Origin of the sequence: Clavibacter michiganensis, assembly GCF_021216655.1 — a bacterium.
Lineage (GTDB): Bacteria > Actinomycetota > Actinomycetes > Actinomycetales > Microbacteriaceae > Clavibacter > Clavibacter michiganensis.
The window spans coordinates 2,659,006-2,716,676 of the sequence record NZ_CP080437.1 but is presented as its reverse complement, the minus strand read 5'-3'; the positions used below and the strand labels follow the sequence as shown (position 1 = coordinate 2,716,676).

The following is a 57,671-nucleotide window of genomic DNA, read 5'->3' as shown; positions in this document are numbered from 1 at the left end:
CGCCGTCGAGCTTGGCTGCCTCGTAGACCTCGGTGCCGATGGCCTGCATGCCCGCGAGGAAGATTATCGCGTTGTACCCGGTCCACTGGTACGTGATGAGGATCGCGATGGTCACCTGGATCGCCCACGGCGTCGAGAGCCACGCCACCCCGTCGAGGCCGATCGCGCGGAGCCCCGCGTTCACGAGCCCGAAGCTGTCGCCGAAGATGGATCCGAAGAGCACCGCCATCGCGACGACGCTCGTGACGTTCGGTACGAAGTAGCTGATCTTGTAGAAGGTGCTGAGCCGCTTCGCCGAGTTGAGCATGGCCGCGACGACCACCGCGATCGCCATCATCGGGAACGTCGACAGCGCGAAGATGACGAGCGTGTTCTTGATCGACAGCCAGAACGTGCCGTCGGCCGCGAGCGCCTGGAAGTTCGCGAGGCCCACCCACTTGGCCGTGCCGAGCCCGTTCCAGTCCTGGAACGAGAGCACGAGCGAGTAGAGCGCCGGGAAGAGGCCGAAGATCGCGAACAGCACGAAGAACGGCGCGATGGCGACGTAGTACGGCCACGTGCGGCGGAGCCCGCGGGTCCCCGCGCCCGCCCGGGAGGGCGCGGGCGGGCGCCCTCCCGGGCGGACGGCGACGGGGATCACTGCTTCGCGGTCTTCAGGGCGGCCTCGCCGGCGGCGACGGCGTCGGTCCAGGCCTGGTCCGGGTCCTTGCCGAGCGAGGTCACGTTCTGCAGCTCGGTGACGAACGCGGCCTGCACCTGGTTGTCGTACGGGCTCGTGTAGGCGGTGGGCATCTTGGCGGCGGCGTCGGCGAAGATCCCGACGGTCGACTGGCCGCCGAAGAAGTCGTCGCCCTTCTGCAGCTCCGGGGAGTCGTAGGCGGCGGTGGCCGACGGGAAGATGCCCTTGTCGGCGTACGCGGTGACCTGGTTGTCCTCGCTGAGCACGTCCTTGATCACGGCGAAGGCTGCCTGCGGGTCCTTGGTGCCCGAGGGGATGGAGAGGAACGAGCCGCCGATGTTCGCGGGTCCGCCGGGCATGGGCGCCACGCGCCAGTCGCCCGAGGTGTCCGCGGTCGCGCTCTTGAGGTCGGCCTGGTACCAGGAGGCGCCGAGGAGCGCGGGGAGTGATCCGTTGCTGATGGCCGATGCCCAGTCCGGGCTGCCGTCGGTGACGTTCGCGGTGAGGCCGTCCTTCCAGGCGAGCACGGCGCGGTCCCACGCGGCCTTGACGGTGTCGCTGTCGCCCGTGAAGTCACCGTCCTCGTCGACGAAGCGGGTGGTGCCCTGGCCGAGCGACTTGGTGAACACGTCCGACGCGTCCACGAAGATCGCGCCGCCGGTCGCCGCCTTGAGCTTCTTGCCGAACGCGAAGTAGTCGTCCCACGTGGCGGTCGCCGCGGCGACGTCGGCGGGCTCGCTCGGCAGGCCGGCCTTCGCGAAGACGTCCGCCCGGTAGTAGAGGGCGGTGGGTCCGATGTCGATGGGGAGGCCGATGAGCTGGCCGTCCTTCGTGGTCGCCTCCTTCAGCTTCCACGCCGGGTACTGGTCGGTGACGTCCTTCGCGCCGAGGTCGTCCAGGTTCTCGAAGAGACCGTCCTCGCTGAGGAAGTAGGGCATGTCCTCGCCCTTGACGCCCGTGATGGACGGCAGGCCCGAGCGGCCCGTGAACGTGGTGACGAGCTTCTGCTTGAAGTCGCCGCCGATGGTGGACACGTTGAGCGTCGTGCCGGGCACCTCCGCCGGGACCTTGTCGAGCACCGTCTGGCTGAGGCCGTCCGGCCAGATCCAGAGGTCGAGCTGGCCGCCCGCCGAGGATCCCGACGACGACGAGCAGGAGGCGAGGACCGGCGCGAGGAGCGCGAGGGTCGCGACGCCGACGACGATGCGCCGGGCGCGGGAGCGGCGGGTGGGGGACAGGGACATGGTGGTTCTCGATTCGGTGGGGATGAGTGTGTCGGGAGCGGGTGTCGGAGGGTGGGCCGCGCGGGGCGGCCCGCGTCAGGCGAGGAGGCGGGCGCCGTCGGGATGGTCGAGGGCGTCGGCGAGGTAGTCGTAGCGGCCGGGCTCGGCGGCCTCGGGATGCGCGCGCAGCCAGGGCACGAGCTCGTCGAGCCGCGGGGCCCCGGAGGCGCCGCCGGGGCGGGTGACCGTGATCCCCGCGACGAGGCAGGCGAAGTCGATGCGCTGGGTCAGCGTCCACTGCGGCCGGGCCGACGCGGCGAGCGCGGCGCCGAACACGTCGCCCGCGCCGGTCGCGTCGATCGCGCGGACGGCGAGCGGGGGCCGCACGACCTCCTCGCCGCGGGCCGCGTCGACGGCGACGACGCCGCGGGATCCGGACGTCACGACGCTGAGCGGCACGCGCGCGGCGAGCGCCCGGGCGGCCTGCACGGCCGAGCCGGCGCCCGTGTACGCGGCGGCCTCGAGCTCGTTGGGGATGAAGGCGTGGCAGTCGTCGAGCTGGTCGAGGATGGCGGGGTCCCAGCGCTCGGACGGGTCCCAGCCGACGTCGGCGTAGACGTCGGTGCCCGCGGCGGCGGCACGCCCGATCCAGGAGCTGCGGTGCGGATCCAGGTGCACGAGCGCCGCGGCGGCGGCCGGCACCTCCCCCGGCACCAGCTCGTCGGAATCGAGCGGGCAGGGCACGCCGCCCGTGACGAGCGCGCGGTCGTCGTCGTAGCTCAGCGACGCGGTGACGGGCAGCGCCCAGTCGTCGAGGGTCACGAGGTGGTCGAGCGTCACGCCCTCGGCGGCGAGCGCGGCGCGCACGAGGAGGGAGAAGGGATCCGTGCCCACGGCCGCCGCGATGGCGGTCGGCACCCCGAGGCGCGCGCCGGCGACCGCGAAGTTCGCGATGCCGCCGGGGCCGTGCCCGAAGGACGACGTCCAGATCTCGTGGCCCGGCCGCGGTCCGCCCGCCAGCTCGCCGAACACGACGTCCGCGAAGAGCTGTCCGACGACGAGCAGCCCGGCGGGGGCCCGGTCGGCGGGAGCCTGGTCGGTACGCGTGGCTGCGGGCACGGGGACCTCGATCCTTCGGGTGGGCCGCGACGCCGCCTCGGCGGCGAGCGGTGCGGGTCCGCCGACGGCGACGCTGCCAGCGGGACGAGGTCGACGGGTGCCCGCCGACCGGTAGTGACGTTTCTAGCCCATGTGAGCACAAGGATGGAAGACCTTGTTCATTACGAGATTGTTTCTGACTGATCCTGCGCGCTAATGTTCACATCATGAGAGACGCCCGAGAGTTCGTGATCCTCGACCGGTTGCGCGCCACCCGCAGCGCCACGGTCGCCGAGCTCGCCGAGGCCGCCGGCACGAGCGACGCGACCATCCGCCGCGATCTGGCCCGCCTCGACGAGCAGGGCGCGCTCCGGCGCACCCACGGCGGGGCCGTGCTCGTCGAGGTCGACGCGCCCTTCGCCGAGGTCGAGCAGGTCAACCGCGAGGCCAAGGAGCGCATCGCGCGGACCGCGGCGTCGCAGATCCAGGACGGCCAGTCGGTCGTGCTCGACATCGGCACCACCACGCTGCACCTCGCCGAGCAGCTGCGCGGGCGGGCCGTCACGGTGATCACCGCGAACGTCGCCGCGTTCGACGTGCTGCGCGACGACCGGTCGGTGCGGCTCATCCTGCTGCCGGGCGACTGGGATCCGGTCTACCGCTCGGTGTCCGGCCCGCTCACCGCCGAGAGCCTGCGGATGCTGCACGCCGACCACGCGTTCGTGGGCGTGAGCGGCATCGCCGACAACGGCGACCTGCGCGACACGACGATGGCCCAGGTGCCCATCAAGCGCGCCATGGCCGAGATGAGCGACCGGGTCACGGTGCTCGCCGACTCCTCCAAGTTCCCGGGCACCGGCGCCGGCCGTGTCGCCCCCACCGCGTCGTTGACGCAGCTGATCACCGAGGCCGCCCCGCACGAGCGGGTGTCGCAGTGCCTCGCGGACAAGGGAGTGTCGGTGACCGTCGCATGAGGCTCACGATCCTGGGCGGGGGCGGCTTCCGCGTCCCGCTCGTCTACTCGGCGCTGCTGCGCGACCACGAGGCCGGCCGCGTCGACCACGTGGCCCTCTACGACACCGACGAGGTGCGCCTGACGGCCGTCGCGCGCGTGCTCGCCGAGCAGGCGGCGGCCTACGCGGACGCCCCCGTGATCACGCTGCACACCGACCTCGACGAGGCGCTCGCGGGCGCCGCGTTCGTGTTCTCGGCGATCCGCGTGGGCGGCATGGCCGGGCGCTCGTGCGACGAGCGGCTCGGCATGGCGCACGGCGTCATCGGGCAGGAGACCGTCGGCTACGGCGGCATCTCGTACGCGCTGCGGACGCTGCCGGTCGTCATGGACCTGGCCGAGCGGATCCGCGTGCAGGCCCCCGACGCCTGGGTCATCAACTTCACGAACCCGGCGGGCGTCGTCACCGAGGCCATGTCGCGCGTGCTCGGCGACCGCGTCATCGGGATCTGCGACTCCCCCATCGGCCTCGCCCGCCGCGTCCTGGGCGCGCTCGGCGTGCAGGGCGACGACGTGGTCATCGACTACGCGGGGCTCAACCACCTCGGCTGGCTGCGCGGCCTCCGCGTCGACGGCCGCGACGTGCTGCCGGACCTCATGGCGCGCCCCGACCTCATCGGCACGTTCGAGGAGGGCCGGCTCTTCGGCGCCGAGTGGGTCACCGAGCTCGGCGCCGTGCCGAACGAGTACCTGCACTACTACTACTTCCGGCGCGAGGTCCGGCACGCCGACCAGCTCGCCGCGCAGACCCGGGGCGCGTTCCTCGTGGAGCAGCAGGGCCGGTTCTACGAGCAGCTCGAGCACCGGCACGACGTGTCCGCGCTCGCGCTGTGGGAGCGCACGCGCCTCGACCGCGAGACCACCTACATGGCCACGAACCGGCAGTCGGCCGGCATGGGCGACCGCGACGAGGACGACCTCGTCTCGGGCGGCTACGAGGACGTCGCGATCGCGCTCATGCGCGGCATCGCGTACGACCAGAGCGCCCGCCTGATCCTCAACGTGCGCAACCGCGGCACGCTCGCGGCGCTCGACGCGGACGCCGTGGTCGAGGTGCCGTGCGTCGTCGACGCCTCCGGCGCGCATCCGGTCGCGGGCACCGAGCTGCCCGACTTCGGCGTGGGCCTCGTGACCAACGCGAAGTACGTGGAGCGGCAGACCATCGAGGCCGGCCTCGGCGGATCCCGCGCCGCGGCCGTCCGCGCGCTCGCGCACCACCCGCTCGTCGACTCCGTCACGGTCGCGCGCTCCCTGCTGGAGGACGCGATGCACGCGTTCCCGGCGCTCTCCTACCTCCGCTGACGCGCCGGCCGCACCCGCCGCGCCCACCCGACTGCCTGCATCCCGACCTCCCGAAGGACCCCCATGCACCAGAACCAGAAGCTCGTCCAGGAGCGGATCCTCCGCGCTCTCGATGAGCGGATCACCCCCGCCGTGTACTCGTCGAAGACGCCCGTGACCCTCCGCGCGTGGATGGCGCCGGACGAGCCCGTGCCCGTCGCCGAGGCGATGCGGCAGGAGTACGCGCCGTTCGCGATCGGCGAGCCGTGGGGCCGCGCGTGGTCCACGTGGTGGTTCGAGGTCACGGGTGAGGTGCCCGCGGAGTGGGCCGGCCGCACGGTCGAGCTGCTCATCGACCCCGGCTTCATCGGCGACTGGCCGGGCAACCAGGCCGAGTGCCTCGTGCACACCATGGACGGCGTGCCGGTCAAGGGGATCCACCCGCGCAACACCTACGTGCGCCTCGCCGACGAGGCCGCGGGCGGCGAGCAGGTGCGCTTCCTCGTGGAGGCGGCGGGCAACCCGGACATCCTCGTCAACGAGTTCGTGCCCACGCCCTACGGCGACAAGGCCACCGCGCCCGCCGAGCCCATCTACCGCTTCCGCCAGGCCGAGCTCGCCGTGTTCGAGCCCGAGGTGTGGGCGCTGCGCTTCGACGTCGAGGTGCTGTACCAGCTGCTGATGGAGCTGCCCGAGACCGAGCCGCGCCGCCACGAGGTGCTGCGCGCGATCGAACGCGCGCTCGACGTGCTCGCGATGGACGACATCGTCGGCACCGCCGCGGCCGCCCGTGCCGAGCTCGCGGACGTGCTCTCCCGTCCCGCCGTGCCGAGCGCGCACACGCTGAGCGGCGTCGGCCACGCCCACATCGACAGCGCCTGGCTCTGGCCCATCCGCGAGACGAAGCGCAAGACCGCGCGCACCTTCTCCAACGTGCTGCGGCTCGCCGAGCAGTACCCCGACTTCCGCTTCGCGTGCTCGCAGGCGCAGCAGTACGTGTGGGTGAAGGAGAACTACCCGACGGTGTTCGAGGGCATCAAGCAGGCCATCGCGGACGGCACCTGGTACCCGGTCGGATCCATGTGGATCGAGCCCGACGGCAACCTGCCGGGCGGCGAGGCGATGATCCGCCAGCTGACCCACGGCATGCGCTTCTTCCAGGAGGAGCTCGGCGTCGAGACCCACGGCGTGTGGCTGCCCGACTCGTTCGGCTACACGGCGTCGTTCCCGCAGATCGCGAAGCTGGCCGGGCTCGACTGGTTCCTCACGCAGAAGCTCTCGTGGAACCAGACCAACACGTTCCCGCACCACACCTTCTTCTGGGAGGGCATCGACGGGTCGCGGATCTTCACGCACTTCCCGCCCATCGACACCTACAACTCCACGCTCGAGGCAGAGGAGACGCATCACGCCGTGCGGCAGTTCCGGGAGAAGGGCCGCGCCACGATGTCGCTCGCGCCCTTCGGCTACGGCGACGGCGGCGGCGGGCCCACGCGCGACATGATGGAGCGCCAGCGCCGCACGGCCGACCTCGAGGGGTCGCCGAAGGTCATCGTCGAGCACCCGGACGAGTTCTTCCGCAAGGCCGAGGCCGAGTACCCGGACGCGCCCGTGTGGGTCGGCGAGCTGTACCTCGAGCTGCACCGCGGCACGTTCACCTCGCACGCCCGCGAGAAGCGCGGCAACCGCCAGGCCGAGCACCGCCTGCGCGAGGCCGAGCTGTGGTGGACCATCGCGGCCGTCCGCACGGGCGCCGACTACCCGTACGAGGCGCTCGACCGGCTCTGGAAGCAGACGCTGCTGCAGCAGTTCCACGATATCCTCCCGGGCTCCTCCATCACGTGGGTGCACCGGGAGAACGAGGAGGACTACGCGCGCAGCCTCGCCGAGCTCGACGCGCTCGTGGCCGACGCCATCGCGCGCGTCACGGCGCAGGCCGTCACGGACGGCGAGGGCGACGGATCCGGCGCGTTCGCGGTGAACTCGACCGGCCACGCGCGTACCGCGCTCGTGGAGGCGGCGGACGGATCCGCGCTCGCGCTCGTCGCGGTGCCGGGCAGCGGGATCGCGCCGCTCGTCGCGGTGGAGCCCGTCGCGCCGGTCGTCACGACGCGCGCCGACGGCGGCACCGTCCTCGACAACGGCCTGCTGCGCGTCACGCTCGACGCCCGCGGCCTCATCACCTCGATCGCCGACCTGCGGCATGCCGACCGCGAGCTCGTGCCCGCCGGCCGCGCCGCGAACCTGCTCCAGCTGCACGAGGACATCCCCACGGCGTGGGACGCCTGGGACGTCGACGCGCACTACCGCGCGAGCCGCACCGACCTCGTCGAGGCGGCCTCGGTCGAGCTCGTCGAGGACTCGGCTCTCCGCGCGACCGTCGAGATCGTCCGCCAGTTCGGGCGCTCGCGCGTCGTGCAGCGGGTGTCGCTGCACGCCGACGACGCCCGGATCCACGCGACCGCCGACCTCGACTGGCTCGAGGACGAGAAGCTCCTCAAGGTGACCTTCCCGCTCACGATCCACGCGCAGCACCACAGCGCGGAGATCCAGTTCGGGCACGTCCGCCGCCCCACGCACACGAACACGTCGTGGGACGAGGCGCGCTTCGAGGTCATGGCGCACCGCTTCGTGCACGTGGAGGAGCCCGGCTACGGCGTCGCGCTCACCAACGCGGGCAGCTACGGGCACGACATCACGCGCTCGGTGGGAGTGACGGGCGAGGTGGAGACCGAGCTGCGGATCAGCCTGGTCCGCGCGGCCCGCTCCCCCGACCCCGTGCAGGACATCGGCCACCACCGCTTCGAGTACGCGCTCGTCCCGGGCGTCGGTATCGAGGGCGCGGTGGACGCGGGGCTCGAGCAGAACCTGCCCGTGCGCGTGGTGCGGCCCGGCGACGCGACCGAGGTGGCACCCGCCGCCGTCGGATCCGCTCCCGCGTCCGACGCGGTCGTCCCGTCCTCGCTGCCCACCGCCGCGGGCCTCGTCTCGGTGCACGGCGGCACGGTGCGGATCGAGGCGCTCAAGCTCGCCGACGACGGCTCGGGCGACGTGATCGTGCGGCTCTACGAGTCCACGGGCGCGCGCGCCGCGACCCGGCTCGAGGCGCACCTCGCCGCCGACCGCTTCACCGAGGTCGACGTGCTCGAGCGGCCGCTCGGCGCGGGCTTCCCGCGGTCGATCGCGTTCGAGCCCGAGGCCGACGGCCGCGGCGTGCGGCTCGTGCTGCGGGCGTTCCAGGTGATCACGGTGCGGATCCACCGAGCCTGAGGCGCGATCCGCGCGCGACGACGAGGGCGCGATCCGGCCATGGCCGGGTCGCGCCCTCGTCGTCGTCACGGGCGGGGCGAGGTCCTCCTGGCGAAGCATCCCGCCCCCTCCGGCTGAGCATCCGCCGCCCGCCGACACACTGCGCGATCCCGGGCGTAGCGTCCAGCTCACAGACAGCGGTCGCCCGGCGGGCGGCCACGACGACGACCGGGAGAAGCACCATGTCAGAACGCAACACCGTCATCAGGAGCATGCACGACCTCGGCCTCGCGGCCTGGTTCGGCGGCTCCCTCATGGGCGCCGTCGGCCTCAACGGCGCGGCCGCGAAGGCGAAGCAGCCGCAGGAGCGCGTGCGCCTGGCGTCCATCGGGTGGGCCCGCTGGGCGCCCGTGCAGCTCGCCGCCCTCGGCGCGCACGCCATCGGCGGGCTCGGTCTCATCGCCGCCAACAAGGACCGCCTGAAGTTCCAGGGCGAGGCGCGCACGAACACGAAGGCCAAGACCGTGCTGACGCTCGGCGCAGCCGGTGTGACGCTGTACTCCGCGCTCGTCGGCGCGCGCATGGCGAAGCACGCCGACGAGGGCGCCGCGGGCACGACCGAGCCCGGCGCCGGCACCTCGGACGAGCTGGCCAGCGCGCAGAAGCAGCAGAAGGCGCTGCAGTGGGCGATCCCCGCGCTCACGGCGGTGCTCGTGATCCTCGCCGCGCAGCAGGGCGAGCAGCAGCGGCCGATCGCCGGCTGGGTCGACCGCTTCCGCAGCTAGTCGCGACACCGGACGACGGCGGGGTGCCCACGGGCGCCCCGCCGTCGTGCTGCCGGGCGCCACCCCCGGACGCGGGGCCTGGCCCGCATACCGGTAGCCCGGGACCGGATCCCAGCAGGATGGGGGCGCTAAGGCATTGCGCACGATGGGGATTCGGGCGGATCGTGAGCCACGCGGATGCCCATGGACGAGCCATGCGCACCGCCGACCTCCTCGGAGCGTGCCATGTTCGACAAGAAGTTCATCAGCCAGGCCATCGACCGGAGCGCGCAGTCGCCCCTGGATCGCCGTCGTTTCTTCAGCGCCGCGGGCGTCGCGGGTCTCGGCGTCGGCGCCGCGGCCCTCATCCCCGCGACCGGAGCCCAGGCCGCCGACGCGCAGGCGGAGGCCGACGCAGGAGCCGTCACGGACGCCGCCGTCCTCAACTTCGCGCTCAACCTCGAGTACCTCGAGGCCGAGTTCTACCTCCGCGCCGTGACCGGCAACGGCCTCGTCCCGAACGACACCACGGGCGTCGGCACCCTGGGCGCCGTGACCGGCGGCCGCGCGGTCCAGTTCCAGGACTACGCGATCCGCCAGTACGCGTACGAGATCGCGCAGGACGAGAAGGCGCACGTCAAGTTCCTGCGCGCCGCCCTCGGCTCCGCGCGGGTCGCGCGTCCCGCGATCGACCTGGACGCCGCCTTCACGGCCGCGGCCCGCGCCGCCGGCCTCATCAGCGGCACCCAGACGTTCGACGCGTTCGCCAACCAGGAGAACTTCCTGCTGGCCTCCTTCATCTTCGAGGACGTCGGAGTGACCGCGTACAAGGGCGCCGCGCCGCTCATCACGAACAAGACCTACCTCGAGGCCGCCGCCGGCATCCTCGCGGTCGAGGCGTACCACGCGGGCATCATCCGCTCGCAGCTGTTCGCCCGCGGCCTGGCGGCACCCGCCAACGCCATCTCGAACGCGCGCGACTCGCTCGACGGGCGCACCGACCTCGACCAGGGCATCACGGTCGCCGGCGGGGCGAACCTCGTGCCCACGGATGCGAACAGCATCGCGTTCAGCCGCACGACCGGCCAGGTGCTCAACATCGTGTACCTGAACAGCAAGGCCGTGAACCGCGGCGGGTTCTACCCGGCCGGCATCAACGGCAGCATCACCACGAGCGCCGCGAACTAGCGGCAGCGGGCGGGTCGGGGCGCCACGGAGGCGCCCCGACCCGGCCCGTCCGGCCCGGCGGCCGGACGAGGATCGCCCACGAGAAGCGTGACGAACGCCCCGCCGGGAACGTCAACTCCATGACACGCGATCGGATCCCGGTCGCGCAGGACGGAGGATCCATGAGCACCGCTTCCGCGCCCGACGGGCGCCATCGCGAGTCGTCTCCCCTGCACGCGCTCCCCGCGCTCGACCCCGAGCGCGCCGGCGGCATCGGCCTGCCGGGCACCCCCCGGTCGGCGCCTGCCGCCCGAGCGCACGACGCCGACGCGACCGTCGACACCATCGCTCCCCACGAGGGCGGCGGGCGGCCGGACGAGCGGGACGCGGATCTCGCGGAGTGGGCCGCGGAGTCCCCGAGCCCCGCGCTCCGCCGCGGCCACATGGCCGGCACGGACATCGACGAGGCCGTCGCGCGCTACGGCGCGCTCTTCCCGGGCACCGAGTTCCGCGCCGCGAAGGGTCCGGGCGACTTCTCGTACCGCTACTCGTTCGTCGGCGACGAGAACGTGACGCTCCGCTCGTCGGTGTTCCCGGCCGAGCACTGGGGGCGCCTGCCCGTGCTGCCCGACTACGTCGTCGCCTGGTGGCGCGAGGGATCGGGCGCGGTCGACGTCGGCTCGCACGAGGTCCGCTCCAGCGGGACCCGCCCCTTCCTCCTGCCCTCCGGCCGGTCCTTCAGCTTCCGCTCGGAGCCGGCCGTGCAGAACCTCGTGCACATCGACGCGACCTTCCTCGAGGAGACCGCCGCGGAGCTGCACGAGGGCCGATCGCGCCCCCTCGTCTTCGACCACACCCGTCCGCCGTCGCCCGAGCAGACCACCGCCTGGCGCCACGCCGTCGGCGAGGCCAGCCCCGTGCTGCAGGACGCCACGTCGAGCCCGCTGCTGCGGATGCAGGCCGGCCTCCTCGTCGCGCGCGCCACCCTCGAGCTGTTCCCGTGGCACGACGTGCCGTTCAGCGCGGAGATGCGGGCACCGCGCATGAGCGCCGTCCGCGCCGCCATCGAGTACCTGCACCACCACGCCGACCGGCCCATCACGCCGGCGGACGCGGCCCGGGCCGCGGGGATCAGCACGCGCGTGCTCCAGCTCGCCGTGCGGCGCCACGAGGACACGACCCCGAGCGCGCTGCTCCGCGGGATCCGGCTCGACCGCGTGCACGCCGAGCTGCGCGACGCGTCGCCCACCACGACCACCGTGCGGGCGGTCGCCGAGCAGTGGGGCTTCGGCCACCTCGGCCGGTTCGCCGCGTCCTACTCGGAGCGCTTCGGCGAGCTGCCGAGCGCGACGCTGCGCGGCTGAGGGGCGCCAGGCGGTATCCGCTCCCGCCCCCGGCCGTGTCCGGCAGACGAAGCGGTGATCCCCCTCCCTGGGAGTCGCCTGAACCGCGTGCCGAACCACCCGGTCCATGCGTCTGAATGACGAGGCGGGATCGCGAGGCACCCTCGGATCCGCGCCACGCAGCAGCACCACCACCACCGTCCGACCACCACGAGAGAGAGACACCATGTCGAGCATCACCCCCACGTCCGCGTCCACCGGCGTCACCGGCACCGGGACCACCGGCGGCAAGAACACCATCGCCGACGGCGTCATCGAGAAGGTCGCCGGCATCGCGGCCCGCCAGGTGGCCGGCGTGCACGACCTCGGCAACGGCGCGGCCCGTGCCGTCGGCGCGATCCGCAACGTCATCGGCCAGCAGGACCGCGGCCAGGGCATCTCCGTCGAGGTCGGCGAGACCCAGGTCGCCGTCGACGTCACGCTCATCGCCGAGTACCCGGTCGACCTGCAGCAGGTCGCCGACGACGTGCGCTCCGCCATCACCGACGCCATCGACCAGGTCGTCGGCATGGAGGTCACCGAGGTCAACGTCACGATCACCGACGTGAACCTCCCGTCCGACAAGTCGTCCGACGACGACGCGGCCGAGAAGCGCGTCCAGTGACCCCCACCGTCACGGGCCTCCTCGTCGGCGCGGTCCTCGCGCTCTCCGGGCTCGCGTTCGGCTTCGGCGGCTTCCTCCTCGTCCTGATCTTCATGGCCGTGGGCTTCGGCGTCGGCCGCGTCCTCGAGGGCAAGCTGGACGTCCGCGGCCTCGCCGACGCCCTCCGCGGGCGCCGGTCGTCGTGAGCTCCGCGATCGCGGCCCCCGGGACGCCCGGCACCGCGTCGCAGGCGACCCGCGGCCGCACCACGATCACGTCACGCGCGGTGCGCCGGGTGGTGTCCGCCGTCACGGCGGACGCCCTCGAGGTGCCGGCCGGCGACGTCTCCGTCACGCTGACGGACGCCGGCGGCAAGCTCACCGTCGAGGCGCGCACGCCCATCCGCGTCCCCGCCCTCTCGGACCGACCGGTCCGCGAGGGGTCGCTGGTGGAGCGCCTCACCGCAGCGCAGACCGAGGTCCGCGAGCGCGTGCTCGGCCTCACGGGATCCACCGTGGGCCGGGTCGACCTCCGGATCACGGGCGCGCGCATCCAGGAACGCAGGAGGGTCTCATGAGCACCGACAGCACCTACCGCCGCCTCGTGCGGCGGGAGACGCACTCGTCGCGCGCCGGGATCGCCATCACGCTCGCCGTGCTGCTGATCCTCGTGCTCGCCTGGCTCGGAACCGAGTCGGTCCTCGCGGCCGTCGGCACCGCGCCGCTGCTGCTCGCGCCCGCCGACCTCGCGTCGGCCACGCTCGACGCCGCGTCGGCCCCGGCCGGCGCGCTCGTCGCGATCGGCGTCGTCGTCGCGATCGTCGGGCTCGTCCTCGTCATCGTGGGCATCACGCCCGGCAGTCGCGGACGCCGCGGCGGCAGCGTGGGACGCACGGCGGCCGTCGTCGACGACCGCGTCATCGCCCGCTCGGTCGCCCTCACGGCGAGCTACGCGGGCGAGGTGTCGCCCGACCAGGTCGACGTCTCCGTCTCGAAGCGCCAGGTGCTCGTGCGGCTCACGCCCTCCTCGGGGTACACGCCGGACAAGGCCACCATCGAGCAGGCCGTCCGCGCCGAGCTCGACGGGTACGACTACACGCCGAAGCTCACCGCCAAGGTGACGCTCGCGAAGGACGGGAAGGTGGGCTCATGACCAGCACGAACAGGGCGCTGAACCGCCTCCTCGTCATCGTCGTCGGGCTCGTCCTGATCGCCGCGGGCGTCGCGCTCGGCGCGGGCAGCCTGCTGCCCGACGTGCAGTCGACGGTCTCCGGCGCCGCCTCCGACGCGAAGCAGCCCGTCGCCGACGCGCTCTCCGGCGAGCAGCCGTGGATCCTCTGGGTCGTCGCCCTCGTGGCGCTCGTCCTCATCGTGGTCCTCGCGTGGTTCGCGCTCCGCCAGGGGCATGGCCGCACCGGGACGCTCGTGCGCCTCGAGGGCGGTCGCGACGCGTCCACCCCCACCGGCGGATCCGTCGTCATCGACGCGAAGGTCGCCGAGCAGCTGCTCGGGGACGCCCTCCGCGACGACTCCGCGATCGTGTCCGTCGACGTCACGGCGTTCGACGTGGCGCACGCCACCACGCTGCGCGTCACCGCGGTCGCCCGCCGCGGCGTCTCGCCCGTCGCGGTCCGCCGCACGGTCGACGAGGCCGTGACCCGGCTCGACGCGGTGCTCGGCACCGAGGTGCCGGTCGTCATCCAGATCACCGGCGGCCTCCGCTCGAGCATGTCGAGCGAGACCCGCCTGGCCTGATCCATCCCGTGGCCGCCCCGGCACGGATCCTCTCGCGATCCGCGCCGGGGCGGTCGTCTGCCACCCATGCACGAGAGAAGAGACGCACCATGACCGACGACGACAGCTCCTCCCGCGGCGGCTGGCTGGGCGGATCCTTCGCCCAGAAGGCCATCGACCCCCTGCTCCGCGCGGTGCGCGCCGAGATCGACTCCGCGAAGCGCGAGATCGGCGAGCGCGCCCGGTCCGCCCGCTCGGGCGCCATCATGCTCGGCGCGGGCGTGGCGCTCGCCCTCGTCTCGCTGGGGCTCCTCGCCGCGGTGATCGTGGCGCTCCTGCTGCTCGCGCTGCCGCTGTGGGCGGCGACGCTCATCACGCTGGCGCTCTTCGGGATCGCCACCGCGGTCGTCGTGCGTGTCGGCATCGCGCGGCTGTCGCGCGGCGTGCCGCCCGTGCCGTCGGACACGCTGCACCACGCGCGCGACCGCATGCGCCCGGGCGACCGGGGCACCGGCGACGGCGGATCCGACGGGCCGACCGGCCCCGCGGCATCGGCGCCCTCCGACGGCTGACGCGCACCGCACCGCCCGGCTCCTCCTGTGGACGCCGGGCGGCCTCGCGGACAGGTCTCACGTACGGTGGCCGTTCACGCCCGCTCGGCCCGGCGGCACCACGCGTCGCCATCAGGCCGTCGGACAATCGCAGACCGCCGTCCCCCGGACTCGTCGCCCGCAACGCGGGCGGTCTGATCGGTGGTCCGGCATGGGAGGCACACCGATGAACCAGGCCCGACGCTCCGTCCTGTCCCGACGCTCCGTCCTGGGCGGCGCACTCGCCGCCGTCCCCGTCGCCCTCGTCGCCGCGGGTCCCGCGCACGCCGACGAGGCCACGACCCCCGCGACCCCGATCCCCGAGGTCCCGCTCGCGTCGAACGGCCGCCCGGTCGTCCGCGACATCCAGGAGCAGCTCGTCGCGCGCTACGGCGCCCGCACGGGCTTCCCCGCCGTCACCACCGACGGCGTGTGGACCGGCGACTCCCACAAGGCCCTCATCCACGCGCTCCAGCTGGAGATGGGCATCGACGAGGCCACCGCCAACGGCGTGATGGGCCCGCTCACCCGCACGACGCTCCAGAAGCAGGCGACCCTCACCGTGGGATCCGCCGACACCACCGGCTACCTCGTGCACCTGCTCCAGGCGTCGCTCGTGGTCATGAGCACGTGGGACGGGCCGGTCGACGGCACCTTCTCCGCCGAGCAGGGCGTGCGCATCTCCCAGTTCCAGCGCACGGTGGCGCTCCCCGAGACCGGCCTCGGCGACTACCGCACGTGGGCGGCGCTCCTCGCGAGCAACGGCGACCCGACGCGGCCGGGCAACGCGGCCGACGGCATCACCGTCATCACCGCCGAGCGCGCCAAAACGCTGAAGGACGCCGGCTACACCATCGTCGGGCGCTACCTCACGAACTCCGACATCCCCGACCCGCTGGAGAAGCGCATCCAGGACGGCGAGCTCGACGCGATCTTCGCGGGCGGCCTCAAGGTCTTCCCGATCTTCCAGGAGGGCGGGACCGACACCACGTACTTCTCGTACGACCTCGGTGTGCGGGCGGCCGGCCGGGCCGACGATGCGGCCCGCCGCCTCGGCTTCCTGCCGGGCACGCCCATCTACTACGCGGTCGACTTCGACGCGACGGGCGACGAGGTCGAGACGTACCTCGAGCCGTACTTCCGCGGGATCCACGCGGAGCTGAAGCGCCGCGGCAGCGCCTACCGCGTGGGCGTCTACGCCGGCCGCCGCATCTGCCGCACCCTCGCCGCCGCGCACCTCACCGAGCTCAGCTACGTGGCCGACATGTCCACCGGCTGGGGCGCGAACCTGGGCGTCAAGATCCCGGAGAACTGGGCGTTCGACCAGATCCTCGAGCACACGATCGGCACGGGCGACGGCGCGATCGGCATCGACACGAACGTCGTCTCCGGTCGCGACGCGGGCCAGAGCCGGGTCGAGCCGCGCGGCTGATCAGACCCGGGTACGACGCGACCCACGGGGCCGCCCGGACGATTCCCCCTCCTGGGGGACGCCCGGGCGGCCCCGTTCCTGTCGGATGGACGCATGCCTGCGTCCCCGCTCCGACCGACCCGTCCATCCCGCCCGCGCCGTCGCACGCGCACCGCGATCGCCCTCGCGATCGCCGCCGTGACCGCCCTGACGACCGCGTGCGCGGCGTCCCCCGCGGATCCCGCGACGTCGGCGCCCGTCGCCGAGCCCGTGATCCTGCCGGGTTCGGCCGTCGGCCAGCAGGCGCAGTGGCTGCTCGACACGGTCAACGCCGAGGAGCCGGTGCCCGTCCAGGGGACCGGCGAGCGCCTCGCGCAGGTGATGCTCGACGCGGCGTCGGCGGAGGACCTCGCGGCCGTGCTCGAGCAGGTGCGCGCCGGCCGCCCGTGGACGGCGACCGCGCACGAGGAGCAGGGCGGGCAGTCCGTCACCACCATCGCGAGCGAGGCGGGCGGCACCTTCGACATGACGGTCGCGGTCGACGACGCCGGGCTCATCGAGGGCCTGTTCTTCGGCGAGCCCGAGGGCGACCGCGAGCCCGCGACGAGCTGGGCGGAGCTGGAGGAGCAGGCCGCCGCGCTCGGCGGCGACGTGTCGCTCACGGTCACTCGCGCATCCGGCGGGGAGCTGGGCGAGCGGATCCTCGAGGTGCTGCCCGACGGCGTCGCCGCGACCGACGCGCGGCCCATCGGATCCATCGTGAAGCTCTACGTGCTCGGCGCGCTCGTGCAGGCGGTCGAGGAGGGCCGCATCGGCTGGGACGACCCGCTCACCGTGACCGACGACGTGCGCAGCCTCCCCTCCGGCGAGCTGCAGGACGCCCCGACCGGCACCGTCGTCAGCGTCCGCGACACCGCCGAGAAGATGATCGCCATCAGCGACAACACGGCCACCGACATGCTCATCCAGGCGGTCGGGCGGGAGGCCGTCGAGGCGGCGCTCGTGGACCTCGGCCACTCGGATCCGCCGCGGAACGTGCCGCTCATGACGACGCGCGACCTCTTCCGCATCGGCTGGCAGGACGACGGCGCGCTCCGCGCCCGGTGGGCGGACGGCGACGCGGCCGAGCGGCGCGCGCTCCTCGAGGCGCTGCCGGGCGGCGTCGTCGACGTACCGGTCACCGCGGTCACGGACGTCGTCTGGACCGAGGGCGCCGACTGGTTCGCGACCCCGGACGACATCGCCCGCGCGCACCTGCGCCTCGCCGAGCTGGCGGCGACGCCCGCCGGGGAGCCCGTGCGCGGGATCCTCGGAGCGAACCCGGGCCTGCCCGAGCCGGCGCGCTTCGACCACGTGGCGTTCAAGGGCGGCAGCTCGGTGGGCACGCTCGCGCTCTCCTACCTCGTCGATCGCGGGGACGACACGTGGACCGTGGTCGTGCAGGCCGCGGCGCGCGAGGCGTCGGGGCTCGAGAGGCAGTCGGCCTACGCGGGCCTCGCCGCCGACGCCGCGGCCCTGCTGGCGGCCGGATCCCGTGGTTGACTCCGAGAGCGGCGGGGGCCGCGCGAGGGGAGCACGATGACGAGCGCTGACGCATCCGGCACGGGGGACGAGGGCGGCCGGGACGAGGGCGGCCGGGACGAGGCCGCTGCCGCCGAGGTCCTCGAGGCGCTGCTGGACGCCGGCCCGCGCCGGCCCGTGCGACGGGCGGTGCGCGCGATCAGCACCGTCGCGCTCACGGCCGTGGGCTTGGGCGGGGACCTCGGCGGTCTCGGCCGGGAGGCGCAGCTCGTCGTCCGCCGGATCGACACGGGCCGCGAGGTCATGCGCACGGACGCCGGCGACCTCGACGAGGCGGACCGGCTGCTGCAGCGCGTGCGGCTCGACCTCGAGACCCGGAGCGTCCGCGACTTCGTCGCCGAGTGGCGGCTGGTCGACGCGGGGCACGGATCCGCGCCCGGCACGAGCACGGGAGCGACCGGTGCGTGAGCGCGCGGGGATCCGCGCCGGCCGCGCCGCCCGGATCCGCCTCGCGGTCGTCGCCGCGCTGCTGACAGCGCTCGCCATCCCGCTCGGCCTCGCCGCCCCGGCGCACGCCGACGTGGACGACTTCTCCTTCCGGTCGTTCGACGCCGTCTACCGGCTGTCGGCGGACGCGGACGGCCGCTCGGTGCTCCGCACCACCGAGACGCTCGTGGCGGAGTTCCCCGACCGGGACCAGAACCGCGGGATCCGCCGCGAGCTCGTGCGCGACTACGACGGCCACCCGACGGGCATCCGCGTGCTGTCCGTGACCGACGGCGAGGGCGTCCCGCGTGGGTTCGACTCCGACTCGGACGACGGCGCGCTCGTGCTCACCATCGCCGACGACGACGCGTACGTGCGCGGCGAGCAGACCTACGTCATCGAGTACGAGCAGCACGACGTGACCCGCGCGTACGCGGACACGGCGGCCGACGAGTTCTACTGGGACGTCAACGGGCTCGGCTGGGCGCAGCCGTTCGGGCGGGTGACGGCGACCGTCGAGATCGCGCCCGGGCTCCTCCCGCGGCTGACCGGCGGGGCGGACGCGGCGGCCGGCCCCGCGGGCGCTGACGGCCCGGCGGACATGCAGCGCACGGACGCCGGCTTCACGGCCACCGCGGAGGGCCTCGGTCCGCGCGAGAACCTGAGCTTCAGCATCGGGTTCGAGCCCGGGACGTTCACGCCGCGGGACTCGTCGTTCCTCGCCGCGCCCTGGCCGAGCCTGTCGCTCGCGGGCGCGCTGCTGGCGCTGGCCGCCGCCGCGGGCGCCCTCGTGCTGCGACGCCGGCGCCTGTCGGACGCGCCCGGCCGCGGCACGATCGTCGCCCAGTACGACCCGCCCGAGGGCGTCGGCGTGCTGGTCTCCTCCGTCATCTCGGGGAACGCGGCGCGCGCGACCACCGCGCTCCTACTCGACCTCGCGGTGCGCGGGGCGGTGCGGATCCTAGAGCGGGACGGCGGCCGGGAGAAGCCGACGTACTCGCTGGAGCTCGTGGATCCGTCGCGCGTCACCGACCCCGACGAGCGGCGCTTCGTGGCGGCCGTCTTCGGCGACGGCGCGGGCATGGGGGCCGTGAAGGACCTGGCGCGTACCGACGCGAAGGCGACCGCGCGGATCCGCGAGCTGATGGCCGCCGTCACGAAGCGCACGGTCGCGGACGGCCTCCGGAAGCCGCTGCCGACGGGCACGATCGCGCTGCTGCTGGTCGCCGCGTCGCTCGGCATGGTCGCCGCGGTCGTCTTCGCCGTGCTGTCGCTGGTGGACGCGTACGGCGGGCCGGTCGTGATCGCGTTCCTCGTCGCGGGCGTGCTCGCGACGGCGGTGACGATCCTGGCGCTGGTGAAGCACCCGCTCACCGAGCGCGGCATGGCCCTCCGCGACCACCTCGCGGGGCTCCGCGAGTTCATCCGGCTGGCCGAGGCCGACCGGATCCGCATGCTGCAGTCGCCCGAGGGCGCCGAGCGGCGGGACCTCCCGCGCGACGACCGCGACGCGCTGCGCCTCACCGAGGAGCTGCTGCCGTACGCCGCGATGTCCGGCCAGGAGGAGGAGTGGGCCGACGAGCTCGGCCGCCGCTACGAGCACGCGCGGGACCGGCCGGGCTGGTACGCCGGGCAGACGCCGTTCTCGCCCGCCGTGTTCGCGGCGAGCCTCGGGTCGGTGTCGTCGAGCATGCACGGGACGTACTCCGGCTCGAGCTCGAGCGGCGGATCCACGGGAGGCGCGACCTCCGGCGGCGGCGGCGGAGGTGGCGGGGGCGGCGGGGTCTGAGCCGCGGCGCCGTCACCGGCCGGCGGCGGCTCCGCGCGGGGCGCGCGCGCTGACGCCGGGCTCACCCGCGCTCGCGCCCGCATCCACCGACGCCGACGCATGCGCCGCGCGGCCGGGTTCGCGAGCGCGCACCACGTGGTCCGCGATGCTCGCCAGCTTCTCGCGCGTCTCCTCGAGCTCGCGCGCCGGAGACGATGCCCCCACGACGCCCGCGCCCGCCTGCAGCCACGTGGCCTCGCCGCGCCGGAACAGCGTCCGCAGCACCAGGGCCGCGTCGAGCGCTCCGTCCGGTTCGATCTGGAGGACCGCGCCGGCGTAGAGGCCGCGGTCGTGCCCCTCCAGTCGGCGGATGAGGTCGAACGCGGCGCGCTTGGGGACGCCCGACGCGGTGACGGCCGGGAACAGCGCGGCCAGCGCGTCCCAGCAGGTGAGGCCGTCGGCGAGCTCGCCCGCCACCCGGGATCCCAGGTGCTGCACCGTGCCACGCTCCTCCACCACCATGAACTCCTCGACGCGCACGCTGCCCGGGCGGCACACGGGTGCCATCTCCTCGACCGCGAGCTTCACCGAGATGGCGTGCTCGTGGATCTCCTTCGCGTCCGACAGGAGCTCCTCGCGCAGCCGCCGCGACTCGATCAGGTCGGCGACGAGCGCCCGCGTGCCGGCGAGCGGCTGGGTGCGCACGGTGCCCCGCGCGTCCACCGCGACGACGATCTCGGGGCTGAAGCCCACCGCCTCGATCCCGCCGAGGCCGAGCAGGTAGGAGCGGGCGGGCGTGTTGGCCCGGCGTCCGCGCACGAAGGTGGCGGGCAGGTCCACCTCGCCCGTGACGGGCACCCGGCGCGACACGACGACCTTCTGCAGCTCCCCCGCGTGGATCGCGGCGATGCCCGACGCGACCGCGGCGAGGTAGCGCGCGCGGCCCTCCTCGGGATCGACGACGCCGGGGCGGTCGGGTGCGGGGCAGGGGTGGGGCTCGGGCGACGGCGACGGCGCGGGCTCGGCCGCGCCCAGGATCCGCGCGACCTCCGCCGCCTCCCGCGCGTCCCCCGAGCGGACGGTCGCGAGGCCGTCGGCGATGACCACCTCCGTGCGCGGCAGGATCACGTGCAGGAGCTCCCCCGCCTCCGCGGCCACCGGCATGCCGGCGTGCGCGCGCGCCAGCTCGAAGCACGCGGTGCCGTAGGCGCGCCCGCGGTCGGGGCCGAGGCCCGCGAGCAGGCGGTCGACCACGCGCAGGGGCCGATCCCGCCACGGCACGACCACCTCCGCCTCGCCCCGGACGCGCAGGCGGACGACCCGCCGGTCGACCACGACCTCGGCCCACGCGCCGATCGCGCAGGAGAACCGCCCCGCCTCCTCGAGGATCACGTGCGGCTCGTCGCGGAAGGCCCGCGCGAGGTCGGCGACGGCGCCGAGCGGGTCGCGGGTGATCCGGAGCTCGGCTACGCGGGTCACGGGGGCTGCGGGCATGGGGTCTCCTTCAGGCGGGGCGGGCGACGGCGGACGGGATGCGGGGGACGGCGAGCCACGCGCACGTGAGGACGAGGCCCTCGGTGACGCACCATCCGCCGCGGTAGGCGGGGAACGGTATGGGGCCGGGCGCGGACCGGCGCGCCGTGAAGGCGCCGTCGGGGTGGAGCGTCACGTGGAGGTCCGCGAAGCCGAGCCACTCGCGGTAGCGGGCGAAGTGCGCCTTGCCCACGGACTCCTTGGCGCTGAAGAGCACGCAGTCCGCGTGGACTCCGGCGCCGAGCGGCGGATGCGGATGCAGCTCGCCCGCGAGGCCGACGATGTCCCTGGCCTCCCGGGGCAGGGGCGCGTGCGGCTCGGCGTCGATCCCGATGGTGCGCAGCGCGTCGATGCCCGCGACGACGGCGGCCCGGTACCCCGCGCAGTGCGTGAGGCTGCCGACCACGCCGCGCGGCCAGACGGGATCGCCGCCCCGGCCCTTCGGGATCGCGACGGGCGACGAGCCGGGGGCGTCGGCCGCGGCCCGGGAGGCGCCGCCCCCGCGCGCGGCCTCCGCGACGAGCGCGGCGAGGGCGGTGCGCGCGCAGGCCCGGGTGGCGGCGAACTCGCGCCGACGCGACGGCACCGCCCGGGCCACGGCGCCCGCCTCGGCCGGGTGCATCGCGTGCTCGCCGGCGGGACCGCGCTCCTCCGCCAGGACGGCCCCGGCGGGGAGGATCGCGTCAAGCACGGGTGTCCCCGTCGACCTCGTGGTGCGCGCCCGCGGCGAGCAGCGCCGCGACCTCGCCCTTGTCGATCTTGCCCACGGCGGTGAGCGGCAGCTCGGGCAGCACGACCACGCGATCCGGGTGCTTGTAGGCCGCGACCCCCAGAGAGCGGAGGTGCGCGACGACCGCGCGGCGATCGGGAGCGGGACCCGCGCAGGCGATGACCGCGACGGCGCGTTCGCCGAGGTCGGGATCCGGCACCGGCACCACGGCCGCCGCGCGCACGGACGGCAGCGCCAGCAGGTATCGCTCGACCTCCGCCGCCGCGTACTTCTCGCCGCCGCGGTTCACCTGGTCCTTCGCGCGTCCCGTGACGACGAGGTGCCCCGACGGGAGCCGCCGCACGACGTCGCCGGTGCGGTAGAAGCCGTCGGGCGTGAAGGCCGTCGCGTCCGCGTCGGGGGCCGCGTGGTAGCCGCGGAGGGTGCACGGCCCGCGGGTCTCCAGCTCGCCCGCCTCGCCGTCGGCCGCGAGGGAGCCGTCGGCGGCGCGCAGGCGGATCAGGTCGTCCGGGCTGATCGGGCGTCCCTGCGTGCTCCAGCGCAGCTCGGGCGGATCGCCGAGGCCGGTCATGCAGACGAGCCCCTCGGCCATCCCGTAGACCTGCTGGAGCGTCGCCCCGAGCGCGGGTTCCAGGGCGCACGCCGTGACGTCGTCGAGCCGGGCGCCGCCGACCTGGACGACGCGGAGGCTCGAGAGGTCCGCGGTCGCGTGCGCGGCCTCGTCGATCCACGCCCGCGCCAGCGTGGGGGTCAGGGCGACGTGGGTCACGCGCTCGCGGGCGACGAGCGCGAAGGCCGTCGCGGGATCGGGGTCGGGCGCGATCACGACGGTGCCACCCGCGTCGAGGACGCCGAGCGCGCCGGGGCACGCGAGCGTGAAGTTGAAGGCCACGGGCAGCACGGCGAGCAGCACCGCGTCGGGACCGACGCCGGACGCCCGCGCCGCCGCCCACGCGTTGTAGGAGTACTCCGCGTGGTGGCGCGGGATGAGCTTGGGCAGGCCCGTGGTGCCGCCCGAGTGCAGGAGGAGCCCGAGCCGGGGCGCGCCGTCGGGCGCGATCGGGTCGAGCCGCGATCCGGGTGCGGCGACGGCGCCCTCCGGCGTGCGCCCCCGGTCGCGGACCTCCTCCCAGGTCAGCGCGCCGTCCACGCGGCGGGACCCGTGCAGGATCACGAGGTCGAGCCCGGGGCAGGCCGCGCGCACCCCGGCCGCGAGGTCACGGCCGTCGTCGCGGCCGACGCGCTCCGCGAGGACCAGGCCGCGCGCGCCGCTGCCGGCCGCGAGGTGCGCGAGCTCCATGAGCCGGTGGCCCGGCATGGCGTGCACGGGCACGGCTCCCGCGCGCACGAGCGCGCACCACGCGATGAGGAAGGCGGCGCCGTCGGCGAGCTGCAGGAGGATCCGGTCGCCCGGGAGGACGCCGGATGCGGCGAGGCCGCGCGCGACGAGGTCGACCTCGGCGTCGAGCTCGGCGTGGGTCCAGCGCCCGCCGACCCCGACGAGGGCCGTGCGGTCGGGCACGCGCGCGGCGCTCCGCCGCAGGATGCCGTCGAGCCGCACGTCCGGCTCCTGCCCCGCCGCCCGGGCATCGTCGGCCATCGCGTCGACCCAGTCGACGCATCCGCGACCGGGCCCCGGACCCGGGCGCTCGGCGTGCTCGCGCTCGTACATGTGTCGGCGTCCTCTTCATGCCGTGGACGGATCTCGTCGCGGCTCGTCAGCGAGCCATATGATAACGGTTCTCAACAACGCGAGCCCGAGGAGCGTGCACATGACCGAGCGGATCCCCTCCGTCCCCGCCCCCGCGTCGCTCCGCGCGCAGGTCGCGCGCGCCCTGCGCCTCGACCCCGCCGACGTGGGGCTCGACGACGACCTCGTGGACCTCGGCCTCGAGTCCACGGCGCTGATCCGCCTCGCGGGACGCTGGCGGCGCGACGGCCTCGCGGCCGACTTCTCGCGGCTCGCGGCAGACCCCACGATCCGGGCGTGGGCGCGCATGCTGGGCGAGGCCGCCGCGGACGGCGACGGCGCGGATCCCGTCCCACGCCCCGCCGCCCCCGCGCTCGACCCCGCGTCGCCGTCGCCGCTCACGCCGCTGCAGCACGCGTACTGGCTCGGCCGGCAGCCCGGCCAGCCGTCCGGGTCGGTCGCCGCGCACTTCTACGTCGAGCTCGACGGCGCGGACCTGGATCCCGAGCGGCTGCGCGCGGCCCTCGCCGCCCTGGTCGCCCGGCACGCGTCGCTGCGGATGCGCTTCCGGGACGACGGCACGCAGCAGCCGCTGCCCGCCGACGAGGAGCCGCCCGCCGCCCGGCTGCGCGTCCACGACCTCCGCGCGGAGGACGCCGACGCGGTGGACGCGCGCCTCGAGCGGATGCGCCACGACGGCACGCACCGTCGCATGGCCGTCGAGCGCGGCGAGGTGCTCCGCGTCGACCTGACGCTCCTGCCGTTCGGCCGCAGCCGCCTGCACGTCGACCTCGACATGCTCGCGGGCGACGCCATCAGCCTCCGCGTGCTCCTCGCCGACCTCCGCGACCTGGTCGAGGAGCCCGGGCGGCAGCTGCCCGCGATCCACCGCGACGTGCGCGCGGAGCTGGCCGCCCGGGCCGCGCGCGCCGACGCGTCCCGGACCTCGGCGGACGCGCGCTGGTGGCGCGAGCGCGTCCCCGACCTGCCCGCGGGGCCGGCGCTGCCCGTCCGCGACGACGCAGGACGCGCTGACGCCGACCCGCGCTCCCGCCGCCTGCACCACAGGGTCGGGCGGGAGGAGCTGCGCCTGCTCGAGGCCGCCGCGCGCGCCCGCGGGCTGACGGTGGCCGCCGTGCTCGCGACGGCGTTCGCCGAGGTCGTGGCCGCCTGGTCGGCCGAGGGCCGCTTCCTCCTCAACCTCCCCGTGCTCGACCGCGGCGACGAGGAGGGGCTGGAGCTCGTCGTCGGCGAGTTCAGCACCTCGATCCTCCTCGACGTCGACCTGCGGGAGGAGCGGTCGTTCCAGGACGACGCGCGGCGGATCCAGCAGGGCGTGCGCGAGGCCGTCGCCCACGCGGGCTACGGCGGCGTCGACGTGCTGCGCGACCTCGCGCGCCGCGACGGCGGGAGCCCCGTGCTGGCGCCGGTCGTGTACACGAGCGCCATCGGACTGGGCGAGCTGTACGACGCGTCCATCCGCCGCGCGCTCGGGGAGCCGGTCTGGATCATCTCCCAGGGCCCGCAGGTCTGGCTCGACGCGCAGGTCACCGAGCTCGACGGCGGGCTGCTGCTGAACTGGGACGTGCGGGTCGACATCCTCGAGGAACGGGCGATGGAGGCCGCGTTCGCCGCGTACCGGCAGGTCGTCGACGGCCTCGCGCATGAGCGTCCCGGCGCCTGGGAGACGCCGGCGCTCGCGGTCCCCGCCCCGGAGGACGCGCGGGCGCGCCGCGAGCTCGAGCGGCCGGCACCCGGCACCGGGCCGCTCGTGCACGAGGCCCCCGACACGGACGGCGGCCTCCTGCACTCCGCGTTCCTCGCCCGGGCGGCGGCGGATCCGGGCCGGACGGCCGTCATCGGATCCGACGGCCACGTGGTCGCCTACGGTGAGCTGGCCGAGAACGCGCGCCGGGTCGCCGGGCTGCTGCGCGCTCGCGGCGTCCGCCCCGGCGCGACCGTGGCGATCACCGCGCCGGCCGGGCCGGACCGCGTGGCCGCCGTGCTCGGCGTGCTGCTCGCGGGCGCCTGCTACGCGCCCGTCGGCCCGGACCAGCCGCCCGCGCGCCGCGCGATGGTGCTCGCGCGGGGGATCGACTGCGTCCTCGCCGACGACGGCCTGGTCGACGCCATCGCGGCGGGCCTGTCCCCTGGCGGCCCTCCCGTGGTCGCGCTGGGCGCCGCCCGGGACGCGGCGCCGCTCGCGGATCCCGTCGCCGTCGCCCCCGACGACCCGGCCTACCTGCTGTTCACGTCGGGATCCACGGGCCGGCCGAAGGGCGTCGAGGTCGCCCACCGTGCCGCCGTCGCCACCATCCGGTCGCTCGCGCGCGTCGCGCCCCTCGGCCCGGACGACCGCGGCATCGCGCTCTCCGCGCTCGACTTCGACCTCTCCGTCTACGACCTGTTCGCTCTGCTCTCGGTGGGCGGCGCGGTCGTCGTGCCCGCGGAGCACGAGCGCCGCGACGCCGACCGCTGGCGGGATCTCGTCCGCGCGCACGGCGTCACGGTCTGGAACACCGTGCCCGCGCTCCTCGACATGCTGCTCACCGCGACCGGCGACGGGCCGCTGCCCCTCCGGCTCGTGCTGCTCGGCGGGGACGTCGTCGGGCCGGATCTCCCGGCGCGCCTGGCCGCGTGCGCGCCCGCCGCCCGGCTGCTCGCGCTCGGCGGGATGACGGAGGCGACCATCCACTCGACCGTGCACGAGGCGCGCGTCGGCGCCCCCGTGGATCCGGCGTCGCCCGCGCGCGGCCTCCCCTGGGGCGAGCCGCTGCCCGGCGTCCGCGTCCGGGTCGTCGACGAGCGCGGCCGCGACCGCCCCGACGGCGTGCCCGGCGAGCTGCTCGTGGGCGGGCACGCGCTGGCCCGCGGCTACCGCGGCGAGCCCGAGCTGACCGCGCAGCGCTTCCCGGTGCTCGACGGCGCGCGCTGGTACCGCTCGGGCGACCGCGCCCGCTACCGGCGCGACGACGCGGGGCGGCCGGTGCTCGAGTCCCTCGGGCGCGCGGATCACCAGCTGAAGATCCGCGGGCACCGCGTGGAACCCGGCGAGGTCGAGGCCGCGCTCGCCTCCGCCCCGGGCGTGCAGCGCGCGGTCGTCGTCGCGGTCGCGGGCGCGCTCGCCGCGATGGTGGTGCCCGAGCCCGGCGCGGTCGTCGCGCCCGACGACGTCGCGGCCCACGCGGGCGCGCTGCTGCCGCCGTCCATGGCGTGCGCGCGCGTCGTCGTGCGGGCCGGGCTGCCGCTCACGGCCAACGGGAAGGTCGACCGGGCGCGGATCGTCGCGGAGCTCGCCGAGCGGCCCGCCCCCGCCCTGCGACCGGACGACGACGCCCCGCGCACGCCCGAGGAGCGGCTGGTCGAGCGCGTCTGGAGCGAGCTGCTCGGCGTCCCCTGCGGCCGCGGGCGCTCCTTCTTCGCCGCGGGCGGCGACTCCCTCCAGGCGACCCGCAGCGTCGCCGCCCTGCGCGTCGCGGGTGCGGCCGACGCGAGCGTGGCCGCGCTCTTCCGGCACCCGGTGCTGGCCGACTTCGCGGCGACCCTGCACCTCACGGCCCCGGGGCCGGCCGACGCGCGCGCCCGCATCGTGCCGGATCCCGCGCACCGCCACGACCCCTTCCCTCTCACCGACGTGCAGCGCGCGTACGCGGTCGGCCGCGACCCGCGCATCCCGCTCGGCGGCGTGGGCACCTACCACCACACCGAGTTCGACGGCGAGGGCCAGGACCTCGACCTGCTCGCCGCCGCGTTCGACGAGCTCGTCCGCCGGCACCCGACGCTGCGCACGGTGATCCGCCCCGACGGCACCCAGCGCGTGCTCGAGGAGGTGCCGCGCGTGCGCGTCGACGTGCGCGACGTGCCGGCCGACGCGGATCCGGACGCGGTGGACGCCGCCCTCGCGGGGTTCCGGGAGCGCACGTCGCACCGCCGGCACGACCTCGCCGTCTGGCCGCTGTTCGACGTCGACGCGCTGCGCTACCCGGACGGCCGCGGCGGGATCCGCACGCGCATCGCGATCGGCATCGACTACGCCGTCGTCGACGCGCTGTCGATCATGATCCTGTACACCGAGCTCGACCTCCTCGTGCGCGGGCTCCCGCTCCCGCCCGCGCCCGCCGAGCTGACCTTCCGCGACTGCGTGCTGCAGACCCGGCCGGACCCGGAGCGGCTGCGCGCCGACGAGGAGCACTGGCGGCGGCGCCTCGCCGGGATGCCCGACGCCCCGCGACTGCCGCTCGCCACCGCGGATCCGGCCCCGCGCTTCACGCGCCGCGCGCACCGCTTCGACGCCGCGTGGTGGACCGCGTTCCGCGACCGCTGCCGGGCGGCCGGGCTCACGCCCACGAGCATGCTGGCGACCGCGTACGGCCACGTGCTCTCCCGCTGGACCGGGCAGCGCGACCTCACCATGACGCTGACGCTCTTCGACCGGCGCGACGCGCATCCCGACATGCCCCGCCTGGTCGGCGACTTCACCGCGCTGACCCTGCTCGACCACCGTGCCGCGGGCTCGGCGGCGGAGGCGGCCCGCGGGCTGCAGGAGCGCCTCGCCGGCGACCTCGACCACCGCGAGGCCCCCGCCTCGTGGATCCTGCGGGAGCGCGCGCGCCTCGCGGGCACGGCCGTGGCGCCGGTGCCCGTGGTGTTCACGAGCGCGATCGGCGTCGGCGACGAGGCCGGCGTCGGCGACGGCGACGGCGACGGGGTCTCGGCGGACGTCTCCGGGGCGTTCGGCGAGCGGATCCACGGCGTGTCCCAGTCGCCCCAGGTGCTCATCGACGTCCAGGTGCTGGAGGACCACGGCGGGCTGCGGGTCGACGCGGACGCCCGCGACGACGCGTTCCCGCCCGGCCTCGTCGACGCGCTCTTCGCCGCGTACGTGACCACGCTCGAGCACCTCGCCACGGCCGACTGGGATGCGCCGCTCCCCGTGGATCCCCCGGCCGACCAGGCGCGTGCCCGCGCCGCCGCGACCGCCGCCCCCACGGCTCCCCGACCGGGCCGGCTCCTGCACGACGCCGTGCACGAGGCAGCGCGCCGGGCGCCCGACGCGCCCGCGCTCATCACGGGCACGGGCGCGGCGACGCGCGTCGTGACCCACGGCCAGCTCGCCGACCGGGCCATGCGGATCGCGGGCGCGCTCCGTCGGCGCCGGATCGGACCCGGCGACCTGGTCGGCGTCACGCTGCCGCGCGGTGCGGACCAGGCGGCGGCCGTCGTCGGCGTCCTCTCCGCGGGAGCCGCGTACGCGCCGATCGGCATCGGGCAGCCTCCCGTGCGACGGCGGGCCATCCACCGCGCGGCCGGGATCCGCCTGGTCATCGCCGACGACCCGCCCGCGGCCGGCGGCGACGAGCCCGGCACACCCGCCCTCCTCCGCCCGGCCGACGCGGCCGCGGAGGAGCCGCTCGCCGATCCGGTGCGCCCGCCCGTCGAGGCGCTCGCCTACGTCATCCACACCTCCGGTTCCACGGGCGAGCCCAAGGGCGTCGAGATCACGCACGACGCCGCGTGGTCCACGGTCGACGCGGTGTCCCGGATGCTGGAGATCGGCCCGGGCGACCGGGTCCTCGCCCTGTCCGCGCTCGACTTCGACCTCTCCGTGTTCGACGTGCTCGGCGTCCTCGGTGCGGGCGGCGCGCTCGTGCTCCCCGAGGAGGGCGAGGAGCGCGACGCCCCGCGCTGGCTCGACCTGGTGCACGAGCACGGGGTCACGCTGTGGGACACGGTGCCGATGCTGCTCGACATGCTCCTCGTCGCGGCCGACGACCGGCCGGGGCGGCTCGGCTCGCTGCGGGCGGCGCTCGTCTCCGGCGACCGCGTGGGCACCGACCTGCACGGGCGCCTGATCCGCGCGGCCGGGCCGGGCACGCGGCTCGTCGCGCTGGGCGGCGCCACCGAGGCGGCCATCTGGTCGAACGCGTGGGAGGTGGACGGCCCGCTCGACGGCTGGCAGTCCGCGCCCTACGGCCGGCCGCTGCCCGACCAGGCGTTCCGCGTCCTCGACGCCTCCGGCCGGGACTGCCCCGACTGGGTCCCGGGCGAGCTCGTCATCGGGGGCCGCGGCCTCGCGCGCGGCTACCGGGGCGATCCCGCGCGCACGGCGGCCGCGTTCGTCGAGCTCGGCGGCGGCCGCTGGTACCGCACGGGCGACACCGGCAGGTACCGGCCGGGCGGGATCCTCGAGTTCCTCGGCCGCGCGGACCGGCAGGTGAAGCTCGGCGGGCACCGGATGGAGCTCGGCGAGATCGAGGCCGCCCACGCGGCTTCCCCCGGCGTGCGGCGCGCGATGGCGCTCGTGGTCGACGGGCCGGGCGGTCGACGCCGCGTGCACGTGGCCGTCGAGCCGCACGACGGGCACGACGGGGCCGCCGTGCTGGCAGCGGCGACCGCGACCGCCGCCGACCGGCTCCCCGCCTACGCGATGCCGCACCGCGCCGACCTCGTCGACGCGTGGCCGCTGACCGCGAACGGCAAGGTGGACGTGGCGGCGCTCGGCCGGGCGCTCGCGGACGCGGAGCCCGATCCCGCCGCGACCGCCGCCGACCTCGCGTCCGCATCCGCGCCCGGCACCGCGCCCGACACCGCGCCCGCGACCGGCACCGCGACCGAGGCCGCCCTCGCCGAGCTGTGGGCCGGGATCCTCGGCGCCCCGCCCGCGCCCGGCACCGGCTTCTTCGCGGCGGGCGGCGACAGCCTCGCCATGCTCCGGCTCGTGACCGCCGCCCAGCGCCGGTTCGGCGTCGACGCGGGCGTCCGCCGCTTCCTCGAGGAGCCGACCGTGCGGGCGTACGCCGCCTGCATCGACCGGCTCGTCGCCACGAACGCGACCACCACCGCCGCGACCACCACCCCCGCGTCCGCACCCACCGCGGACGCGCCCGCCCGACCGCCGGCCACGACCGGCGCCGACCTCTTCGAAAGCGGAGACCTGTGAACGCTGAACAGCTCATCGACGACCTCGACGCCCGCGGCGTCCGGCTCTGGGCGGAGGACGGGCGGATCCGGTTCCGCGGACCGCGCGGCGTGATCGACGACGACCGGCGCGAGCTCATCCGCCGGCACCGGGACGAGGTGCTCGCGATCCTGGGGCGGCGGGACGCGTCGGGCACCGACGCCGCGGATCCGGCCGCCGCCGATCACGCCGCCGCGCACGACCCCTTCCCGCTCACCCCCGTGCAGACCGCCTACCTCCTCGGCCGCACCGACGCGTACCCCTACGGCGGCGTCGCGTGCAGCGCCGACCTCGATCTGTCGTGGCCGGCGTCCACGGATCCCGCGCGCATCGTCGACGCGTGGATCCGCCTGGTCGCGCACCACGGCATGCTGCGCGCCGAGGTCCACCCCGACGGCTCGCAGCGCGTGCTCGCCGACCCCGGCCCCGTCGAGGTGCCCGTCGACGACCTGCGCGGCCTCGGCGACGCGTCCATCGGCCACCGCATCGACGCCGTGCGCGCGGACCTCGCGCAGGGCACCGGCCGCGACCCGGGCTGGCCGCGCGTCCGGGCCGTCGTCACCCGCGCCGACGACGCCGTGCGCCTGCACCTCGCGGTCGACCTGCTCGTGCTCGACCACGCCAGCCTGCAGCTCGTGCTCGACCAGCTGCGCGCGCTCGTCGAGGATCCGGCCGCCGCGCTGCCCGGATCGCCCGACGGCCCCGGCTTCCGCGACCGCGTGCTGGCCCGGCGCGCCCTCACGGCGTCCGCCGCGTACGAGCGCGACCGCTCCTACTGGTGGCGGCGGCTCGACGACCTGCCGCCCGCGCCGGAGCTGCCGCTCGCGGATCACGACCCGATGGCGGCGCCCGTCCGGTTCCGCCGCCTGTCCGCCGTGCTCGACCCGGCCTCGGCCGCGCGCCTCGACCGCGCCGCCGCCGATGCCGGCGTGACCCCGACGAGCGCCCTGCTCGCCGCCTACGCCGAGACCGTGGGCCGCTGGAGCCGCAGCCCGCGCTTCGTCCTCAACGTGCCCGTCTCGGATCGCCGCGGCCTGCCCGAGGCCGCCGAGCAGGTGGTGGGCGACTTCACGTCCGTGGAGCTGCTCGAGGTCGACCTCACCGAGGACGTGCCCGCCGTGGAGCGGATGCGCGCCCTCTCCGCGCGCCTCCTCGAGGACCTCGCCCACCCGCTCTGCGGCGGCACCGAGCTCCTCGCCGAGCTCACCCGCAGGCGCGGCGGCGACGCGCGCGACGTGGCGCTCGCGCCCGTCGTCTTCACGAGCGCGCTCGCCGGGGACGCGGCGAGCGCGCCCACGGGCGACGGCGGGCGGATCACCGCGGCCGTCACGCGCACGCCGCAGGTGTGGATCGACTGCCAGGCCCTGCGCGTGCCCGACGGCCTCCAGCTCAGCTGGGACGTGCGGGAGGGGATCCTCGCCGACGGCGTGGCCGACGCCGCGTTCGGTGCCTACATCGGGGCCGTGCGCGCCCTCGCCGACGACCCGGCCGCCTGGCAGCTGCCGTGCGCCGTCGACCTGCCCGCCGACCAGCGCGAGCGGCGGATCCGGGTGGGCGAGACCGGGGATCCGGTCGCGCCCGCGCTCGTGCACGAGCCGCTCCTCGCGGCCGCGGACGCCGCGCCCGACGCGCCCGCCGTCATCGCCCCCGACCGCACGCTGACCCACGACGAGCTCGTGCGGCGCGCGGCCGCCGTGGCCGCGCGGCTCCGCTCCACCGGGATGCGCCAGGGCGACCGCGTGGCCATCGTCGCCGCGCGGGGCTGGGAGCAGGTCGTCGCCGTCGTCGGCGTGCTCCTCGCGGGCGGCGCCTACGTACCCGTGGACGTGGCCCAGCCGCGGATCCGCCGCGACACCGTGCTGGCCGACGCCGGCATCCGGCAGGTGCTCACGCAGGAGGCCCTCGTCGGCGCGCCCGACGACTGGCCGACGGGGATCGAGCGGATCGCGGTCGACGCGCTCGAGCCCGCCGCCAGCCGGCCGACGCCGGACGCGGATCGCGACGGCGTCGACCCGGCCGACCCCGCCTACGTCATCTACACGTCCGGGTCCACGGGCACCCCCAAGGGCGCGATCCTCTCCCACCACGCCGCGCACAACACGCTCGTGGACATCCGCGAGCGCTTCGGCGTCGGCCCCGACGACCGCGTGCTCGCCCTCGCCGGCCTCGGCTTCGACCTGTCGGTCTTCGACGTGCTGGGCGTCCTCGGCGCGGGCGGCGCGATGGTGCTGCCGGACCCCCGCCGGCGCGACGACCCCTCGCACTGGGCCGCGCTCATCGCCCGCCACCGCGTCACGCTCTGGAACTCCGTGCCCGCGCAGGCCCGCATGCTCCAGGACTACCGCGACGCGGTCGCCGCCACGGGCGGCCCGACGGACGGCTCGGCGGCCGGCGACGACGCCCCGAGCACGCTGCGGCTCGCGCTCCTCTCGGGCGACTGGATCCCCGTGACCCTGCCCGACGCCATGCGCGCCGGCCACCCCGAGCTCACCGTCGTGAGCCTCGGCGGCGCGACCGAGGCGGCCATCTGGTCGGTGCACCACGTGATCGGCGAGGTCGACCGGCTGCTGCCGAGCATCCCCTACGGCACGCCCTTGCGCGGCCAGCGGCTGGCCGTGGTCGACCACCTCGGGCGCGACCGGCCCGAGGACGTGCCCGGCGAGATCCTCATCCGCGGCGCGGGCGTGGCGCTCGGGTACATCGGCGACGCCGAGCGCACGCGCGAGCGGTTCGGGGTGGATCCCGCGACGGGCGACCGCGAGTACCGCACGGGCGACATCGGCCGCTACCTGCCCGACGGGAGCATCGAGCTCCTCGGGCGCGAGGACGCGCAGGTCAAGATCCGCGGCTACCGCATCGAGCTGGCCGAGATCCAGGCTGCCGTGCTCGCCCACCCGGGCGTCGCCGACTGCGCGGTGCAGGTGGCCGAGGGGACCGCGGGCCGGCACCTCGTCGGGCTCGTGCAGCCCGAGCGGATCGCGCCCGTCGACGCCCCGGAGGACCACGCTCCCGGCGACGCCGCGCGCGCCGCGCTCCAGCTCGCGGCCGCCGACGTGGACACGGACGCCCTCGGCGCGTTCCTCGCGCAGTTCGACGAGCACGCGCTCCGCGTGATCGAGCGGACCCTCGCCACGGCGGGCGCGCTCGTCGACCGGGGGTCGCCCGTCACGGCGGACGAGGTCGCCGGCCTCCTGCGCGCGAGCGACGCCCACCGCGTGGTCGTGCGCCGCTGGCTGCGCGCGCTCGAGCGGCGCGGGCGCATCGCGCGCGACGCCGACGGGCGCTACCGCGGCGCGCTCTCCGCGGATCCGGAGCGGGTCGCCCGCGCCTGGGCCCGGGTGGAGGAGGCCGAGCGGGAGATCCGCTGGAGCGCCGAGCTGCTCCGCCACGTGCAGGCGTCGAGCAGCGCGCTCGCGGACCTCGTGAGCGGCGACCTCGACATCGCCGAGCTGCTCTACCCGGGCGCCCCGAGCGACGCGATCGGCGCGGCCTACCGCGACAACCTCGGCGTGCGGCTGCTCACCGCCGCGCTCACGGCCGCGGTCGTCGCGCTCGCCGACCGGCACGACGCGCGGGGGCTCGGAGCGGACGAGCCGCTGCGGATCCTCGAGGTGCGCGGCGGCGTGGGCGGCGCGGCCGACCAGCTGATCCCCGCGCTCGCGGGTCGGGCCGTCGAGTACGTGTTCACCGACCCCTCGATGTTCCACGTCGGCGAGGCGCGCGAACGCCACCCGGACCGGCCGGGCGTGCGGTTCCAGGCCTTCGACCCGGCCGCCGACCCGCTCCCGCAGGGCCAGCGCCCGAGCTCCTACGACGTCGTGATCTGCTCCAACGGCCTGCACGGCGTGCCCGACGTGCCCGCCGCGCTGCGCCGCCTGCAGGGGCTCCTCGCCCCGCACGGCCACCTCGCCGTGATCGAGAGCACCCGCGAGGACAACCCGCCGCTCATGATCGCCACCGACTTCATGGAGGTGCGCGCCGGCGGACCCGCGGACGCCCGGCTCGCCGACGACGCCCTGCTCTTCGCGGCCGACGAATGGCGGGCGATGCTCGGCGACCTCGGCGCCCGGGCAATCCAGCAGGTGCCGGCGGACGAGGATCCGCTCTCCGGCCTCGGCCAGCACCTCCTGCTCGCGCAGGTGAAGGCCGACCGCGTGCCGCTGCGGGCCGCATCGCTCCGCCGCCACACCGCCGACCGCCTGCCGGACTACATGGTGCCGCGCCGCTGGCAGGTGCTCGACGCGCTGCCGGTCACCGCGAACGGCAAGGTCGACCGGGCCGCGCTCGCCCGGCTCGCGGAGGACCGGGCGCCGGCGGCCGCCGTGGCCGCGGGATCCGACGCCCCGCGCGACGACGTCGAGCGCCGCCTCCAGGAGCTGTGGGCGGAGCTGCTGGGCCGCCCGGGGATCGGCCGCGACGACGACTTCTTCGCGCTCGGCGGGGACTCGCTGCTCGTGGCGCGCCTCGTCGGCCGGATGCGCGAGCAGCTCCCCGAGGTCGTCGACCTGGAGTGGGACGTCGTGCTGCGCCACATGCTGCGCCGGCCCACGATCGCCGGGCTCGCCGGCTACGTGCGCCAGGCCGGCCAGGGCGGCGCGGGCGACCGGGACGCTCCCGCGACGCCCGCCGTCAGCCTGCTGTCCGGATCCGGCCGCGGCCCGGCGACCGTGCTCGTCCACGCCGGGATCGGCACGATCATGCCGTACCGCGCGCTCATGACCGAGATCCGCCGGAGGTCCCGCGGCACCGGCTCGCTGTACGGCGTGGAGGTGCCCGACCTCGACGCCTTCCTCGACGCCGACCCGCACGGGCTCATCGACCGGATCGCCGCCGAGTACGCCCGCGAGCTCCTCGCGACCGGGATCCGCACCTTCCACGTCGTCGGCTACTGCCTCGGCGGCCTGGTCGCCACCGAGGTGGCGCGCGCGCTCACGGAGGCGGGCGCCGACGTCGCGTCGTTCACCGCGATCAGCAGCCACAGCCCCGCGTTCCGGCTCGACGACGAGATGGTGTCCGAGTACTCGTTCGCGATGATGATCGGCATCGACCCGGTCGACCTCGGCTTCCCCGCCGACCCGTGGCGCATCGCCGCGGCGGGCGCGCGCATCCTCGAGAGGACCCCCGGGGTCATGCCCGCGGACGGCTACGCGTCGCTCGACGGCGAGTTCGCCGACATCGGCCGGGCCTTCCTCGACCTGTCGCGGATCCCGCGGCGGGCCCGCATCGCCCGGATGTGCGAGGTCGTGCCGCCGGCGTCCGGCAGCTACACGCCGGAGCAGATGACGCGCTTCTTCCGCACCTTCCGGCAGAGCGTGTTCGCGATCACGCGCTACCGGCCGGATCCGTACGCGGGCGACATCACGTTCCTCCGGCACAGCGGCGCGTACCCCTTCCCGGGCAGCAGGGAGGCGGTGACCGACTACTGGGAGGAGCTCGCGCTCGGCGAGCTCGACATCGTCGACATCCCGGGCGACCACTACGACTGCCTGTCGGTGGAGCACGCGCCGCGCGTGCTGTCGATCCTCACGAACGTCACGGGCGGGGCGGTGATCGCGTGATCGCGGTGATCGGCGCGTCCGGCGCCGTCGGGCGTCCCGCGGTGCTCGCCCTCCGCGCCGCGTCCGACGAGCCGCTCCGGCTCGGCGGCCGTCGCGAGGCCCCGCTCCGCGAGCTCGCCGATGAGGTGGGCGGCCGGGTCGAGACCGTGACCGTCGATCTCATGGACGACGACGCGCTCGCGCGCTTCTGCCGCGGGGCAGACGTGGTGGTGCACTGCGCCGCGCCGGCCTTCGCGTTCGGCGACCGGATCGCGGCCGCCGCCCTCGAGGCGGGCGCCGACTACGTGGACGTCTGCGGCGAGGAGCCCGTGCGCGCGGGCCTCGTCGCGCGCGGTCTCGCCGCGGACGCCGTGCGCGACGGCCGCCGCGCGGTCGTGTCGACGGGCGTGGTCCCTGGCCTCTCGGGCCTCCTGCCGCGGCTCGCCGCCGAGGGGCTGCGCGGTCCGCTCCGACTGCGCGGCTGGGTGGGCGGCGTCGAGGCGTGCTCCCCCGGGGTCGCGCTCGACGTGCCGCTGTCGCTCGCGGCCGGCGGCCCCGGATCCACCGCGTACGGCACGCCGCTCGCCGCGTGGTCCGGCGGCCGACGCGTCGAGCGCGCGCTGCGCGCGGAGGAGGACGCGACGGCGCCGTTCTTCGCGGGCCGGGTCGCGCTGCAGCCGTACCTGTCGGCGGAGACGGAGCGGATCGCGCGCGGGCGCGGGCGCGGGTTCGCGGATGCCCGGTGGTGGAACGTGCACCCGGGGCCCGCCGTGCGCGACGCCCTCAACCGGCTGCCCGCGCTGCTCGCGGGAGAGGACGGCGCAGCAGCGGCCGCCGACGCGCTCATCCGCGCGGGCGACCTCGACCTGCTCGGGAACCGTCCGTTCCACGTGCTCGCCGTCTCCGTCGACGGCACGGACGACGAGGGCGCTCCGGTCGAGCGCGCGATCGTGCTGCACAGCGACGACAGCTACGTGCTCGCCGGACGGCTCGCGGCCATCACCGTGCGGGAGATCCGCGCGGGCGCCGTGCCGCCGGGCGTCGGCTTCGCGCACGACGTGCTGGATCCGCAGCGCGTCCTCGACCTCGTCGTCGCCTCGGGCGCGAGCACCGTCACCCGCATCGACGACGCCGGCGACGCGGGCGAGATGGTGGAGGAGGACCTGTGACGGGCGACGCCGCCGACCGCCCGCTGCGCGTCGTCGTCTGCGGCACGGGCTTCGGCCGCATCCACCTCCGCGCGGTCGGGCTCGTCCCCGGCCTGCGGCTCGCCGGCGTCCTCGCGCGCGGCGGCGGCGCCTCCCGCGCCCTCGCGGCCGCGCACGGCGTGCCGCTCTGGACCGACGTCGCCGAGCTGCCCGCCGACGTCGACCTGGCCTCCGTCGCCGTGGGGTCGGCCGTGCAGGGCGGGCCCGGATCCGAGCTCGTGCTGGCGCTCCTCGCCCGCGGGATCCACGTGCTGCAGGAGCACCCGGCCCACCCCGACGAGATCACCGCGGCCGCCCGGGCGGCACGGACGGCCGGCGTGCGCTACCGCCTCTCGACGCACTACCGGCACGTCCGCGCGACCCGCGGCTTCCTCGCGTCGGCAGAGCGGCTGCGGGCCAGGAGCCCGATCGTGCACGTGGACGCGGCGGGTCCCGTCCACCTGCTGCAGCCGCTCGTCGACATCCTCGGCCTGGCGGTCGGGGGGCTCCGGCCGTGGGCGTTCACGGATCCCGTGGAGCGCCCGCGCGAGCTGACCGCGCTGGAGGCGCGGCCGTCGCCGCTCACCGCGATCGAGGGCGTGGTCGGCGGCATCCCGCTCTCGCTGCGCGTGCACGACGAGCTGCACCCCGCCGACCGCGACAACCACGCGCTGCTCTGGCCGCGCATCGCGCTCGCGTCGGAGGCGGGCGTGCTGACGCTCGCCGACGTGCACGGGCCCGTCACCTGGAGCCCCGCGCTGCACACCCGGCGCGACGCGGCCGACCGGCTCGACCTCGACGGGGATCCCGCCCGGCGCGCCCTGCCGCGCCTCTCCTCGTGGCCGGACGCGCCCGCCCCGACCGCGGGCGACCTCTTCGACGACGTGTGGCCGGACGCGGTGGCGCACGCGCTCACGCAGCTCGTGGCGGAGATCCGCTCGGGTGACGGCGACGCCCTCCGCGCGGCGCAGGCGGACATCACGATGGCCCGCGCGTGGGTCGACCTCATCCGCCGGCTCGGTCCGCCGCGCAGCATCCGGCCGGGCGAGCCGCCACGCGTGACGGCCGCCGCGATCCTGCCCGCGGCAGAGGCGGCACCCGCGGGCGGGCACGGGGCGTCCGGCCCGGCCGCCGACCCGGGCCCGGGCGATCCGGCGCCCGCCGACCCCTACGGCCCCGCGGCCGAGCTCTTCGACCTCGCCGCCGCCGAGCACGCCGAGCTCACGGCGGCCGCGGTCTGCCGCCTCCTCGACGGCCGGGACCTGTCCGCGGCGCCCGTGCTCGACATCGGGGCGGGCACGGGCGTCATCGCGCGGGCCGTCGCCCGCGCGCATCCCGAGGCGCTCGTGGTGGCGGCCGAGCCGTCCGAGCCGCTGCGCGCGGTGCTGACCGCGCGGATCCTCGACGCCCCGGGACTCCAGGAGCGCGTCACCGTGACCGCCGGATCCGCGCCCGACCTCGAGCTGCCCGACCGCATCTCCGCGGTGCTGCTCTGCGGGGTGCTCGGCCACCTCGATGCCGGGCAGCGCGCCCGGCTCTGGGAGCGCATCGCCGAGCGGCTCCTCCCGGGCGGGCTCGTCGTCGTCGAGACGATGGGGCTCGAGCCCGGGGCGCGCGTGCCCGAGTCGCGGCTGGCCCGCACGCGCGTGGGCGACGACGAGGTCGAGTGGTGGTTCCGGGCGGATCCCGCACCCGGCGGCCTGCTCGACCTGCGCACGCGATGGCGCAGCCGCGAGCCCGGGGGCCGGGAGCGCGAGGTGCACGACGCGTACTCCTGGGATCCGGTGGGCCTCGAGGAGCTCGCCCGCGAGGCCGGCATGGACCTCGTGCGACTGCCCGCCGCGGCCGGCGCGTCGCTGCCGCTCGGCGCGCTCGTGCCGCGGCCGGCGGATCCGCCCGCCGGGTGACGCGCCGCCGTCCACACCGCGCGGCACCCTTGTCGCGAATGATTCTCAACAAGGGCTACGCTCCTTCCCGACCCACCCCGCAGCGAGGAGCCGCACCATGATCGAGACCCCGCGCGACGAGGGCGGCTGGCTGCGGCGCATCGCGGCGGCGCCCGACGCCCGCATCCGCCTCGTGTGCCTGCCGCACGCGGGCGGCGCGGCGTCCGCCTACCGCGGCTGGGCGCCGTTCGCGCCGCGGGGCGTCGAGGTCCTCGCGGTGCAGTACCCGGGCCGCGGCGACCGCTACGGCGATCCCCTCAGCCCCGACCTCGACACGCTCGCCGCCGACGTCGCGGCGGCCGTCGACGCGCTGCCCGAGCGCCTGCCCGTCGTGCTCTTCGGCCACAGCATGGGCGCCCTGGTCGCCTACGAGACCGCGCGCGTCCTCGCCGCGCGCGGCCGCCCCGCCGCCCGTCTCGTCGTGTCGGGACGCCGCGCGCCGACCGTGCGGTGGGGCGGCACCCTGCACCGGCAGGACGACGCCGCGCTCCTCGCCGACCTCGAGCGCCACTCCGGGACCGCGCCCGAGATCCTCGCCGACGACGACATGCGCCGCACCGTGCTCGCCTGCCTCCGCGACGACTACCGGCTCGTGGAGACGCATCGCACGGCACCGGGGCCCGGCACCGGCTGCCCGGTGAGCGTGTTCAGCGGCGACGCGGATCCCGAGCTGCGGCCCGCGGAGGCCGAGGCGTGGCACCGGCTCGGCGACGGCGACGGCGACGGCGACGGCGACGGCGACGGCGACGCGGGCGGCACCGGCCTCCGGGTGTTCCGCGGCGGCCACTTCTACCTGGCCGAGCGGCCGGCCGAGGTGGTCGAGGCGATCGCGTCCCTGCTGGATCCCGCGCTCGCCTTCCCGGCCCCGGCGGAGGCGATGTTCCCGTGACGCTGGATCTCCAGGACTACTCCCCGGGCGCGGAGTTCTACGACCTCGTCGCCCGGCGCCACACGGAGGCGCTCGCGGGCGTGCTCGCCGAGGCGCTGGCGGTCGTCCCGGCGGGTGCGGATGCCGCGGCCGACGCGGACGACGACGCCGACCCCGGCACCGTCGTGGAGCTCGGCGCGGGCACCGGCCGCGTCACGCGCCTGCTCGCCCACCTCGTGCCCCGCGCGCCGATCCTCGCCGCTGAGCCCTCCCCCGTCATGCGCGCCGTGCTGCGCAGCCGCGTGCACGAGGATCCCGACCTCCGCCGCCGGGTCACCATCCGCCCTGAGACGGCGCAGGAGCTCGCGCTGCCCGAGCGGATCCGCGCGGTCGTGCTCATCGGCGTGGCCGGCCACCTCGGGAGCGACGCCCGGGCCGACCTGTGGCGCCGCTGCCTCGAGCGCCTGGTCCCCGGCGGCGTGATCGTGGTCGACCTCATGGGGACGAGCGCGCGCTCCCTGCCGGCGACGCGCCTCCTGCGCGAGCGCATCGGCACCCAGGCCTACGAGTGGTGGACCACGGCCGAGCCCGGTCGCGACGGCGCCACCCGCTTCACCACGCGCTGGCTCGTGCTCGACGGCGCGAGGACGGTGCGCGAGGTCCGAGGGGGATACGAATGGCACAGCCTGGACCAGGCGACGCTCGCCCGGGAGGCGGGCCGGTCGTGGACCGTGCTCCGCGGCGGGGCCGAGGGGGCGGCGACCGAGGTCGCGGTGCTCGGCCGATGACGGACGCGGCCGACACCCCGGACGCGGCCGACGCGACGGATCCCCCCGCGACCGTGGCCGGGGCCGTCAGGGCGGTCCGCGGCCGGCTGGCGGCGGCCGTGCTGCTGCAGGCGGCGGCCTCCGCGAGCGGGCTCGTCGCCGTCGTCGCGGTCGCCGAGATCGGCCGGGCCGCGGTCGCCGACCCCGGCGGTCCCCCGGCGTGGGGCGGCGTCATGCTCGCCGTCGTCGCCGGCATCGCGGGCCTCCTGCTGGCAGCGTCCGCCGACACGCTCACGCACCTCGCCGACGCCGACCTCCAGCTCGACCTCCGGCGCCTCGTGGTCGCGCGGCTCGGCCTGGTCCCGCTCGCCTGGTTCGACGACCACGACGCCGGCGAGGTGCGCCAGGCCGTGCAGCAGGACGTGGCGGCGCTGCATGCGCTCGTCGCGCACACGCTCCTCGACGTCACGCGGCTCGTCGTCGTCACCGTCGCGTCGCTCGTCTACCTGCTCGCGCTCGACGTGCCGCTCGCGCTCGCGTGCCTCCTGCCGCTCGTCGCCGGCGTCGTGCTCTTCGCGCGGGCGATGGCGGGAGCGATGTCGTCCATGGCGGAGTACGGGCGCGCGTCGGCCGAGATCGCGGGCAGCGTGGTGGAGTTCGCCGACGGGATCCAGGTGGTGCGCTCCTTCGGCCGGCCCGGCCGCGCCCACGCGCGCTACCTGCGCGCGGTCGACGCGTTCGCCGCGTTCTTCGGCGCCTGGGTCGCGCGCACCACGGCGGCCACGACCGCGTCCTGGCTGACCGTCTCGCCCATCGGCGTGCTCGCCCTCGTCGTGCCCGTCGGCGGCGCGATGGTCGCGTCCGGCGCGCTGCCCGCCGCGGACCTCGCCCCCTTCCTCCTGCTCGCGCCGGCGATGGCGGCCCCCGTGGGCGTCATCGGCCCGCGCGCGCAGGCCATCCGGGGCGCGGTCGACGCGGCGAAGGCCGTCGACGAGGTGCTGCGCGCGCCCGTCGAGCCGGACGTCGCCGAGCCCCGCGAGCCCGACGCCCGCCACGTCGCCGGCCTCGTGCTCCGCGGCGTCTGCTTCTCCTACGACGGCGAGCGCGACGCGCTCCGCGACGTCGACCTCGAGCTGTCCCCGGGATCCGTGACCGCGGTCGTCGGCCCGTCCGGCTCCGGCAAGTCCACGCTCGCCGCCCTCGTGGCCCGCCTGCGCCTGCCCACGCGGGGCACCCTCGAGCTCGGCGGCGTCGACGTTCGCGACGCGACCCCGTCGGCCTGGCACGCGCAGGTCGGCTGCGTGCTGCAGGACACGGTGCTGCTGCGCGACACGGCGCTCGAGAACCTCCGGCTGGGACGCCCCGACGCGTCGCTCGACGAGGTGCGCGCCGCCGCGCGGATCGCGCAGGTCGACGACGTCATCGACGGGCTGCCCGACGGGTACGGCACCGTGCTGGATCCGCGCGGCGGCATCTCCGGCGGCGAGGCCCAGCGCGTCGCCCTGGCTCGCGCGCTCGTGGCCGACTGCCCGGTGCTGGTGCTCGACGAGCCGATGGCGCACGCCGACCCGAGCACGGCCGCGCGCATGCAGCGCGCGCTCGCCTCCGCGACCCGGGGCCGGACCGTGCTGGTCGTCGCGCACCGGCTGGAGACGGTGGAGCACGCCGACCGCATCGTCGTGATGGAGGCCGGCCGCGTCGCGGAGCAGGGCACGCACGCGGAGCTCCTGGCCCGGGACGGCCTGTACGCGCGGCTCCTGCGCGCCGGCGCGACCGGGCCCGCGCCCGCGCCCGCGCCCGGCGAGACCCATGAGGAGGTGCGCTGATGCGCGCGATCGACGATGCCCGGCGCACCCTGGGGCCCGAGGGCGAGCGGGAGCTGCGCCCGGTCGTGGCGCGGATGGCGGCGGCGTCCGTGCTGCACGGCGCGGCGGTCGTGGCCCTCGTGCCTGTGCTCGAGCGCCTCTTCGGCCCGGATCCGGCGTCCGCGTGGCCGTGGATCGCCCTCTTCCTGCTCCTCGCCGCGGCGCACCTCGCCGTGCAGGCCCGAGCGCAGTCGGCCGCGTTCGGGGCGGGCGTCCGGGCGGCGAACGCGCTGCACCACCGCATCGGCGACCACGTGGTGCGCCTGCCGCTCGCCTGGTTCGACGCCACCCACCGCGCGGAGCTCACGGCCGCGGCGGGCGGCAGCGTGCTCGCGTCGATGGGCGTGCCCGCCTACCTGCTGCGGCCGCTCATCACCGCGACCGTCGTGCCCGCGGTGATCGCGGCGTCTCTCCTGGTGCTGGATCCCCCGCTCGGCGTCGCCCTCCTCGTGCTCGCGCCCGTCCTGGCGCTGGCCCTCCGCGTCGGCGGCCGGATCGCGGCGCGCGCCGACGCCGAGCGCGCCGACGCCGACTCGGGCATCGGCGAGCGCGTCGTCGAGTTCGCCCAGGCGCAGCACGTGCTGCGGGCGCACGGGCGCACCGGGCGCGACGCGGGCCTCGTCGACGCGATCCTCGTGCGGCACCGCGCCACGTCGCGCGCGCTCATCGGCCGCACCGTCGCGGGGCTGGTCGCGTTCGGCGCCGTCATGCGCGTCGTCCTCGTCGCGGCGCTCGCCATCGCGGTGACCCGCGTGCTCGGCGGCCCCGTCGACCCGGGGCGCACGGTCGCGACGCTCGTGCTCGTCTTCCACGCTGCCGACCTCGTGGGCCAGGCGGCGGAGCTGGCGGTCGGCGTGCGCGCCGCGCGGCGCGACCTCGGGGCCGTCGCCCGGATCCTCGACGCCGCCCCCATCCCCGAGCCGCAGCCCGGCGCGACGCGCGTGCCCGACGGCGCCGACGTGGAGCTCGACGGCGTGTCCTTCTCCTACCCGGGATCCGCGACCGAGGCCGTCTCGGGCCTCGACGCCGCGCTGCCCGCCGGCCGCATGACCGCGCTCGTGGGGCCGTCCGGATCCGGCAAGACGACGGTCGCGCGGCTCATCGCCCGCGCCGCCGACGTGACCGGCGGTGCCGTGCGCATCGGCGGGGTCGACGTCCGCGACATGGCGCTGGCCGACGTGGCCGCGCACGTGTCCACCGTCTTCCAGGACGTCCACCTGCTCGCGGGGACGCTCGGCGACAACGTGCGCATCGCGGATCCCGACGCGGACGACGCGGCCGTGGCCGATGCGCTCCGCCGCGCGGGCCTGCCGCTCGGCGACGGCCTCGACCTCGACACACCCGTGGGCGAGGGCGGCCGCCAGCTGTCGGGCGGCCAGCGCCAGCGCGTCTCGATCGCCCGGGTCCTCCTGAAGGACGCTCCCGTGGTCGTGCTCGACGAGGCCACGGCGGCGCTCGACGCGGAGAGCGCGGCGGCCGTGGCCGAGGCGATCCGGCTCCTGCGCGGGCACAGGACCCTGCTCGTGATCGCCCACCGGCTCGACACCGTGCGGAGCGCCGACGAGATCCTCGTGCTCGACGGCGGGCGCCTCGTGCAGCGCGGGACGCACGACGAGCTGGCCGGGCAGCCGGGCGTCTACGCGGGGTTCCTCGCCGACGTCGTCGCGGCGGACGGCTGGCGGGTGCGCGCCCAGTACTCGTAGCGCGACGCGGTCGAGAAGCCGAGGCCGCCGTAGAGCGCGCGAGCGCCGTCGTTCTCCGCGACGACCTGCAGCCAGAGCGCGGTGATCCCGCGGTCGAGCCCCGCGTCGACCGCCGCCGCCATCGCCGCCCGCGACAGCCCGCGGCGTCGGGCCTCGGGGCGCGTCGCGACGGCGAAGAACCCGCCCCAGCTCCCCACGAGCGCGAGCCGCGCGGTGGCGAGCACGCGGTCGCCGTCGCCGTCGCGCACTGCCGCGTAGACCGACGGGCCGCGCTCGAGGATCCGGCGCGCCACGGCGAGCTCCGCGGATCCGCCGCGCCCGTCGACGCTCCACCACGCGTCGAGCCAGGCGTCGTCGGGCGCGTCCGCGACCGTGACGACGAGCGCGGGATCCGCGGGTCGCGCGCCCGCCAGCCGCTCCGCCACCGCAGCGGCGTCGGCGACCTCCACGAGCGTGCGCGCCTCGGCGACGTAGCCGCGGGCGGCGAGCCGGGACGCGAGGTCGGCGGGCTCGGACGCGGGCGACACCTGAACGCACGGGTCGATGCCGTGGTGGCGCGCGAAGGCCTCGGCCGCGTCGAGCGCGGCGTCCGGGTCGGCGACGGGGCCGGCCGGGAGCGCCGAGTTCGCGCGCTTCGTCACGCCTCCCGCGGCGCGCAGGATCCACCCGCCGTGCAGCTCGCGCGTCTCGGCCGGCCAGCCGCGGTCGGCGAGGTCGTCCAGCATCGCGGCCGCGGCGCGCGGGTCCATGGCGCGCACGGCGGCGGCCTCGGATCCGGCGTCGGATCCCCCGCTCACGCCAGCGCCCACGCGTCCGCCGCGCCCCGCGACACGTCGTCGTCCGCGTCCGCCGCCCGCAGCACGCGCAGCGCGTTGCCGCCCGCGAGCGCCCGGAGGTCGTCGTCCGACCAGCCGCGCCCGGCGAGCGCCGCGATCAGGGCCGGGTAGCGCGAGACGTCCTCGAGCCCGTCGGGCGTGCGGTCGACGCCGTCGTAGTCGCCCCCGAGGCCCACGTGCCGGGGCCCGGCGACCTCGCGGATCCGCTCCACGTGCCGCACGACGTCGGCCAGCGTCGCGCGCGGCCGCTCCCCCGGGGCGCCGGGCGGCGACGGCCTGCACGCCCTCGTGGTCGCGCCGATCCACGCCCTCCGCCGCCGCGAGCGCCAGCGTCTCCTCGTGCCACGCCGCGACCGCGGGCGACACGAACTGCGGCACGAACGTGGCCATGCAGACGCCGCCGTTCGCGGGCAGCGCGGCGAGCACGTCGTCGGGCACGTTCCGCGGCACGTCGCACGCGGCGCGCGCGCCCGAGTGGCTGAACAGCACGGGCCGGCGGGCGATCCGCAGCGCGTGCCGCATCACGTCGGCCGACACGTGCGAGAGGTCGACGAGCATGCCGATCCGCTCCATCTCGGCCACCACGCGCTCGCCCGCCGGGCTCAGCCCGTGGTGCACATGCGCGTCGGTCGCCGAGTCGGCCCAGGCCACGTTCGCGTTGTGCGTGAGCGTCATGTACCGCACGCCGAGCGCGCGCATCGTGCGGAGCGCGCCGAGGGATCCGCCGATCGAGTGGCCGCCCTCCATGCCCATCAGCGACGCGATGCGGCCCGACGCGACGACGCGGTCCACGTCGTCGGCGGTCACGGCGAGCGCGAGCCGGTCCGGGTGCGCGGCGACGAGGCGGCGCACCACGTCGATCTGCTCGATGGTGGAGCGCACGGGATCCACGCCGGGCAGGTCCGGCACCCACACGGACCAGAACTGCGCCGCGACCCGGCCGCGCGCGAGGCGCGGCAGGTCGGTGTGCAGGCCGGGCACCGCATCCTCGATGGCCAGGCGCGCGATCACGTCGTCGCCGACGGACGCGCTCGGCCCGCCCTCCCGCACCGCGCGCTCGCGGAGCGCCCAGGCGAGGTCGTCGTGGCCGTCGACGATCCCCTGCACGTCGAGCAGCCGCGCGACGCGGTCGGCGAGCGCGGGCGAGGGGGCGGGCGAGTCCGTCATCCGCGGATCAGCGCCCGGTGCCGTCGACCGCGAACGGCTCGATGGCCGCGAGCTCGTCGTCGGTGAGCGGAGCGGCGCCGGCCGCGGCCACGTTCTGCTCCAGCTGCTCCACGCTCGACGCGCCGATCAGCGCGCTCGTGATCCCCGGGTGCCGCAGCACCCACGAGAGCGCGAGCTGCGCGAGCGTCTGCCCGCGCCCCTCGGCGACCGCCTGCAGGCCGCGCGCCCGCTCCAGGTAGACGGACGAGACCGCGGACTCGTCGAGGAACCCGCTGGTCGCGGCCCGCGAGTCGGCGGGGATGGATCCCGACAGGTACCGGTCGGTGAGCAGCCCCTGCGCGAGCGGCGAGAACACGATGCAGCCGGATCCCGCCTCCTCGAGCACGGGCAGCAGCCCGCCCTCGACGTGCCGGTTGAACATGGAGTAGCTCGGCTGGTGGATGGTCAGCGGCACCTTGTGCTCCGCGAGCGCGGCGACCGCGCGCTCCGTCTGCTCGGGCGAGTAGTTGCTGATGCCGGCGTAGAGCGCCTTGCCCTGGTGCACCGCGGTCGCGAGCGCGCCCATGGTCTCCTCGATGGGCGTCTCCGGATCCGGGCGGTGCGAGTAGAAGACGTCGACGTACTCGAGGCCCATGCGCCCGAGGCTCTGGTCGAGCGACGCGAGCATCGACTTCCGGGATCCCCACTCGCCGTAGGGGCCGTCCCACATCAGGTAGCCGGCCTTGGAGGAGATGACGATCTCGTCGCGGTACGGGCGGAGGTCCTCGGCGAGGATCCGGCCGAACGCGGTCTCGGCGCTGCCGGGAGGCGGGCCGTAGTTGTTGGCGAGGTCGAAGTGCGTGATGCCGAGGTCGAACGCGCGACGGACGATGGCGCGCTGGGTGTCGATCGGGCGGGCGGTGCCGAAGTTGTGCCAGAGGCCGAGCGACAGCTCGGGGAGCTTGAGGCCCGAGCGGCCGGAGCGGCGGTACGGCATGGACGAGTAGCGATCGGGATGAGCGACGTAGGTCATCCGCCGAGCGTACCGAGGGCGCGCGGCCGGCCCGCATGCGCGGCGGACCCTCCACCCGGTGGCCGCCCGCGGCAACCCCCTAGGCGGGCGGCGGCGGAGGGCCTTCACTGAGAGCGTGCACACCATCCGCTACGCCGACGGGCGCTACCTGACGGGCGACGACATCGCCCGGGCCGTCGTCGAGTGCGCGCGGGCGCTCGCGCGCGAGGGGACGGCCGCGGAGAGCGTGACGGTGCCCGTGTGGCTGCCCGAGGGCGGCGTCGGCTCGGTCGCGATCCTCATCGGCCCGGCCAGCCAGATCGTGGTGGAGCCGGCCGGCCCCGCGGAGGACGAGCTGCGCGACCCGGAGGCCGTCGACCGGATCCGCGCGCTCACCGTCCGGGCCCGCCAGTCGCAGTCGAGCACCAGCGTGAGCGCCGACCGGCAGGACGGCATGGCCGTCCCGGGGCTGGAGGACCTGGACTGACGGCACGCGCGCCTCCTCGGCGCGCGCACCCCGTCGACCCGCGAGGATGGGGGCATCCCACCCGCATCGACGCGAGGAGCCCCCATGCCCGACACCGCCGTCCCCTCCGCCCTCCTCCACCTCCGGGCGTCCGGCGTCTCCCTGGTCCTCGACCTCACGGAGGGCCGCCTGCCGGCCGTCGTGCACTGGGGCGCGGATCTCGGCGACACCACCGCGGCCGACCTCGCGACGCTGGCGCTCGCGGCCGTCGAGCCCATCGCGGGCAGCGTCGCCGACGACCCCATCCGCCTCGCGATCCTCCCCGAGGCCCACACCTCCTGGACGGGCAAGCCCGGCCTCGAGGGCCACCGCGACGGCGCCGACTGGTCGCCGCTGTTCCGCGTCGCGTCCGCCACCGTCGACGGCGATCCGCTCCCCGCGGGCGCCGACGGACGGCCCGGATCCGCATCCACTGGCCCCGCCCTCGTGCACGTCGACGCCGTCGACGAGGTCGCCGGCCTCGGACTCGCGCTCGACGTCGAGCTGCTGGCGTCCGGACTCGTCCGCACGCGGGCCGAGGTCACCAACACCGGCGAGGGGACCTACTCCGTCGGCGGCGTCACGCTCGCCCTGCCCCTGCCGGCCGAGGCCCGCGAGATCCTCGACTTCGCCGGGCGCTGGGGCCTCGAGCGCACGCCGCAGCGCCGGGAGCTCGTGGTGGGGATCCACGAGCGCGAGGGCCGGAAGGGCCGCACCGGACCCGATGCCGCGACGCTCCTGTCGGTCGGCACGCCGGGCTTCGGCTTCCGGCAGGGCGAGGTCCGCGGCGTGCACGTCGCCTTCAGCGGCAACCACCGCCACTACGCCGAGCGCCTCTCCACCGGCCGCCAGGTGATCGGCGGCGGCGAGCTGCTGCTGCCCGGCGAGGTGCGGCTCGCGCGGGGCGAGTCGTACGCGAGCCCGTGGGTCTACGCCGCCTACGGCGACGGCCTCGACGACCAGGCCGCCCGCTTCCACCGCCATCTGCGCGCCCGCGACACGCACCCGCGCCGCGACCGGCCCATGACGATCAACGTGTGGGAGGCCGTCTACTTCGACCACGACCTCGCGCGCCTGACGGACCTCGCGGATCGCGCTGCCGCCCTCGGCGTCGAGCGCTACGTGCTCGACGACGGCTGGTTCCGCCACCGCCGCGACGACCACGCGGGCCTCGGCGACTGGTACGTCGACGAGGGCGTCTGGCCGGACGGCCTCGGCCCGATCATCGACCACGTCACGGGCCTCGGCATGGAGTTCGGCATCTGGTATGAGCCCGAGATGGTGAACGAGGACTCCGACCTCGCGCGCGCCCACCCCGAGTGGATCATGGCCACGGGCGGCCGCCTCCCCGTGCGCGCCCGCGACCAGCAGGTGCTCGACCTCGCGATCCCGGAGGCGTACGCGCACGTGCTCGAGCGGATGACCGCGATCCTGTCCGAGAACGACATCGCGTACATCAAGTGGGATCACAACCGCGACCTGGTGGATGCCGGCATCTCGCCGCGCGGCGAGGCCGGCGTGCACCTGCAGACGCTCGCCGCGTACCGCCTCATGGACGAGCTGAAGGCGCGCTTCCCCGGCCTCGAGATCGAGTCGTGCTCGTCGGGCGGATCCCGCGTCGACCTCGGCGTGCTCGAGCGCACCGACCGCGTCTGGGTCTCCGACTGCATCGACCCGCTCGACCGCCAGACGATGATGCGCTGGACCATGCAGCTCCTCCCGCCGGAGCTGATGGGCTCCCACATCGCCTCGGGAGTCAGCCACACCACGGGCCGTGCCCACAGGCTCGCGTTCCGCGCGGGCTCGGCGCTCTACGGCCACCTCGGCATCGAGTGGGACCTGGCGCAGGCCACCGACGAGGAGAACGCCGACCTGGCGGCGTGGATCGCCCTCTACAAGGAGGAGCGCGCGCTGATGCACACGGGCACGGTCGTCCGCGCGGACGAGAGCGACCCGACCCTGCTGGTCTACGGCGCCGTCGCGTCGGACGCCGCCTCCGCGCTGTTCTTCCTCGCGTCGATCGGCCGCTCCGAGGTCTCCCCGCGCGGCCGCTTCCTGCTGCCGGGCCTGGATCCCGAGCGCCGCTACCGCGTGGAGCCCGTGCGCGTCGGCACCCCCGAGCCCGGCTTTACGGCCCCGGCCTGGTGGGACGGCGTCGAGCTCACCGGCCGCGCGCTGGCCGCGTCGGGCCTGCACGCACCGGCGATGCTGCCCGAGTCGATCGCGATCCTGCGGGTGACGGCGGTCTGATCCCGGCCGGACACGACGACGGCCCGCCGCGCACCCGGGAGGGGCCCGCGGCGGGCCGCACGGGGATCAGGCGCCGGGCGCCTGATCCTCCGGCTCGTCGCTCCACGCGCGGCTGACCGTGAGGCCGTCGCCGTCGGGCGCCAGGTCGACCCGCACGGCGTCGCCGTCGCGGATGTCGCCCGCGAGCAGCTCGCGCGCGAGGCGGTCGTCGATCTCGCGCTGCATGAGCCGGCGCAGCGGACGCGCGCCGTACAGCGGATCGTGGCCGCGCTCGGCCAGCCAGCGGCGGGCGTCCGGCGTGACGCCGAGCGAGAGCCGACGGTCCGAGAGCCGCACGCCGAGCCGGTCGATGTAGAGCTCCACGATCTGCGCGAGGTCGTCCATCGAGAGCGTCTGGAATACGACGATGTCGTCGAGCCGGTTGACGAACTCCGGCTTGAACGTCTGGCGCACGAGCTGCTGCACGGCCTGCTCGCGCTGGTCGAGCGGCAGCGTGGCGTCGCTGATGAACTGCGAGCCGAGGTTGCTGGTGAGCACGAGGATCACGTTGCGGAAGTCGACCGTGCGGCCCTGGCCGTCGGTGAGGCGGCCGTCGTCGAGCACCTGCAGCAGCACGTCGAACACCTCGGGGTGCGCCTTCTCGACCTCGTCGAGCAGCACCACCGAGTACGGGCGCCGCCGGACTGCCTCGGTGAGCTGGCCGCCCTGCTCGTAGCCGACGTACCCGGGAGGCGCGCCCACCAGGCGCGAGACGGCGAACTTCTCGCCGTACTCGCTCATGTCGATGCGGACCATCGCCTTCTCGTCGTCGAACAGGAACTCCGCGAGCGCCTTCGCGAGCTCCGTCTTGCCGACGCCCGTGGGGCCGAGGAAGAGGAAGGATCCGGTGGGCCGGTCGGGATTCGAGATGCCGGCGCGCGTGCGGCGCACCGCGTCCGCGACGGCCCGCACCGCCTGCTTCTGGCCGATGAGCCGCTTGCCCAGCTCCTGCTCGAGGTGCAGCAGCTTCTCGGTCTCGCCCTGGAGCAGCCGGCCGACGGGGATCCCCGTCCACGCCGCGACCACCGCCGCGACGTCCTCGGCGGTCACCTGCTCGTTGACCATGCGGTCCTCGGCCGACGGCACCGACTCGGCGGCCTCGGCCTGCGCGACCTCGCGCTCGATCACGGGGATCTCGCCGTAGAGCAGGCGCGACGCCTTCTCGAGGTTCCCCTCGCGCTGCGCCCGCTCGGCGCGGATCCGCAGCTCGTTGAGCTCGTCCTTCAGCTTGCCGACGCGGTTGACGCTCGCGCGCTCCGCCTCCCAGCGCCGCTGCAGCTCGCCGAGGGTCTGCTCGCGCGCCGCGACGTCCTCGCGCAGCTTCGCCAGCCGCGCCTTCGACGCCTCGTCCTTCTCGCGCTTGAGCGCGAGCTCCTCCAGCCGCATGCGGTCGACCGCGCGCCGCAGCTCGTCGATCTCGACGGGCGACGAGTCGATCTCCATCCGCAGGCGCGACGCGGCCTCGTCGATGAGGTCGATGGCCTTGTCGGGCAGCTGCCGGGCGGGGATGTAGCGGTTGGAGAGCGACGCGGCCGCGACGAGCGCCGCGTCCGTGATGGGCACCTGGTGGTGGGCCTCGTACCGGCCCTTGAGACCGCGGAGGATCGCGACCGTGTCCTCGACGCTCGGCTCGCCGACGTACACCTGCTGGAAGCGGCGCTCGAGCGCGGCGTCCTTCTCGATGTACTGCCGGTACTCGTCGAGCGTGGTGGCGCCGATGAGGCGCAGCTCGCCGCGCGCCAGCATGGGCTTGAGCATGTTCGACGCGGCGACGGATCCCTCGCCGCCGCCCGCCCCCATGAGCGTGTGCAGCTCGTCGACGAACGTGATGACCTCGCCGTCGGCGTCGTCGATCTCCTTGAGCACCGCCTTGAGCCGCTCCTCGAACTCCCCGCGGTACTTCGCGCCCGCGACGAGAGCGGCGAGATCCAGCGACACCAGCTGCTTGCCCTTGAGCGAGTCGGCCACGTCGCCCGCGACGATGCGCTGCGCGAGGCCCTCGACGACGGCGGTCTTGCCGACGCCGGGCTCGCCGATGAGCACCGGGTTGTTCTTGGTGCGCCGCGTGAGCACCTGGCTGATGCGCCGGATCTCCGCGTCGCGTCCGATGACCGGGTCGAGCTTGCCGCTCTTCGCGATCTCGGTCAGGTTCACCCCGTACTGCTCGAGCGCGGTCTTCGCGTTCTCGTCGGTAGCGGGCGCGCCCTGCATGTTGGCCACGGGGTTCCTCTCTCGGTTCTACTTGAGTCGTGTGGACTCAACTTTACTTCGGGATCCGACTCAGCGCTACCGCCCGACGGCGGGCGTCGGCGCGTCGGCGAGCGCCACGGCCATCGCGACGTCCTCCGTCACCATCCCGGCGTTCGCCATCGCGCCCGCCATGGTGCCCGCGGCCATGGCCACCGGCACGTTCGCGGATCCGCTCGAGGCGTTGCCCGCGATGAGGAGACCGGGGACGCTCGTCTGGCCCATCGGATCCGCCGCCACGAACGGGCCCCAGGGGGTGTCCTCGGTCGCGGCGCCGAGCGCGCGGGCGATCCCGTCGCGGGGCGCGACGCCCGGCATGGCGAAGAGCGCGTCGAGCGGGAGGGTCCGCCCGTCGGCGAGCTCCACGCCCTCGAGCGCGCCCCGCTCGCCGAGCACGCGGACGACCGCGGCCTACTCGACGCGGATCCCCCGGGCGTCGATGCCCGCACGCGTGGCGGCGTCGATCGCGAGGGGCGCGCCGTCGGCCGTGCCGCCCGCCACGAGGAAGGTGACGTCGGCCGACCACTGCCGGAGCATCTGCACGTGGTGGAGGCTGCCGGGCCCGGTCGCGAGCACGCCGATGCGGCGGTCGCCCACCTCGTAGCCGTCGCAGTAGGGGCAGACGACGACGCCGGCGCCCCAGTGCGCGGCGAGGCCGGGGACCTCGGGCAGGACGTCGGCGAGGCCGGTCGCGAGGATCACGCGACGGGCCGTGACCGCGGCGCCGCCGTCGAGGGTGAGGCGGAAGCGCGGCCCGTCCGGGTCGTCGAGCGCCGCGACCCGCTCCACCCGCCCGTCGACCACGACGCCGCCGTAGCCCTCGATCTCGCGCCGCCCCTCCGCGAGGAGCTGCCGCGGCGGCTTCCCGTCGTGGCCGAGCACGCCGTGCATGTGCGCGGCGACCGCGTTGCGGGGCTGGCCGGCGTCCACCATCAGCACGCTGCGGCGGGCCCGGACGAGCATGAGCGCCGCGCTCGATCCCGCCGCGCCGCCGCCGATGACGACCGCGTCCCACTCGTGCCGTCCGTCGATTCCCTGTGTGATCTCCATGGTCCGAGCCTGACGCCTCCGATCGCCTCGCGCACGGCTCCTTGCGGGATCGGCAAGGCCGTGCACCGAGCGCCGGGCCGCGTCAGTGCCGGTGCTCGGTGTCCCAAGCGGGGAACGGATCCGCGTAGCCGTGCCACTCGGCGGGCCCCGCGACCAGCTCGGCGGGCCCGAGGAGGCAGGCGCCCAGGATCCCGTCGAGCAGGGCGCCGTCGAGGTGCTCGCCCACGAACGCGATCTCCTGCCCGGCCGGCGAGTCCGCGTCCCAGCTGCGCATCGCCGTCGGATCGAGGCTCAGCACGTCGCCCGCGGTCGCCCACGAGCCGACGGTCGCGGGCCGGGTCGCGAGGCGCACGAGCCCACGGGAGCGCACGATCCGGCCGACCGGGCCCGGCACGAGGTCGTGCGCGACGGCCTGGTGCAGGCGGCCGGGGTGGAACGGGCGCGGATCGCGGAAGACGTGGACGCCCATCCCGCCGGCGGACGTCGGCGCAGCCTCGCCCGCGAGCGCGACCTGCCAGCCCATGCCCGCGGCGAGCCCTCGAGCGCGCCCGCGACCGATGCGCAGGGGCGCCGGCGCGAGCGACGCCCGGTCGGCCGTGGCGACGACGCGGGCATCCGGGGCCAGGTGGGCGAGCAGGGCGACGGCGCGGCGGGCGTCGGGGGTGGGGCGGTCGGGATCCAGGTCGTCGAGCACCACGACGCTCGCGCACTCGAGCCGCCCGGCCAGCCGCTCGGCTGCGTCGAACGGCGTCGTGTCGGTGTCGCCGGGCTCGAGCAGCAGCTCGCGGATCTCGACCACGGAGGAGACCGCGACCACGTCGAGGATGCCGATGGGCGTGGATCCGGGATGCCGCGCCTCGACGACGTGCTCCAGCACGAGCGCGACCTCGAGCGGATCCGCCGCCGGCTCGAGCGCGACCACCGCGAGCCCGCGGCGCCCGTCGTCGACGTCCGCGATGAGGCCGTCGGCGAGGTCCGCGCCGAGGTCGCCGCTGTCGCCACCCGGCGCCTCGACCACGGCGGGAGCAGCGGATGCAGGTGCGCCGACCGCGGCCGCGGCGACGCGCGACGCGGCCCCGAGGTCGCTGGCGGAGACGAGGGTGACGGCCAGCCCGCCGCGGACGACGGACGGGCGGGCGTTCGCGTGGGGATCCATCCGCCCAGCCTAGAAGAGAACCGTTCTCATCTGTGCCGATGCGATGTCGTCGCGGCGACCTAGGCTGCCGGAGGGGAATCGAGAGCTCGAGGAGACGGCATGACCGACGACGTGGATCCGCGCGACGACACCACGGACAGCGCGACCGAGGCGGTGTGCTTCGGCCTCGACGGCATCGTCCACGAGATCAACCTCGACCCCGCCGGTGCACGTGCCCTCCGCGCCGCGCTCGCGCCGTACGTCGCGGCAGGGCGGCGCACGACCGTGACGATCACGCCGATCCGCGACGAGCCGGCCCGTGCCGCCGGCGTCGGCGCCGCCCCCACCGGCGAGCGCGCCGCCGCCCGCGCCTGGCTCGAGGCCAACGGCCACAAGCTCGGCCCGGGCGGCCGCATCTCGGCGACGCTCATGACGCTCTACCGCGGCCGCGACGGGCGCTGACCCGCGCGCGGCGACGGCGGCCTCCACCGCACGGCACGATGGATCCATGAGCGCCGAGCCCCGCCTGTTCCCCGCCGTCCCGCGCCTCGAGGGCGAGCGCGTGATCCTGCGCCCCTTCTCCCCCGCCGACGTCGACGCCATGGGCCCCGTGCTCGCCGACCCCGACGTGATCCGCCTCACCGGATCCGCGCACACGGGCGCCGAGGTCGCGGAGATGGCCGCGCGGACGACGCTCGACGACCGCACCCGCACCTGGTACGCGACGCGCGCCGACCAGCCCGACCGCCTCGACCTCGCCCTCGTCGACCGCGCGACGGACGCGTGCGTGGGCGAGGCCGTGATCAACGAGTGGAGCCCCGAGGACCGGAGCGCCAACCTCCGCATCCTCATCGGTCCCGCCGGCCGCGACCGCGGCCTAGGCTCGGAGGCCGTGCGGATGCTGGTCGACCACGCGTTCGCCGCGACCGACCTCGAGCGGATCTCCCTCGAGGTCATGGACTTCAACCCGCGCGCCCGCCGCGTCTACGAGCGCGCGGGCTTCGTGGAGGAGGGCCGCCTCCGCGGCGCCTTCCGCTTCGACGGAGAGGCCGTCGACGTGATCGTCATGGCGCTGCTGCGGTCGGATCCGCGGGGCTGAGGCCCCACGCACGACGCCCGCCGGCCGCGGGTGCGGCGCGACGGGCGCGTGGTGGAGAGAGGTGCGACTAGCCGAGCGACACGGCCGTCCACGACACGGGCGGCAGCGTGATCGTGAGGGTGCCGTCGGCGAGCGTCGCCGACGCGTTCTCGGTCAGGCCCACGCGCTCGCGGTCCTCGAAGGTGTTCTTCGCGTAGACGTCCTCGTCGTGGATCCCGACGGCCTCGAGCACCTCGGAGACGGCGAGGCCGGCGACGTCGACCTCGATGGTGAGCGCGTCCGACAGGCTGCGGTTCACGAGGAAGACCGCGGCACGGCCGGTGGCCTCGTCGAAGGTCGCGACGGAGTCGACGAGCGGCGCGGTGCCGTGCACCTCGGTCTCGTACGTGCTCACGTCGATCCGCGGACGCAGCACCTCGCCCTGCGCGAGCCGGCTCGTGACCGAGAACGGGAAGAACGTGGTCTGGCGCCATGCGCCGCCGCCGGTCTCCGTCATGATCGGCGCGATCACGTTCACGAGCTGCGCGAGGCTGGCCGACGTGACGCGGTCGCTGTGCTTGAGCAGCGTGATCATGAGGTTGCCGAGCACCACCGCGTCCGCGACCGAGTAGACGTCCTCGAGCAGGTGCGGCGCGTAGGGCCAGCCCTCGGTGATGACGCCGGACTCCTGGTGCTCGTCGAGGTACCAGACGTTCCACTCGTCGAAGGAGATGTTGATGGTCTTGTCGCTCTTGCGGCGGTACTTGACCTGGTCGGCCGACGCGACGACCGTGCGGATGAAGTACTCCATGTCGAGCGAGGAGGCGAGGAAGCTGCCGAGGTCGCCCTTGCGCTCCTGGTAGTAGGCGTGGGCCGAGATGAAGTCGACGTTGTCGTACGCGTGCTCGAGCACGGTGCGCTCCCACTCGCCGAAGGTCGGCATGCCGGATCCGCTGCTGCCGCACGCGACGAGCTCGAGCGTGGGATCCACCATCTTCATGGCGCCGGCGGTGCGGTTCGCGAGCTTGCCGTAGTCGTCGGCGGTCATGTGGCCGACCTGCCACGGGCCGTCCATCTCGTTGCCGAGGCACCACATCTTCACGTTGTGGGGCTCGGGGGATCCGTTGGCGATGCGCTGGTCGGAGAGGGCGGTGCCACCCGGGTGGTTCGAGTACTCGAGGATGTCGAGGGCCTCCAGCACGCCGCGCGTGCCGAGGTTGACGGCCATCATCAGCTCGCTGCCGGTGAGCTCGCACCAGCGCGCGAACTCGTCGAGGCCGACCTCGTTGGTCTCGAGCGAGTGCCAGGCGAGGTCGAGGCGCTTCGGGCGCTCGGCGCGCGGGCCGACGCCGTCCTCCCAGCGGTAGCCGGAGACGAAGTTGCCGCCGGGGTAGCGGATGGTGCTCGAGCCGAGCTCCTTGACGAGGTCGACCACGTCGAGGCGGAAGCCGTCCGCGTTCGCGGTGGGGTGGCCGGGCTCGTAGATGCCGTCGTAGACGCAGCGGCCGAGGTGCTCGACGAACGAGCCGAAGGTGCGGCGGTTGACCGGGGCGACGACGGCGGTGCGGTCGATGGCGATGCGGGCGTCGGCCGACGGGAAGGCGTCGGTGGTCGAGGGGGC

At 75.8% G+C, this 57,671-nt stretch carries 42 protein-coding genes and 1 pseudogene (2 of these 43 only partly in view); 28 read left to right on the top strand and 15 right to left on the bottom strand.

The genetic code is table 11. The annotated features are described in order from the left end of the window. The 3 genes from K0V08_RS12820 to K0V08_RS12810 all read right to left on the bottom strand — a co-directional run. Nucleotides 1–640 carry the 5' portion of a carbohydrate ABC transporter permease gene (locus tag K0V08_RS12820; protein ID WP_011931572.1) on the bottom strand. 359 nt of this gene lie to the left of the window's left edge, so 640 of the gene's 999 nt are visible here — the first part of the coding sequence; its start codon is at nt 638–640; the stop codon falls past the left edge of the window. Beyond that, on the bottom strand, nt 637–1,923 hold the full coding sequence (locus K0V08_RS12815) for an ABC transporter substrate-binding protein (RefSeq protein WP_011931571.1): 1,287 nt from the start codon (nt 1,921–1,923) through the stop codon (nt 637–639). Before K0V08_RS12815 ends, K0V08_RS12820 begins: the two co-directional genes overlap by 4 nt. A 75-nt stretch (nt 1,924–1,998) precedes the next feature. Continuing rightward, the gene (locus tag K0V08_RS12810) at nt 1,999–3,021 is read right to left on the bottom strand and encodes a carbohydrate kinase family protein (RefSeq protein ID WP_079531192.1); all 1,023 of its coding nucleotides are present in this window, start codon (nt 3,019–3,021) and stop codon (nt 1,999–2,001) included. A 206-nt stretch (nt 3,022–3,227) separates the two neighbouring features. On the opposite strand from K0V08_RS12810, the gene K0V08_RS12805 reads away from it, so the two are divergent. The 16 genes from K0V08_RS12805 to K0V08_RS12730 all read left to right on the top strand — a co-directional run bounded on the left by K0V08_RS12805 (nt 3,228) and on the right by K0V08_RS12730 (nt 19,989). Continuing rightward, on the top strand, nt 3,228–3,974 hold the full coding sequence (locus tag K0V08_RS12805; protein ID WP_174239469.1) for a DeoR/GlpR family DNA-binding transcription regulator: 747 nt from the start codon (nt 3,228–3,230) through the stop codon (nt 3,972–3,974). Further along, nucleotides 3,971–5,314: a 6-phospho-beta-glucosidase gene (locus K0V08_RS12800; RefSeq protein WP_011931568.1), complete on the top strand. Its 1,344-nt coding sequence runs from the start codon at nt 3,971–3,973 to the stop codon at nt 5,312–5,314. Before K0V08_RS12805 ends, K0V08_RS12800 begins: the two co-directional genes overlap by 4 nt. A 63-nt stretch (nt 5,315–5,377) precedes the next feature. After that, on the top strand, nt 5,378–8,563 hold the full coding sequence (locus tag K0V08_RS12795) for an alpha-mannosidase (protein WP_079531186.1): 3,186 nt from the start codon (nt 5,378–5,380) through the stop codon (nt 8,561–8,563). A 221-nt stretch (nt 8,564–8,784) separates the two neighbouring features. Further along, nucleotides 8,785–9,327 (top strand): hypothetical protein, encoded by a 543-nt coding sequence (locus K0V08_RS12790; protein ID WP_011931566.1) that lies wholly within the window; start codon nt 8,785–8,787, stop codon nt 9,325–9,327. A gap of 225 nt (nt 9,328–9,552) precedes the next feature. Beyond that, a complete protein-coding gene (locus tag K0V08_RS12785) occupies nt 9,553–10,494 on the top strand; it encodes a ferritin-like domain-containing protein (RefSeq protein ID WP_079531184.1) in 942 nt (313 codons plus the stop codon). Between the two features lie 161 nt (nt 10,495–10,655). Next, a complete protein-coding gene (locus tag K0V08_RS12780) occupies nt 10,656–11,837 on the top strand; it encodes a helix-turn-helix transcriptional regulator (protein WP_079531181.1) in 1,182 nt (393 codons plus the stop codon). Nucleotides 11,838–12,042: 205 nt separating this feature from the next. Beyond that, a complete protein-coding gene (locus K0V08_RS12775) occupies nt 12,043–12,480 on the top strand; it encodes an Asp23/Gls24 family envelope stress response protein (RefSeq protein ID WP_011931563.1) in 438 nt (145 codons plus the stop codon). Next, nucleotides 12,477–12,665 (top strand): DUF2273 domain-containing protein, encoded by a 189-nt coding sequence (locus K0V08_RS12770; protein WP_015489105.1) that lies wholly within the window; start codon nt 12,477–12,479, stop codon nt 12,663–12,665. Before K0V08_RS12775 ends, K0V08_RS12770 begins: the two co-directional genes overlap by 4 nt. After that, a complete protein-coding gene (locus K0V08_RS12765; protein ID WP_011931562.1) occupies nt 12,662–13,036 on the top strand; it encodes a hypothetical protein in 375 nt (124 codons plus the stop codon). The genes K0V08_RS12770 and K0V08_RS12765 overlap by 4 nt, the downstream gene beginning before the upstream one ends. Then, the gene (locus K0V08_RS12760; RefSeq protein WP_079531179.1) at nt 13,033–13,611 is read left to right on the top strand and encodes a hypothetical protein; all 579 of its coding nucleotides are present in this window, start codon (nt 13,033–13,035) and stop codon (nt 13,609–13,611) included. The genes K0V08_RS12765 and K0V08_RS12760 overlap by 4 nt, the downstream gene beginning before the upstream one ends. Further along, complete coding sequence (locus K0V08_RS12755) at nt 13,608–14,213, top strand: hypothetical protein (protein WP_079531176.1); 606 nt, start codon at nt 13,608–13,610, stop codon at nt 14,211–14,213. Before K0V08_RS12760 ends, K0V08_RS12755 begins: the two co-directional genes overlap by 4 nt. 89 nt (nt 14,214–14,302) lie before the next feature. Continuing rightward, a complete protein-coding gene (locus K0V08_RS12750) occupies nt 14,303–14,764 on the top strand; it encodes a phage holin family protein (protein WP_011931559.1) in 462 nt (153 codons plus the stop codon). A gap of 205 nt (nt 14,765–14,969) precedes the next feature. Beyond that, the gene (locus tag K0V08_RS12745; protein ID WP_011931558.1) at nt 14,970–16,214 is read left to right on the top strand and encodes a glycoside hydrolase domain-containing protein; all 1,245 of its coding nucleotides are present in this window, start codon (nt 14,970–14,972) and stop codon (nt 16,212–16,214) included. A 93-nt stretch (nt 16,215–16,307) separates the two neighbouring features. Beyond that, nucleotides 16,308–17,735, top strand: coding sequence for a serine hydrolase (locus K0V08_RS12740; protein ID WP_174240015.1), 1,428 nt, complete (start codon nt 16,308–16,310; stop codon nt 17,733–17,735). Between the two features lie 36 nt (nt 17,736–17,771). After that, nucleotides 17,772–18,182: a hypothetical protein gene (locus tag K0V08_RS12735; RefSeq protein ID WP_079531173.1), complete on the top strand. Its 411-nt coding sequence runs from the start codon at nt 17,772–17,774 to the stop codon at nt 18,180–18,182. Further along, nucleotides 18,175–19,989: a DUF2207 domain-containing protein gene (locus tag K0V08_RS12730; RefSeq protein WP_079531170.1), complete on the top strand. Its 1,815-nt coding sequence runs from the start codon at nt 18,175–18,177 to the stop codon at nt 19,987–19,989. Before K0V08_RS12735 ends, K0V08_RS12730 begins: the two co-directional genes overlap by 8 nt. Nucleotides 19,990–20,001: 12 nt before the next feature. Here K0V08_RS12730 and K0V08_RS12725 read toward each other — a convergent pair whose 3' ends face one another. The 3 genes from K0V08_RS12725 to K0V08_RS12715 are packed head-to-tail and all read right to left on the bottom strand — an operon-like array spanning nt 20,002 to nt 23,903. Then, nucleotides 20,002–21,462 carry a salicylate synthase gene (locus K0V08_RS12725; RefSeq protein WP_079531168.1) on the bottom strand — a complete coding sequence of 487 codons (1,461 nt, stop codon included), beginning with the start codon at nt 21,460–21,462 and terminating at the stop codon, nt 20,002–20,004. Between the two features lie 10 nt (nt 21,463–21,472). Continuing rightward, complete coding sequence (locus K0V08_RS12720) at nt 21,473–22,192, bottom strand: 4'-phosphopantetheinyl transferase family protein (protein ID WP_079531166.1); 720 nt, start codon at nt 22,190–22,192, stop codon at nt 21,473–21,475. After that, the gene (locus K0V08_RS12715) at nt 22,185–23,903 is read right to left on the bottom strand and encodes a (2,3-dihydroxybenzoyl)adenylate synthase (protein WP_079531163.1); all 1,719 of its coding nucleotides are present in this window, start codon (nt 23,901–23,903) and stop codon (nt 22,185–22,187) included. The genes K0V08_RS12720 and K0V08_RS12715 overlap by 8 nt, the downstream gene beginning before the upstream one ends. 100 nt (nt 23,904–24,003) lie before the next feature. Here K0V08_RS12715 and K0V08_RS12710 point away from each other — a divergent pair, with 100 nt between their 5' ends. The 8 genes from K0V08_RS12710 to K0V08_RS12675 all read left to right on the top strand — a co-directional run bounded on the left by K0V08_RS12710 (nt 24,004) and on the right by K0V08_RS12675 (nt 44,752). Beyond that, nucleotides 24,004–30,861, top strand: a complete 6,858-nt coding sequence (locus K0V08_RS12710; RefSeq protein WP_079531160.1) for a non-ribosomal peptide synthetase — start codon at nt 24,004–24,006, stop codon at nt 30,859–30,861. Continuing rightward, entirely contained in the window at nt 30,858–36,437 is a 5,580-nt protein-coding gene (locus K0V08_RS12705; RefSeq protein ID WP_079531158.1) for a non-ribosomal peptide synthetase, read from the top strand. The genes K0V08_RS12710 and K0V08_RS12705 overlap by 4 nt, the downstream gene beginning before the upstream one ends. Further along, nucleotides 36,434–37,585: a saccharopine dehydrogenase NADP-binding domain-containing protein gene (locus tag K0V08_RS12700; RefSeq protein WP_079531155.1), complete on the top strand. Its 1,152-nt coding sequence runs from the start codon at nt 36,434–36,436 to the stop codon at nt 37,583–37,585. The genes K0V08_RS12705 and K0V08_RS12700 overlap by 4 nt, the downstream gene beginning before the upstream one ends. Next, entirely contained in the window at nt 37,582–39,510 is a 1,929-nt protein-coding gene (locus tag K0V08_RS12695; RefSeq protein ID WP_079531152.1) for a Gfo/Idh/MocA family oxidoreductase, read from the top strand. The genes K0V08_RS12700 and K0V08_RS12695 overlap by 4 nt, the downstream gene beginning before the upstream one ends. 97 nt (nt 39,511–39,607) lie before the next feature. Next, on the top strand, nt 39,608–40,438 hold the full coding sequence (locus K0V08_RS12690; protein WP_079531149.1) for a thioesterase II family protein: 831 nt from the start codon (nt 39,608–39,610) through the stop codon (nt 40,436–40,438). Then, the gene (locus K0V08_RS12685) at nt 40,435–41,205 is read left to right on the top strand and encodes a class I SAM-dependent methyltransferase (protein ID WP_079531147.1); all 771 of its coding nucleotides are present in this window, start codon (nt 40,435–40,437) and stop codon (nt 41,203–41,205) included. The genes K0V08_RS12690 and K0V08_RS12685 overlap by 4 nt, the downstream gene beginning before the upstream one ends. Further along, on the top strand, nt 41,202–43,010 hold the full coding sequence (locus tag K0V08_RS12680) for an ABC transporter ATP-binding protein (RefSeq protein WP_079531144.1): 1,809 nt from the start codon (nt 41,202–41,204) through the stop codon (nt 43,008–43,010). Before K0V08_RS12685 ends, K0V08_RS12680 begins: the two co-directional genes overlap by 4 nt. Further along, nucleotides 43,010–44,752: an ABC transporter ATP-binding protein gene (locus K0V08_RS12675; RefSeq protein ID WP_079531142.1), complete on the top strand. Its 1,743-nt coding sequence runs from the start codon at nt 43,010–43,012 to the stop codon at nt 44,750–44,752. The genes K0V08_RS12680 and K0V08_RS12675 overlap by 1 nt, the downstream gene beginning before the upstream one ends. Here K0V08_RS12675 and K0V08_RS12670 read toward each other — a convergent pair. The 4 genes and pseudogenes from K0V08_RS12670 to K0V08_RS12660 form a co-directional block, all read right to left on the bottom strand. Continuing rightward, the gene (locus tag K0V08_RS12670; RefSeq protein ID WP_228510892.1) at nt 44,686–45,477 is read right to left on the bottom strand and encodes a GNAT family N-acetyltransferase; all 792 of its coding nucleotides are present in this window, start codon (nt 45,475–45,477) and stop codon (nt 44,686–44,688) included. The two genes, K0V08_RS12675 and K0V08_RS12670, sit on opposite strands and share 67 nt — an antisense overlap. A 68-nt stretch (nt 45,478–45,545) precedes the next feature. Further along, nucleotides 45,546–45,800 carry a membrane dipeptidase gene (locus K0V08_RS16085; RefSeq protein ID WP_234809324.1) on the bottom strand — a complete coding sequence of 85 codons (255 nt, stop codon included), beginning with the start codon at nt 45,798–45,800 and terminating at the stop codon, nt 45,546–45,548. Between the two features lie 202 nt (nt 45,801–46,002). Beyond that, nucleotides 46,003–46,755 (bottom strand): annotated as a pseudogene (locus K0V08_RS16080) (dipeptidase); the annotation flags it as partial. Nucleotides 46,756–46,762: 7 nt separating this feature from the next. Next, entirely contained in the window at nt 46,763–47,767 is a 1,005-nt protein-coding gene (locus tag K0V08_RS12660; RefSeq protein ID WP_011931541.1) for an aldo/keto reductase, read from the bottom strand. 115 nt (nt 47,768–47,882) lie between these two features. On the opposite strand from K0V08_RS12660, the gene K0V08_RS12655 reads away from it, so the two are divergent. Both K0V08_RS12655 and K0V08_RS12650 read left to right on the top strand, forming a co-directional pair. Further along, nucleotides 47,883–48,233: a hypothetical protein gene (locus K0V08_RS12655; protein WP_079531139.1), complete on the top strand. Its 351-nt coding sequence runs from the start codon at nt 47,883–47,885 to the stop codon at nt 48,231–48,233. A gap of 84 nt (nt 48,234–48,317) precedes the next feature. Next, nucleotides 48,318–50,501 (top strand): alpha-galactosidase, encoded by a 2,184-nt coding sequence (locus tag K0V08_RS12650; protein WP_079531136.1) that lies wholly within the window; start codon nt 48,318–48,320, stop codon nt 50,499–50,501. 66 nt (nt 50,502–50,567) lie between these two features. Here K0V08_RS12650 and K0V08_RS12645 read toward each other — a convergent pair whose 3' ends face one another. The 4 genes from K0V08_RS12645 to K0V08_RS12630 form a co-directional block, all read right to left on the bottom strand. Further along, complete coding sequence (locus tag K0V08_RS12645) at nt 50,568–52,760, bottom strand: ATP-dependent Clp protease ATP-binding subunit (protein ID WP_079531133.1); 2,193 nt, start codon at nt 52,758–52,760, stop codon at nt 50,568–50,570. A 66-nt stretch (nt 52,761–52,826) separates the two neighbouring features. Next, nucleotides 52,827–53,183: an NAD(P)/FAD-dependent oxidoreductase gene (locus K0V08_RS12640; protein WP_228510790.1), complete on the bottom strand. Its 357-nt coding sequence runs from the start codon at nt 53,181–53,183 to the stop codon at nt 52,827–52,829. 15 nt (nt 53,184–53,198) lie between these two features. Beyond that, nucleotides 53,199–53,837, bottom strand: a complete 639-nt coding sequence (locus tag K0V08_RS12635; protein WP_228510792.1) for an NAD(P)/FAD-dependent oxidoreductase — start codon at nt 53,835–53,837, stop codon at nt 53,199–53,201. A gap of 82 nt (nt 53,838–53,919) precedes the next feature. Further along, entirely contained in the window at nt 53,920–54,993 is a 1,074-nt protein-coding gene (locus K0V08_RS12630; protein WP_079531131.1) for a GTP-binding protein, read from the bottom strand. A 99-nt stretch (nt 54,994–55,092) separates the two neighbouring features. Here K0V08_RS12630 and K0V08_RS12625 point away from each other — a divergent pair, with 99 nt between their 5' ends. Further along, on the top strand, nt 55,093–55,434 hold the full coding sequence (locus tag K0V08_RS12625) for an Lsr2 dimerization domain-containing protein (protein ID WP_079531128.1): 342 nt from the start codon (nt 55,093–55,095) through the stop codon (nt 55,432–55,434). A gap of 46 nt (nt 55,435–55,480) precedes the next feature. Beyond that, on the top strand, nt 55,481–56,071 hold the full coding sequence (locus K0V08_RS12620; RefSeq protein ID WP_079531126.1) for a GNAT family N-acetyltransferase: 591 nt from the start codon (nt 55,481–55,483) through the stop codon (nt 56,069–56,071). A gap of 67 nt (nt 56,072–56,138) precedes the next feature. On the opposite strand, the gene arfA is transcribed toward K0V08_RS12620, so the two are convergent. Next, a protein-coding gene (arfA, locus tag K0V08_RS12615; protein ID WP_079531123.1) for an arabinosylfuranosidase ArfA crosses the window boundary here: on the bottom strand, nt 56,139–57,671 show its 3' portion. 9 nt of this gene lie beyond the right edge of the window; the window shows 1,533 of its 1,542 coding nt (coding positions 10–1,542); its start codon lies off the right edge, out of view; it ends in the stop codon at nt 56,139–56,141.

Excerpts from the sequence above, each read along its gene's own strand:
- K0V08_RS12815 (WP_011931571.1), bottom strand. The coding sequence starts at position 1,923 with ATGTCCCTGTCCCCCACCCGCCGCTCCCGCGCCCGGCGCATCGTCGTC.
- K0V08_RS12805 (WP_174239469.1), top strand. The coding sequence starts at position 3,228 with ATGAGAGACGCCCGAGAGTTCGTGATCCTCGACCGGTTGCGCGCCACC.
- K0V08_RS12800 (WP_011931568.1), top strand. The coding sequence starts at position 3,971 with ATGAGGCTCACGATCCTGGGCGGGGGCGGCTTCCGCGTCCCGCTCGTC.
- K0V08_RS12795 (WP_079531186.1), top strand. The coding sequence starts at position 5,378 with ATGCACCAGAACCAGAAGCTCGTCCAGGAGCGGATCCTCCGCGCTCTC.
- K0V08_RS12790 (WP_011931566.1), top strand. The coding sequence starts at position 8,785 with ATGTCAGAACGCAACACCGTCATCAGGAGCATGCACGACCTCGGCCTC.
- K0V08_RS12785 (WP_079531184.1), top strand. The coding sequence starts at position 9,553 with ATGTTCGACAAGAAGTTCATCAGCCAGGCCATCGACCGGAGCGCGCAG.
- K0V08_RS12780 (WP_079531181.1), top strand. The coding sequence starts at position 10,656 with ATGAGCACCGCTTCCGCGCCCGACGGGCGCCATCGCGAGTCGTCTCCC.
- K0V08_RS12775 (WP_011931563.1), top strand. The coding sequence starts at position 12,043 with ATGTCGAGCATCACCCCCACGTCCGCGTCCACCGGCGTCACCGGCACC.
- K0V08_RS12760 (WP_079531179.1), top strand. The coding sequence starts at position 13,033 with ATGAGCACCGACAGCACCTACCGCCGCCTCGTGCGGCGGGAGACGCAC.
- K0V08_RS12755 (WP_079531176.1), top strand. The coding sequence starts at position 13,608 with ATGACCAGCACGAACAGGGCGCTGAACCGCCTCCTCGTCATCGTCGTC.
- K0V08_RS12750 (WP_011931559.1), top strand. The coding sequence starts at position 14,303 with ATGACCGACGACGACAGCTCCTCCCGCGGCGGCTGGCTGGGCGGATCC.
- K0V08_RS12745 (WP_011931558.1), top strand. The coding sequence starts at position 14,970 with ATGAACCAGGCCCGACGCTCCGTCCTGTCCCGACGCTCCGTCCTGGGC.
- K0V08_RS12740 (WP_174240015.1), top strand. The coding sequence starts at position 16,308 with ATGCCTGCGTCCCCGCTCCGACCGACCCGTCCATCCCGCCCGCGCCGT.
- K0V08_RS12735 (WP_079531173.1), top strand. The coding sequence starts at position 17,772 with ATGACGAGCGCTGACGCATCCGGCACGGGGGACGAGGGCGGCCGGGAC.
- K0V08_RS12725 (WP_079531168.1), bottom strand. The coding sequence starts at position 21,462 with ATGCCCGCAGCCCCCGTGACCCGCGTAGCCGAGCTCCGGATCACCCGC.
- K0V08_RS12715 (WP_079531163.1), bottom strand. The coding sequence starts at position 23,903 with ATGTACGAGCGCGAGCACGCCGAGCGCCCGGGTCCGGGGCCCGGTCGC.
- K0V08_RS12710 (WP_079531160.1), top strand. The coding sequence starts at position 24,004 with ATGACCGAGCGGATCCCCTCCGTCCCCGCCCCCGCGTCGCTCCGCGCG.
- K0V08_RS12690 (WP_079531149.1), top strand. The coding sequence starts at position 39,608 with ATGATCGAGACCCCGCGCGACGAGGGCGGCTGGCTGCGGCGCATCGCG.
- K0V08_RS12680 (WP_079531144.1), top strand. The coding sequence starts at position 41,202 with ATGACGGACGCGGCCGACACCCCGGACGCGGCCGACGCGACGGATCCC.
- K0V08_RS12675 (WP_079531142.1), top strand. The coding sequence starts at position 43,010 with ATGCGCGCGATCGACGATGCCCGGCGCACCCTGGGGCCCGAGGGCGAG.
- K0V08_RS12670 (WP_228510892.1), bottom strand. The coding sequence starts at position 45,477 with ATGCTGGACGACCTCGCCGACCGCGGCTGGCCGGCCGAGACGCGCGAG.
- K0V08_RS12660 (WP_011931541.1), bottom strand. The coding sequence starts at position 47,767 with ATGACCTACGTCGCTCATCCCGATCGCTACTCGTCCATGCCGTACCGC.
- K0V08_RS12650 (WP_079531136.1), top strand. The coding sequence starts at position 48,318 with ATGCCCGACACCGCCGTCCCCTCCGCCCTCCTCCACCTCCGGGCGTCC.
- K0V08_RS12635 (WP_228510792.1), bottom strand. The coding sequence starts at position 53,837 with ATGGAGATCACACAGGGAATCGACGGACGGCACGAGTGGGACGCGGTC.
- K0V08_RS12630 (WP_079531131.1), bottom strand. The coding sequence starts at position 54,993 with ATGGATCCCCACGCGAACGCCCGCCCGTCCGTCGTCCGCGGCGGGCTG.
- K0V08_RS12625 (WP_079531128.1), top strand. The coding sequence starts at position 55,093 with ATGACCGACGACGTGGATCCGCGCGACGACACCACGGACAGCGCGACC.
- K0V08_RS12620 (WP_079531126.1), top strand. The coding sequence starts at position 55,481 with ATGAGCGCCGAGCCCCGCCTGTTCCCCGCCGTCCCGCGCCTCGAGGGC.